The 57671-nt window shown below is 41.0% G+C and carries 31 protein-coding genes, 1 tRNA gene and 1 pseudogene (2 of these 33 only partly in view); 23 read left to right on the forward strand and 10 right to left on the reverse strand.

Going from position 1 to position 57671, the window contains the following annotated elements; all coding sequences use genetic code 11:
* The 8 genes from KQP79_RS11070 to KQP79_RS11105 all read left to right on the forward strand — a co-directional run.
* Positions 1 to 501 carry the end of a glycoside hydrolase family 2 protein gene (locus KQP79_RS11070; protein WP_004311197.1) on the forward strand. Its footprint begins 1293 nt before the window's first position, so the window shows 501 of its 1794 coding nt (coding positions 1294-1794); the start codon falls outside the window, past its left edge; the stop codon is at positions 499 to 501.
* Between the two features lie 426 nt (positions 502 to 927).
* Positions 928 to 2001, forward strand: coding sequence for a DUF4886 domain-containing protein (locus KQP79_RS11075; protein WP_264386633.1), 1074 nt, complete (start codon positions 928 to 930; stop codon positions 1999 to 2001).
* Positions 2002 to 2028: 27 nt separating this feature from the next.
* Positions 2029 to 2883 carry a DUF4886 domain-containing protein gene (locus KQP79_RS11080; RefSeq protein WP_004311199.1) on the forward strand — a complete coding sequence of 285 codons (855 nt, stop codon included), beginning with the start codon at positions 2029 to 2031 and terminating at the stop codon, positions 2881 to 2883.
* 67 nt (positions 2884 to 2950) lie between these two features.
* Entirely contained in the window at positions 2951 to 5158 is a 2208-nt protein-coding gene (locus KQP79_RS11085; protein ID WP_004311200.1) for a glycoside hydrolase family 3 N-terminal domain-containing protein, read from the forward strand.
* Positions 5159 to 5195: 37 nt separating this feature from the next.
* Positions 5196 to 7649: a beta-glucosidase gene (locus KQP79_RS11090; protein ID WP_004311201.1), complete on the forward strand. Its 2454-nt coding sequence runs from the start codon at positions 5196 to 5198 to the stop codon at positions 7647 to 7649.
* A 1418-nt stretch (positions 7650 to 9067) separates the two neighbouring features.
* Positions 9068 to 9205: a hypothetical protein gene (locus KQP79_RS11095; protein ID WP_231106135.1), complete on the forward strand. Its 138-nt coding sequence runs from the start codon at positions 9068 to 9070 to the stop codon at positions 9203 to 9205.
* Positions 9206 to 9217: 12 nt separating this feature from the next.
* Positions 9218 to 12334, forward strand: a complete 3117-nt coding sequence (locus tag KQP79_RS11100; RefSeq protein WP_231106139.1) for a SusC/RagA family TonB-linked outer membrane protein — start codon at positions 9218 to 9220, stop codon at positions 12332 to 12334.
* 11 nt (positions 12335 to 12345) lie between these two features.
* Positions 12346 to 14346: a RagB/SusD family nutrient uptake outer membrane protein gene (locus KQP79_RS11105; RefSeq protein WP_008776850.1), complete on the forward strand. Its 2001-nt coding sequence runs from the start codon at positions 12346 to 12348 to the stop codon at positions 14344 to 14346.
* A gap of 103 nt (positions 14347 to 14449) precedes the next feature.
* Here the strand turns inward: KQP79_RS11105 and KQP79_RS11110 are convergent, their stop codons facing one another.
* Both KQP79_RS11110 and KQP79_RS11115 read right to left on the reverse strand, forming a co-directional pair.
* The gene (locus KQP79_RS11110) at positions 14450 to 15460 is read right to left on the reverse strand and encodes a 2-oxoacid:ferredoxin oxidoreductase subunit beta (protein WP_008776851.1); all 1011 of its coding nucleotides are present in this window, start codon (positions 15458 to 15460) and stop codon (positions 14450 to 14452) included.
* Positions 15461 to 15463: 3 nt separating this feature from the next.
* On the reverse strand, positions 15464 to 17314 hold the full coding sequence (locus tag KQP79_RS11115) for a 2-oxoacid:acceptor oxidoreductase subunit alpha (RefSeq protein ID WP_032848363.1): 1851 nt from the start codon (positions 17312 to 17314) through the stop codon (positions 15464 to 15466).
* 203 nt (positions 17315 to 17517) lie between these two features.
* On the opposite strand from KQP79_RS11115, the gene KQP79_RS11120 reads away from it, so the two are divergent.
* Positions 17518 to 17589: transfer RNA gene (locus tag KQP79_RS11120), tRNA-Arg, on the forward strand.
* Between the two features lie 174 nt (positions 17590 to 17763).
* On the opposite strand, the gene secDF is transcribed toward KQP79_RS11120, so the two are convergent.
* The 5 genes from secDF to KQP79_RS11145 form a co-directional block, all read right to left on the reverse strand.
* Positions 17764 to 20787: a protein translocase subunit SecDF gene (gene secDF / locus KQP79_RS11125; protein ID WP_004323085.1), complete on the reverse strand. Its 3024-nt coding sequence runs from the start codon at positions 20785 to 20787 to the stop codon at positions 17764 to 17766.
* A 165-nt stretch (positions 20788 to 20952) separates the two neighbouring features.
* Entirely contained in the window at positions 20953 to 23037 is a 2085-nt protein-coding gene (locus KQP79_RS11130) for a M3 family metallopeptidase (RefSeq protein ID WP_085936432.1), read from the reverse strand.
* Between the two features lie 31 nt (positions 23038 to 23068).
* Positions 23069 to 24154, reverse strand: coding sequence for an endonuclease/exonuclease/phosphatase family protein (locus KQP79_RS11135; RefSeq protein WP_004323087.1), 1086 nt, complete (start codon positions 24152 to 24154; stop codon positions 23069 to 23071).
* 4 nt (positions 24155 to 24158) lie between these two features.
* Complete coding sequence (locus KQP79_RS11140; protein ID WP_004323088.1) at positions 24159 to 25064, reverse strand: rhomboid family protein; 906 nt, start codon at positions 25062 to 25064, stop codon at positions 24159 to 24161.
* Positions 25045 to 25722: a rhomboid family intramembrane serine protease gene (locus tag KQP79_RS11145; RefSeq protein WP_085929215.1), complete on the reverse strand. Its 678-nt coding sequence runs from the start codon at positions 25720 to 25722 to the stop codon at positions 25045 to 25047. Before KQP79_RS11145 ends, KQP79_RS11140 begins: the two co-directional genes overlap by 20 nt.
* A gap of 221 nt (positions 25723 to 25943) precedes the next feature.
* On the opposite strand from KQP79_RS11145, the gene KQP79_RS11150 reads away from it, so the two are divergent.
* The 3 genes from KQP79_RS11150 (at position 25944) to KQP79_RS11160 (ending at position 29368) form a co-directional block, all read left to right on the forward strand.
* Positions 25944 to 26216, forward strand: coding sequence for an HU family DNA-binding protein (locus tag KQP79_RS11150; RefSeq protein ID WP_004296482.1), 273 nt, complete (start codon positions 25944 to 25946; stop codon positions 26214 to 26216).
* Positions 26217 to 26299: 83 nt separating this feature from the next.
* Positions 26300 to 28117, forward strand: a complete 1818-nt coding sequence (argS, locus tag KQP79_RS11155; protein ID WP_004323089.1) for an arginine--tRNA ligase — start codon at positions 26300 to 26302, stop codon at positions 28115 to 28117.
* A gap of 63 nt (positions 28118 to 28180) precedes the next feature.
* On the forward strand, positions 28181 to 29368 hold the full coding sequence (locus tag KQP79_RS11160; protein ID WP_004296480.1) for a low temperature requirement protein A: 1188 nt from the start codon (positions 28181 to 28183) through the stop codon (positions 29366 to 29368).
* Between the two features lie 236 nt (positions 29369 to 29604).
* Here the strand turns inward: KQP79_RS11160 and KQP79_RS11165 are convergent.
* The 3 genes and pseudogenes from KQP79_RS11165 to KQP79_RS11175 form a co-directional block, all read right to left on the reverse strand.
* A pseudogene (locus tag KQP79_RS11165) lies at positions 29605 to 31628 on the reverse strand (LruC domain-containing protein).
* 72 nt (positions 31629 to 31700) lie between these two features.
* Complete coding sequence (gene topA / locus KQP79_RS11170; RefSeq protein ID WP_004323094.1) at positions 31701 to 34046, reverse strand: type I DNA topoisomerase; 2346 nt, start codon at positions 34044 to 34046, stop codon at positions 31701 to 31703.
* A gap of 179 nt (positions 34047 to 34225) precedes the next feature.
* Positions 34226 to 38254, reverse strand: a complete 4029-nt coding sequence (locus tag KQP79_RS11175) for a hybrid sensor histidine kinase/response regulator transcription factor (protein ID WP_229092839.1) — start codon at positions 38252 to 38254, stop codon at positions 34226 to 34228.
* A gap of 448 nt (positions 38255 to 38702) precedes the next feature.
* Between KQP79_RS11175 and KQP79_RS11180 the strand changes: the two genes are divergently transcribed.
* The 11 genes from KQP79_RS11180 to KQP79_RS11230 all read left to right on the forward strand — a co-directional run.
* Complete coding sequence (locus KQP79_RS11180; RefSeq protein WP_004317206.1) at positions 38703 to 39302, forward strand: DsbA family protein; 600 nt, start codon at positions 38703 to 38705, stop codon at positions 39300 to 39302.
* Positions 39303 to 39851: 549 nt separating this feature from the next.
* Positions 39852 to 40940, forward strand: a complete 1089-nt coding sequence (locus KQP79_RS11185) for a hypothetical protein (protein WP_004317208.1) — start codon at positions 39852 to 39854, stop codon at positions 40938 to 40940.
* A gap of 12 nt (positions 40941 to 40952) precedes the next feature.
* Entirely contained in the window at positions 40953 to 42284 is a 1332-nt protein-coding gene (locus KQP79_RS11190) for a DUF6055 domain-containing protein (RefSeq protein ID WP_004323096.1), read from the forward strand.
* Between the two features lie 384 nt (positions 42285 to 42668).
* Positions 42669 to 44810 (forward strand): alpha-L-fucosidase, encoded by a 2142-nt coding sequence (locus tag KQP79_RS11195; protein ID WP_004323098.1) that lies wholly within the window; start codon positions 42669 to 42671, stop codon positions 44808 to 44810.
* Positions 44811 to 44969: 159 nt separating this feature from the next.
* Entirely contained in the window at positions 44970 to 48080 is a 3111-nt protein-coding gene (locus tag KQP79_RS11200) for a SusC/RagA family TonB-linked outer membrane protein (protein ID WP_004317214.1), read from the forward strand.
* Positions 48081 to 48100: 20 nt separating this feature from the next.
* Positions 48101 to 50083 (forward strand): RagB/SusD family nutrient uptake outer membrane protein, encoded by a 1983-nt coding sequence (locus tag KQP79_RS11205; protein ID WP_004323099.1) that lies wholly within the window; start codon positions 48101 to 48103, stop codon positions 50081 to 50083.
* Positions 50084 to 50104: 21 nt separating this feature from the next.
* Positions 50105 to 51535, forward strand: coding sequence for a DUF1735 domain-containing protein (locus KQP79_RS11210; protein WP_004314235.1), 1431 nt, complete (start codon positions 50105 to 50107; stop codon positions 51533 to 51535).
* A 26-nt stretch (positions 51536 to 51561) separates the two neighbouring features.
* On the forward strand, positions 51562 to 53685 hold the full coding sequence (locus KQP79_RS11215; RefSeq protein WP_004314236.1) for a DUF1735 domain-containing protein: 2124 nt from the start codon (positions 51562 to 51564) through the stop codon (positions 53683 to 53685).
* Between the two features lie 36 nt (positions 53686 to 53721).
* Positions 53722 to 55392, forward strand: a complete 1671-nt coding sequence (locus KQP79_RS11220; RefSeq protein WP_004314237.1) for a DUF6055 domain-containing protein — start codon at positions 53722 to 53724, stop codon at positions 55390 to 55392.
* Between the two features lie 120 nt (positions 55393 to 55512).
* Positions 55513 to 57546 (forward strand): glycoside hydrolase family 2 protein, encoded by a 2034-nt coding sequence (locus KQP79_RS11225; RefSeq protein ID WP_004323100.1) that lies wholly within the window; start codon positions 55513 to 55515, stop codon positions 57544 to 57546.
* A gap of 82 nt (positions 57547 to 57628) precedes the next feature.
* A protein-coding gene (locus KQP79_RS11230) for an alpha-galactosidase (protein ID WP_004315086.1) crosses the window boundary here: on the forward strand, positions 57629 to 57671 show its start. 2153 nt of this gene lie beyond the right edge of the window; 43 of the gene's 2196 nt are visible here — the first part of the coding sequence; its start codon is at positions 57629 to 57631; its stop codon lies beyond the right edge, outside the window.

Genomic DNA, 57671 nt, shown 5'->3' on the forward strand with positions numbered 1-57671 from the left:
AAACAACTGGATACTACCCGTCTGTATGTCGCCGCTTTTGACCTTGTGCGCTTTAACAGTGAGAAACAGCGTTTTGTAATGGAAGATTCCTTTACTTCCCAATTGGATGTCGTAGCAATCAATAAATATATGGGCTGGTATCATCCATGGCCTGTTGAACCGAAAGATGCAATCTGGGAAGTAGTGACGGACAAACCGTTGATTATTTCTGAATTTGGTGGTGAAGCACTGTACGGTCAGTCCGGCGATGAGAATGTAGTCAGCTCCTGGAGTGAAGAGTATCAGGCACGTCTGTATAGAGACAATATCCGTATGTTCGACAATATCCCTAACCTGCGTGGAGTATCTCCCTGGATTCTGTTCGACTTCCGTTCTCCGTTCCGTTTCCACCCCACTAATCAGGATGGCTGGAACCGCAAAGGGTTAATATCCGATCAGGGAATGCGCAAGAAGGCATGGTATCTGATGAGAGATTATTACATGAAAAAAAGAAATAACTAAAAGTACTTATGATAAAGCATTTCAGAATAAAGAATAATTTTCTGTTGAGCGGATTATTCTTTTTAGTAACGTTATTTTCTGTTGGCAGTTCGTTGGTTTCCTGCTCGGACTCGGAGAAGATTGTAACCCAGACAGAAGAAAAAATAGTATATGTAGATGGAAACTGGATGGTGGTTGCTTCTAAGGAAGTCACTGTCATGACTGGTGAATCTGTCACTCTGAACGTATCGGTTGGTGGTGAAGAAGAGCTGAAACCGGAATATACCTGTACTTCCAAAGATGCAAACATCGCTACAGTAGCTGTCAGCGAAGATAATAATAGCATTATTATTACGGGTGTTGCGGATGGTAGCACAGCGATTTCTATCGAATGTCCTACAAATACAAAACCGCTAGTTGCTACAATTCCGGTGACCGTAAAGCAAAATGCTATACGAATACTGGCAATTGGCAATAGTTTCTCGCAGGATGCCGTTGAGCAATATCTGTANCAGTTCCACTCATGAAAGTTTCCCGGATTATGATAGCAACCAGATGACGATGTATTCTTCTATCGTAACGGCTGCACGACAGGCTATGACGAATCATACGGATTTGAGCCTGTTGATTCCTTCGGGGACAGCCATACAGAACGGCCGCACCTCATTCCTGGGTGATGCATTCAACCGTGACGGTTATCATCTGGAGGTTACTTACGGGCGATATACTGCTGCCTGCACCTGGTTTGAGATGATTACGGGACAAAACGTTGTTGGCAACCCGTATGCTCCCGAAACGATTGACCCGCAGGTAGTGAAGATTGCACAAAATGCTGCCCATTACGCTGTGCAGAAACCTGATGAAGTGACCGATTTGGTTGACTTCAAGCAACCGGAGATATCTGACACCGACTTGAAAGCCCCCATCTATATTGATTTCGGTCCGACTTCACTTTCTGCCACTCCGTGGAATAATATAACTTCTCATCAGGAAAGTTCAACCACCAGCTGGATAAAAGATGTGGAAAACAATTATACGAATATTGGTGTCAGAGTGCTTGACGGATTTACTGCGACTCATGCTGGAGTCGGTTCCGAACCGGCTAGCCCAGTGACGGTGGATGGCGTGGAATTTCCTCTGACTGCATGGAAAGACGGTTTGTTAGTGAAAGGAGAGAAAAACCAGGGTGATGTAGGTCCAGGAAGAATAGAAATCTCTCAACTGGATGTAGCCCGGAAATATAATTTCACTATTTTAGCCATCCGTTTCAATGGAAGCAAAGACGCCCGTATCTCTTCTTATAAATTGGTAGGTAAAACGGAGAGTGCGGTTAAAGAAGTGAAGACAGGTATCAAGGATGCTGCCTCGTTTGCTGCCGCAAACTTCGAGGAGTACATTGCCAAGTTTGAGAATGTAGAACCGGATTCGGAGGGAAAGGTCATTGTCGAGGTGAAAGGGCTTGATACCGGTAGTGCCGCGGAAGGACATATCAATGCACTATGCATTAGCCTGGCGAAATAAGGTTTGTTTTTTATCATATTGATTACAATGAAGCAATATAGAAATATAGTGATTTGTATGTGCATACTGCTCCTTCTTGCCGGAGGAGCATATGCCCAGCAAAAAACGGTCAGAATACTTGCCATTGGCAACAGCTTTTCCCAAGATGCCGTTGAGCAATATCTGCATGAACTTGCGGAAGCCGAAGGCATTTCAACCATAATCGGCAATATGTTTATTGGTGGCTGTTCTCTGGAACGCCATGTGAAGAATGCACGTGAAAATGCTCCTGCCTATGCCTACCGGAAAATCGGTACGGATGGAAAGAAACGGGAAAAAGGCAAGATGTCTTTGGAAATGGTGTTGGCGGATGAAGACTGGGATTATGTCAGCCTGCAACAGGCAAGTACTTTTTCCGGAATGTATGAGACGTATGAAGCCTCTCTTCCCGAGCTCATAGAGTATGTAAAAGCCCGTCTTCCCAAGAAAACAAAGTTGATGCTGCACCAGACTTGGGCCTATGCATCCACTTCCAATCACGGTGGATTTAAAAACTACAACCGCGATCAGCTGACGATGTATCACGCAATTGTAGATGCAGTGAAAAAAGCAGGTAAGGCATATAAGATTAAGATGATTATCCCTACGGGCACTGCCATACAGAATGCCCGTACCTCTTTCATTGGCGATCATATGAACCGGGACGGACATCATCTGGATGTGAAAGTCGGACGTTATACTGCTGCCTGCACTTGGTTCGAACGTATCTTCAAACGCAATGTAATCGGAAATCCTTATGCCCCGGAGAGCCTGGATGAGGCTCGAAAAGCTGTTGCCCAGAAAGCTGCTCATGCAGCAGTGAAGCATCCGTATAAGGTGACTGATTTATCTGAAAGACGATAAAAAGAAGCCATGTTGTGGCTGTCTGATAAAGCTATATTTATATACTAATTAACCGACGAAAACACCGATGAGAAAGAAAGTATTGGTTTACGGATTATGTTTGCTAGGTTCTATATGCACCCTTTCGGCAAAAGATAAAAAAGATGTTGCACTATATAAAGATCCGAAGGCTCCGATAGAGAAACGCGTAAATGATCTCCTATCCCGCATGACTTTGGAAGAGAAAGTGATGCAGCTTAATCAATATACCCTGGGACGGAATAACAATGTGAATAATGTAGGTGAAGAAGTGAAGAAAGTGCCCGCAGAAATCGGTTCTCTGATTTACTTCGAAACAAATCCCGCACTGCGTAATAGTATGCAGAAAAAAGCAATGGAAGAGTCTCGTCTGGGTATTCCTATTATTTTCGGCTACGATGCAATTCATGGTTTCCGTACCGTGTATCCTATTTCGTTGGCACAGGCTTGTTCCTGGAATCCGGATTTGGTAGAGCAGGCGTGTGCTGTATCTGCACAGGAAGCGCGTATGTCGGGAGTGGACTGGACTTTCTCACCGATGATTGATGTGGCTCGTGATCCCCGCTGGGGACGTGTGGCAGAGGGTTATGGTGAAGATCCTTATACAAACGGGGTATTCGGTGCAGCTTCCGTCAAAGGTTATCAAGGAGATGACTTGTCAGCAGAAAACCGTATGGCAGCTTGTCTGAAACATTATGTAGGTTACGGGGCATCCGAAGCCGGGCGTGACTATGTCTATACCGAGATATCCAAACAAACTCTTTGGGATACTTATCTGCTCCCTTACGAGATGGGTGTGAAAGCAGGTGCGGCAACACTGATGAGTTCCTTTAATGATATCAGCGGTGTGCCGGGTTCGGCCAATCCTTACATAATGACCGAGATATTAAAGAAACGTTGGGGGCATGATGGATTTATTGTTTCCGATTGGGGAGCCATCGAACAGTTGAAAAATCAGGGATTGGCAGCGACCAAAAAAGAAGCAGCCTGGCATGCGTTTACTGCCGGTCTTGAAATGGATATGATGTCTCATGCTTACGACCGCCATTTGCAGGAGTTGGTAGAAGAGGGCAGAGTATCGGTAGCTCAAGTAGATGAAGCTGTACGTCGTGTTCTACTTTTGAAATTCCGTCTCGGCCTGTTCGAACGTCCTTATACTCCCGCAACAAGTGAGAAAGAACGTTTCTTCCGTCCGCAAAGTATGGATATTGCAGCCCGGCTTGCGGCGGAATCCATGGTCTTGCTGAAAAATGAAAACAAAACATTACCGCTGACTGATAAAAAGAAGATTGCCGTGATAGGACCAATGGCAAAAAATGGTTGGGACTTGTTGGGTTCCTGGTGTGGTCATGGAAAAGATACGGATGTTGCCATGCTCTATAATGGACTGGCTACTGAATTTGCAGGAAAAGCTGAATTGCGTTATGCAGCAGGCTGTGCTACGAAAGGAGATAACAAAGAAGGATTTGCAGAAGCATTGGAAGCTGCACGCTGGTCTGATGTAGTTGTTCTTTGTTTGGGTGAGATGATGACCTGGAGTGGGGAGAATGCTTCCCGTTCTTCTATCGCATTACCGCAGATTCAGGAAGAACTGGCCGCAGAACTGAAGAAAGCCGGAAAGCCTATCGTACTGGTATTGGTGAATGGACGTCCGTTGGAATTGAATCGTCTGGAACTAATTTCCGATGCTATACTGGAAATCTGGCAACCGGGTGTGAATGGCGCGTTGCCGATGGCCGGTATATTATCAGGACGTATCAACCCATCCGGTAAACTTGCCATGACATTCCCTTATTCAACGGGACAAATTCCTATTTATTACAATCGCCGCAAGAGCGGACGTGGACATCAAGGATTCTATAAAGATATAACAAGCGATCCGTTATATCCGTTCGGGCATGGATTAAGTTATACCGAATTTAAGTATGGCACCGTTACCCCTTCTGTTACTAAAGTGAAGCGCGGCGATCGATTGTCTGTAGAAGTGACTGTCACTAATGTCGGTGCTCGCGATGGAGCAGAGACTGTTCATTGGTTTATATCCGATCCGTATTGCTCGATTACCCGCCCGGTGAAAGAACTGAAACACTTTGAAAAACAGTTGATTAGAGCCGGAGAAACGAAGACTTTCCGTTTTGACATAGACCTGGAACGTGATTTCGGTTTTGTCAATGAGGATGGTAAACGGTTCCTTGAAGCCGGAGAATATCATATTTTGGTACAGGGACAGACCGTTAAAATAGAACTGATAGACTAGTTGGTTTTTAACAATGCTATATTAATACAAAATCACCATGAAAAAGAAAATAGGAGGCATAGGTTTATGTATGCTTGCATGGAGCATATTAACCTGTGCGCAGACAATCACTCCCCAAGCCGAACAACGTGCCAGGGAAATTGTATCTAAAATGACTTTGCAAGAGAAAATAGAGTATATCTCCGGATATACCAGCTTCTCGCTTCGTGCAATCCCCCGTCTGGGGATTCCTGAAATAAAACTGGCGGACGGACCGCAGGGAATTCGTAATCATGCCCCCAAGAGCACTCTCTATCCTTCCGGAATACTTTCCGCTTCTACCTGGAACCGGAGTCTGCTTTATCAACTGGGGCAAGGATTGGGACAGGATGCCAAAGCCAGAGGAGTGAATATACTGCTCGGACCGGGAGTAAATATCTACCGTGCTCCTATGTGTGGACGTAACTTTGAATACTTTGGCGAAGACCCTTATTTAACGGGTGAAACGGCTAAACAATATATCCTAGGCGTGCAATCGGAAGGAGTTATTGCCACCATCAAGCACTTTGCAGCTAATAATCAGGAATGGAGCCGTCATCATGCCAGTTCGGACATAGACGAACGTACTTTGCACGAGATTTATTTTCCGACCTTTCGGAAAGCTGTACAGGAAGCGAATGTAAGTGCTGTAATGAACAGCTATAATCTTCTGAACGGTGTCCATGCTACCGAACATAAATGGTTGAATATTGATATCTTGCGTAATCTCTGGGGATTTAAAGGTATCTTAATGTCGGACTGGACTTCCGTATATTCTGCCGTAGGAGCCGCTAATGCCGGACTTGATCTTGAAATGCCGAAAGGACGTTTTATGAATGTCGACAATCTTATACCTGCTATCAAAAACGGTACGGTGACAGAAGAAACCATCAATCTGAAAGTGCAGCATATCTTGCAGACCTTGATTGCTTACGGCATGCTGGATAAGGAACAGAAAGACAGTAACATCGCGCAGGATAATCCTTTTTCCCGCCAGGCTGCTTTAGAACTGGCACGCGAAGGTGTAGTCTTACTGAAGAATGAAGGAAATCTACTCCCCTTGAAAGGAAAGACTGCTGTGATGGGGCCCAATGCCGACCGCATTCCTACGGGTGGTGGAAGTGGTTTTGTAACTCCATTTTCTACGGTATCTGTTAGTGAGGGACTGGAAAAACTGAAAAAAAAGAACCTCGTTCTGTTGACGGACGATGTGATTTATGAGGATATTCTTCATGAATTTTACGCGGATGCCGCTCGGCAGACGAAAGGATTTAAAGCCGAATATTTTAAGAATAAAACGCTTTCGGGACAACCGGAGGTCATTCGTACAGAAGCATCAGTTGATTATGACTGGCAATATGGAGCACCACTGGAAGGTTTTCCGGAAGATGGATTTTCTGTCCGTTGGACAGCCAGTTATATGTCTCAAAAGGATGGATTATTAAAACTATCCATTGGTGGCGATGATGGTTATCGCCTGTTTGTGAATGATAAGCATATTACAGGCGACTGGGGTAATCATTCATATTCAAGCCGTGAAGTGGAACTGCCGGTTGAGGCAGGTAAAGAATACAGCTTCCGAATCGAGTTTTTTGATAATATCTCTTCAGCAATTATCCGTTTTAAAGCATCCAGGCTGAATGAAGAGAAACTTCGTCAAGGATTGGCAAAGGTGGATAATGTTGTATTCTGTACTGGTTTCAATAGCAATACAGAAGGAGAGGGGTTCGATCGCCCGTTTGCTCTGTTACATTATCAGGAATTATTCATTCAGAAAGTAGCTTCTCTGCATCCGAATCTGGTAGTAGTGTTAAATGCTGGCGGTGGAGTTGACTTTACCTCTTGGCATGAGGCTGCAAAAGCGATTTTGATGGCATGGTATCCCGGACAGGAGGGTGGACAGGCAATAGCCGAAATATTGACTGGAAAGATTTCTCCGAGTGGTAAGTTGCCGATTTCTATCGAAAAGAAATGGGAAGATAATCCGGTGCATGACAGCTATTATGAGAATCTGAAAGCGGAAATTAAACGTGTCGATTATTCAGAGGGTGTTTTTGTTGGCTATCGGGGATATGACCGTTCGGGTAAAGAACCTTTTTATCCATTTGGCTATGGGTTGTCTTATTCTACTTTCGCTTATAGTAATTTAGCTGTGGAGAAAACCGGTGAACATCAGGTGACGGTTAGCTTTGATATAAAGAATACAGGAAAAATGGATGCTTCGGAAATAGCCCAGGTATATGTGCATGATGTAGAATCTTCCGTTCCCCGTCCTTTGAAAGAACTGAAAGGCTATGATAAGGTGTTCTTGAAGAAAGGAGAGACACAACGCCTTTCTATTGTATTGAATGAAGACGCATTTTCTTATTACGATATGAATCAACACCGCTTTGTAGTAGAAAAGGGGGTATTTGAGATTCTTGTCGGTCCGGCTTCCAATCAATTACCTTTAAAGGCTGCGATTGAATTATAATTACTGAATAGTGAACTGACAAATAAATAATTAAAACTTAATCGACTCTATAAAGTTTGAAAATGCAAAAACATCTTGCACCTTACACTAATCGGATTCAATTAGCTGATATACAATTGTTTTATGCAGTGCAAGATACGGTTGCAGATGTGTGTAAGATACCTTTATCTCACACGCTGTCTCGTGTGTAAGAATCTTGGCATATTTATAGAAGACTATGTAGTAATTTGTAGAATCCATGCATCAAATGTCTTGTTCATGCCGGTAAACAATCTGTTTCAAGGCGGGAAACTATTTGTTTCATACGCTTGAAACAAACTGTTTGCAGGTTTAAAACAAAATAAAACTGCCGTCAACCGGAAATTAGCACCTAAGTAATCAGACACTAATACTCTATCTCTAGGATATTAATACCTGAATTGTAGAGTATATATACGCAACGTGTTGGACATATATATCCAACACGTTGCGCATATATGCCCTGTATATTGGATATATATGTCCTTAATCTATATGAAAGACTCTACATGGTGAAGGAGGTGAAGGATACTTTCTTCTGTATTTTGTGCTTTATGTCACTGTAAACCGTTGACTCATAGCTGTTCAGCTGAAGGTGAAACCTGTGAACCTTCTAAATGCTTCTTAATAGTTGTATATTCGTTTTCAGAAATTTAGTGTTGAGTTTATAGCTATGAACCTGGTTCCAGTTTTCTACCCTTTTCTCCATCCTTCTCCATTTTTTATTTATAAATAAGTACCTGTTAAAATAGCTTCTTATCATCAGTTCTCTATCCATAAAGTTAATGATATTGATAAATAGGTGTTATTTAGTCAAAGGAAATGAGTAGTGTATATTGCAATATCGATTAGAGAAGGAGAGAAATGAAAACCGAGTTCTTAACGAACTTGGTTTTATTTTGATATGAAAACGAATGCCTTATTATTTTTAATTCTTAATAACAACAAAAGAATCGTTTAGAATATCATTATGGTGAAGCAAAAGTAGAATAAAATGAAATATTACGCAAGTAAATCTACTAAAATATTTTAAAACGGGATAGCTGGATTGTTGTGTTTTCTGGCAACAAAATGGGATAACAGTTTTATCAACTTGCCTTTGGTATCAAAATAAGTATTTATTATATAGCAATTTACATACAAATCGTCTCAAACTCAAAGCGGTGCGAGTGTATGGATGACTGTTTTATCTAAAATGTCCTTCCAAGTTGTGTTTCCAAGCATAGGTAAAACCAAGTTCGTTAAGAACTCTGGCAAGTATTAACCTAAGATAAAAATAGAAAAGCCTATGGAAAACTAAACACACAAATTGCCTGAAACATGGTGTCAAATAATATATGAAGGCACCATAAAACCTTAGAAATTCTAACTTACTAATGTCTAACTGAATAAATTAAAGTATGACAAGAAAAACTAACCGATGCCCGGCCTTTATGGAAGGACGGGGAACACGTTGCCTGAAAATAGCAGCAGTTGCTACTTTATTGTTATGGTGCACACAACCTATGCAAGCAGTAGCTAATACTAATGAAACATAGGAAACTGCTGATATACAGCAGCAAAAAGTAAAGACTACAGGTGTTGTAGTGGATGAAAACGGAGAACCTCTTATTGGAGTCTCTGTAAAGGTGCAAGGTACTGCCACAGGTACTGTTACTGATCTCAACGGACGCTTCTCTATCGATTCCCCCAAAGGAGCAGTTCTCTCACTTTCGTTTATTGGTTATAAAACTATTACCGTGAAAGCTGATGGGACACCCCTTAATATCGTTATGAAAGAAGATTCGGAACAGCTCGACGAAGTAGTCGTTGTAGGCTACGGACCACAAAAAAAAGTAAATGTAACCGGTGCGGTAGGTATGGTCGATGCGAAAGTGTTGGCTGCACGTCCTGTAACCAATGTGGCGCAGGCCCTACAGGGTACAGTGCCAGGCTTGAACTTCACGGTAGGAAGTGAAGGTGGAGCCTTGGATGGTTCGATGAGTTTTAATATTCGTGGTGCAGGAACAATCGGTGATGGTTCCGGGTCGTCTCCACTTGTGTTGATTGACGGTATCGAAGGTAATCTTAATTCGTTGAATCCGAATGATATAGAAACGGTTTCTGTTTTGAAAGACGCTGCTTCTGCCTCTATTTATGGAGCGCGTGCTGCTTTTGGTGTTATTCTGATTCAGACCAAGAAAGGGAAAGCGGGTAAAGCCAGAGTCAGTTATAATGGAAATGTCCGTTTCAGCGACGCGGTATCAGTGCCTGAAATGATGGACTCATATACTTTTGCACAGTACTTTAATCGTGCCGCAGAGAATGCGGGCAGATCCGGTGAGGCTCCGTTCTCATCCGAGCAGTTACAGAAAATAAAAGATTATCAGGAGGGAAAGATAACATCCGTCACAACACTGAATACGAATAATAACCGTTGGAACAATTATGGCGGAGCGAATGCCAATACGGATTGGTTTAAAGAATTCTACAATGACTGGGTGCCATCTCAAGAACATAATCTAAGTATTTCGGGAGGTAATGAGAAAATCCAATTTTCATTGAGCGGTAGTTTTATGGACCAGAACGGTCTGTTGCGGCATGGTGAAGATAATTTGCAACGTTATACAATGAACAGCACCATTACAGCGCAGATCACAGATTGGTTCAGAGTGAACTATTCTACCAAATGGACACGTGAGGACTTTGACCGACCCTCTTATCTGACCGGGCTATTCTTCCATAATATCGCTCGCCGCTGGCCCACCTGTCCGGCTTACGATCCTAATGGCTATCCCATGAATGGTGTGGAAATTACAGAATTGGAGGATGGTGGCCGACAAACCAACCAGAAAGACTTGAATACTCAACAGTTGCAGTTTGTGTTTGAACCGGTCAAGAACTGGACAATTAATATCGAGGGTGCTCTAAGAACGGAAAACAAAAATGAACATTGGGAAGTATTACCTATCTTCTCTCATGACGGTGACGGTAATCCGTATTCTATACCATGGGGAAGTTATGGAGCCGGCAGTTCCGTTGTGAACGAATATAATTATAAAGAGAATTATTACAGCACGAATATCTATTCCGATTATTTTAAACAATATGAAAGCGGTCATTACTTTAAAGTGATGGCAGGTTTTAATGCGGAGTTGTATAAGACAAGAAGTTTGTCGGGGCAGAAGAATACGCTGATCTCCAATTCTGTGCCTACACTGAATACAGCAACGGAATCTCCTACTACTTCCGGTGGATATGCACACAATGGGGTAGCCGGATTCTTCGGGCGTATCAACTATAATTATAAAGAACGCTATCTGATAGAGTTGAACGGTCGTTATGACGGTTCGTCCCGTTTCATTAATGACAAGAGTTGGGGATTTTTCCCGTCATTGTCAGTCGGATGGAATATAGCACGTGAAGATTTCTTCAGGAATATAGCCGATAAAGCTCATATTGATGTATTGAAATTAAGAGGTTCATGGGGGCAGTTGGGTAATACGGATACTAAGGATGCATGGTATCCTTTCTATCAGACGATGCCACAAGGCACTGATTATAACTGGTTGGTGAATGGAAAAAGACCGAATTATGCAAGCCTACCCGGTATCGTCTCCAGCTTGAAGACTTGGGAAACGATTGAAACCTGGGATATCGGTTTGGACTGGGGGCTGTTTAATAATCGCTTGACCGGTTCGTTCGACTACTTTGTGCGTTGGACGTATGATATGATTGGCCCGGCTCCGGAATTGTCTTCCGTACTGGGTGCTACTCCTCCGAAAATCAACAATTCCGATATGAAATCCTATGGTTTTGAGCTGGAACTGGGGTGGAGAGATATGATTGGTGATTTCTCTTATGGTGCTAAATTTACGTTAGCCGATGACCAACAGAAAATCACTCGCTATCCGAATGAAAACAACAAACTTTCCGAAGCATATTATCCGGGAATGATGAAAGGAGAAATCTGGGGATATGAAACGGTAGGTATCGCACAATCACAGGAAGAGATGGACGCTCACTTGGCCAAAGTGGATCAGTCTTCTTTGGGAAGCAAGTGGGGAGCAGGTGATATCATGTATAAGGATGTAGACGGCGATGGAGTGATCTCGACAGGTGAAAATACCACAGAGAAACCCGGTGACCGTGTGATTTTGGGCAATAATACACCTCGATTTAAATATGGTATCACGTTGGATGCAGCATGGAAAGGTGTCGATTTCCGCATATTTCTGCAAGGAGTGGCCAAGCGCGATTATGTGTTGAGCGGCCCCTATTTCTGGGGAGCCAATGGAGTGGACGAATGGCAGGCTACCGGATTTAAGGAACATTGGGACTTCTGGCGTCCGGAGGGTGACCCGTTGGGTGCTAATACAAATGCCTATTATCCACGCGTATTGAAAAGTGATTCGAGAAACATGGCAGTGCAGAGCCGCTATATTCAGAATGCAGCTTACTGCCGTATTAAGAATGTTCAGATAGGCTATACATTGCCCAAGCAATGGACAAATAAAGCCGGAATGTCTTCAGTTCGAGTATACGTGTCAGGTGACAATCTGTTGACATTCTCTCATATGTCCAAGATTTTCGACCCGGAGGCTTTGGAAAGCACTTATGATGCGAATAATGGTAAACTCTATCCGTTGCAGCGCACCATCTCGGTAGGTTTAAATGTTAACTTCTAATTTTAAGGCTTATGAAACTGAAACATATTACATTACAAACAATCTTGATGGCAGGAGCTACGTGGTCGCTTACATCTTGTAATGATTTTCTGGATATGGCGCCTCTGGATCAGGTGACTCCGCAAGAGTATTTTAATACGACGGACCACTTGGTTGCATATAGTATTTCGCAGTACAACAACATCTTTTCAACGCATGGTGGATATGGAGTCGGTACAGTGAACAATGACCAGAATACAGATAATATGGTAGCCGGAGGATATTCTTCCACCTATTTTGAGAAAGGTCAGTGGCGTGTTCCTAATACTGGAGGTGGCTGGGATTTTACTCAAATTCGCTATTGCAATTATTTCTTCGAAAATGTGCTTCCTAAATTCGAGGCAGGCAAGATTGAGGGCAATTGTGAACAGATTCTTCACTATGTCGGCGAAATGTACTTTATCCGTGCATGGATTTATTACAGTAAACTGAAATCATTCGGAGATTTTCCAATTATAACCGAAGTATTGCCGGATAATCAGTCTGTTTTGACAGAGAAATCTGTTCGTCAGCCGCGTAATCTCGTTGCTCGTTTTATCATCAATCAGCTCGATTCCGCCGCCAAATATATGGTGGATGATATTTCAGGAAACAAAACGCGATTAACAAAGAATTGCGCGTTATTGATAAAGTCGCGCGTTGCTTTGTATGAGGCTACGTTTGAAAAGTATCATAAGGGAACAGGGCGTGTGCCGGGGGATGCAACCTGGCCGGGTAAGAGAATACATACCGATTTCTCCACGAACATGGATAATGAAATCAATTTCTTTCTGGATGAGGCTATGAAAGCAGCGGAACAGGTGGCTGATGATATTACTTTGACCAATAATACCGGTCTGACCAATCCGAAAAACATACCGGGGATTGTTGGCTGGAATCCATATTTCGAGATGTTTGCGGAAGAAGATATGAGTAGTTATTCCGAAGTTCTTTTCTGGAAGCAATATATGAATGGTGGTGGCGTGTCAATCACGCATGGCACACCGGCTTATATTTTTACTGGAGGTAATAATGGTATGCTGAAGAGCTTTGTAGACTGTTTTGTCATGAAAGACGGACTTCCCTATTATGCAGCAGGAGATGAATATAAAGGTGACAAAACTATCATGGATGTGAAAGAGAATCGTGATCTGCGTCTGCAAATGTTTGTTTTGGGCGAGAAGGATTTGCTTCCATCCAGTTCGACAGAAGAACCTGCACTTAAAGAATTCAAACAACCTAATATTATATCATTGGAAGCCCAAACATCTGATAATACCGGGTATCGGATTCGGAAATGCTTGACATATAATAATAAGCAGATTATTTCCGGTCAGTCGCAATCGACTACAGGGTGCATTATCTTTCGTGGTGTTGAAGCTTATCTGAATTATCTGGAAGCCTACTATTTGCGTAATAATAAGGTAGACGGTAAAGCGAAAAGCTATTGGGATGCAGTACGCAATCGGGCAGGCATTACAGGCAATTTCCAGACAACCATTGACAATACCGATATGAATAAGGAGACGGATTTGGCCGCTCATCCCGGTTCGTATGAAGTGGATGCTACCTTATATAATATCCGTCGCGAACGTCGTTGCGAGTTTATTGGCGAAGGAATGCGTTGGGATGACCTGGTGCGTTGGAGAGCTTGGGATGGCGTACTTACTAATAAGTTTATTCCTGAAGGGTATAACTTTTGGGAAGAGGCTTATAAAACTTATGAACTTCCGGAAGACGTTACTTTAAAAGATGATCCGGATGATGCTACTTCTAATATTTCCTCCAGAGCATTCAAGTATATTCGTCCTTTTAGCAAGGTGAGAATCAATAATCAGGTATATGATGGATATTCTTGGGCTAAAGCCAACTATTTGAGTCCGGTTGCTATTAATGAAATGAGACTTGCGTCTCCTGATAATAGTACAGATAATTCTGTTATTTATCAGAATCCGTATTGGCCGGAAAAAGTGGGTGGCACTGCTCTCGAATAGGTTGATATAAATATAGGTTACACGATAGAAAGAATGAAAGGCGTAGAAAGAGAGTTGATTCTCTTGTCTACGCCTTTATTATTTTATGGATTGAAGTGGTGAATTACTTCACTTCCCAAGTATCATTAGTCATTAGCAATTCCTGGAAATTATGATATTTCTTCTTGCCTTTGATTTCTTCAATCTGTCCAATTACAGCATCATTGTAAGTTGGAGCATCTACATCGCGGATCACACCGAGTGCAATCGGGAAATCAGGACCTTCCATTAACGCCAGTTTCAATTGAAGCGTATTATCTTGGCAGTGAGCATCGTGAATAAGAATATCCTTTTCTGTGATACCATTCTCACCAAGTTTCACCACTTTCAGTCCGAAACCTTCCTGCATCAATCCGAATTCCTTGTTTTCACCGAACAACATGGGTTTGCCATGTTCCAGATAGATAGCGTTCTTGGCACGTCCTTCTTTGGTGGCTACAGAAGCATGAGTTCCATCGTTGAAGATCACGCAGTTTTGCAGAACTTCTACAACAGAAGCACCTTTGTGATTAGCTGCTGCTTTCAACACTTCTACGGAAGCGGCACCATCTACTGCAATACAACGTGCGAAGAAACGTCCGCGGGCACCGAAAGCCAGCTCTGCCGGATGGAACGGGTCTTCCACTGTTCCGTAAGGAGATGATTTGCTGACGAATCCACGTTCTGAAGTCGGTGAATATTGTCCCTTTGTCAAACCATAGATACGGTTGTTCAACAGAATCATGTTCAAGTCAATGTTGCGGCGAACGGCATGGATGAAGTGATTACCACCGATTGCCAAACCGTCACCGTCACCGGAAATCTGCCAGATAGTCAAATTTGGATTGGCTACTTTTGCTCCTGTTGCAACAGCAGCGGCACGTCCGTGAATAGTGTGGAACCCATACGTATTTACGTAGTAAGGCAGGCGGGAAGAACAACCGATACCGGAAATGACGGCAATATTGTGCGGAGCTACTCCCAGTTCGGCCATAGCTTTGTGCAGTGAGTTCAGGAAAGCGTGGTCACCGCATCCCGGACACCAGCGAGGTTGGCCTGATTTATAATCTTGTACGGTATATACTTTATCGCTCATCTTTTATTCCTCCAATAATTTAGTGAATGCATCTATCAATTCTCTCGTAACGAAAGGCTGTCCTTTCACTTGGTTGAACTGGCTGATGTTCAATCCGGGTATCTTCATCCGTAAATAACCTGCGAATTGTCCCAAATTCTGTTCAGCTACTACGATCTTCTTGTATTTACGCAATACATCGGCTGTATTCTTCGGCAACGGGTTGATGTATTGGAAGTGTGCGAAAGCCACTTTCTTTCCATGATCGCGCATAAAGTCCATAGCCAGACGGAGATGCCCATACGTGCCGCCCCAGCCAACAATCAGTAAATCTGCATCTTCATCACCCAGTACTTCGAGTTCGGGGATATAGTCTGCAATTTTATCTACTTTAGTTTGGCGGAGATGAACCATCTTATTATGGTTTTCTGGTTCGGTAGAGATCGCACCTGTTTCATTGCTCTTTTCAAGACCACCGATGCGGTGCATGAATCCTTCAGTTCCCGGAATTGCCCAGTAACGTGCACCGGTTTCTTCATTGCGTTGGTATGGAGTCCAGTTACCAGCCATGTCCGGAGTCACGTATGGAGGATTGATGGCAGGATATTCATTTAAGTTAGGAAGTTTCCAAGCTGCCGAGCCGTTGGCTACGAAAGCATCCGTCAGTAATACAACCGGAGTCATGTGTTCCAGAGCAATCTTACATGCCATGTATGCGGCATCAAAACAGTTCGTTGGTGAAGTTGCGGCAATCACCGGCATCGGGCTTTCACCATTACGTCCGTAAAGAGCTTGCAATAAGTCTGTCTGTTCTGATTTAGTAGGCAAACCTGTTGACGGACCGCCACGTTGCACATTTACAATCACTAATGGAAGTTCGCCAATTACAGCAAGGTTCATGGCCTCACTCTTCAAACAAACACCGGGTCCGGAAGTAGTCGTTACAGCCAAAGCACCGGCAAAAGCGGCACCAACGGCAGAAGCACAACCCGCGATTTCATCTTCGCACTGTACGGTTTTTACTCCCAGTGATTTATGTTTAGCTAATTCGTGCAGAATATCAGTGGCCGGAGTGATAGGATAAGAACCCAAGTAGAGTTCCAGACCTGCTTTCTCGGCAGCAGCAATCAAGCCATAAGCAGTTGCTTTATTTCCGTTGATATCTGTATAAAGTCCTTTTGATTTCGGAGCTTTACTTTCAATCTTATAAGTAGAGACAGAAGCATGTGTGTTGGCACCATAGTTGAAACCATCGTTTAATACCTTAATATTAGCTTCTGCAATTTCGGGCTTCTTGGCGAATTTCTCACGCAGCATTTTTTCAGCAGCGGCAAGGTTACGGTTGAACAGCCAGCAAACCAGTCCGAGTGCGAACATGTTCTTACAACGGAGTGCTGATTTATTGTCTAGTCCGGAGTCTTTCAGGCTCTCTTTGCACATGGAAGAGATGGGAACTTCAAGTACTTCCTGTTTTATGCCTAATTCTTCAAAAGGATTGTCGGTCTTGAATTGTGCCTTTTCCAAATCTCTGGCTTCGAATGAGTCGGAGTCGGTAATGATAAGTCCTTGCGGTTTACAGAATTTGATTTGTGTTTTCAGTGCGGAAGGATTCATAGCCACCAACACGTGGCAACGGTCTCCGGGAGTGTAAACCTGTCCGGCACCGATGTGGACCTGAAAACCGGAAACACCGGTCAGTGAACCTTGCGGGGCGCGGATGTCTGCCGGATAGTCAGGGAATGTACAGATGTCATTTCCTACCGTAGCCGACACGTTCGAGAAGATGTTGCCGGCCAGCTGCATACCGTCGCCGGAGTCGCCGGAGAAACGTACTACTACTTCCTCCAATTCTTTAACCATCATTTCGTCTGCCATAACTTTAATTACTATATTTAATTTAAAAACTGATTTTACTTTCAATTTGTGAGCGCAAAGGTCGGAAAGTTAATCGAATTATCAAAATAAATCGAACTTTATTGTCCTATTGACGCCAAATATTTGAAATATCTGAAAGGAACCTGTATTTTTATTCTTGTTAAATCGACAGAAACCGTTATCTTTGCAAGCAAATTTGAAGCGGCCTTGTAGTTCAACGGATAGAATAGAAGTTTCCTAAACTTTAGATAGGGGTTCGATTCCCCTCGGGGCTACTACGAAGAATCTGTGAGAAGTTGTTTTGTTTTGCTTTCATATCGTATCTGGTTTTGAGTTTAACAATGGCTTCTTTTAAGATGAACGTCTTATAGCTTCTATTTGTTTTAATAATCAATAGAAAAAGCCTCTACCGAATGTTCGGAAGAGGCTTTTTCTATTTTTGGAATTTATTATTCTTCCGTAGTTACTGGTACGACTTTTTTGTTCTTCATCATGTTGTATGCAATCGGAGATGCAATGAACAGTGATGACAATGTACCGATAACAACACCCAAGATCATTGCGAATGCAAAGCTGCGGATTGAATCACCGCCAAGGATGAAGATACACAGCAATACGATCAATGTACTTAATGATGTATTGATAGTACGTGCAAGTGTAGTATTCAATGAATCATTGAACAACTGACGTTTGTCACGTTTCGGATACAGGCCGAAGAACTCACGTACACGGTCGAAGATTACCACCTTGTCATTGATAGAGTAACCGATAGCTGTCAGGATAGCACCGATAAACGTTTGGTCAATTTCCAGTGAGAATGGAACGATACCCCATAACAATGAGTAAGCACCGATAATCATGATGGTATCGCATGATAGAGCTACGATAGAGCCAATACTATATGCGATGTTACGGAAACGGATTAAGATATACAGACCGATAGCGATCAAAGCCAGTACTACGGAATAGATGGCACCTGTTTTGATATCGTCTGCGATACTCGGACCCACTTTTTGAGAACTTACAATACTACCACCAGTGTGATTGTCACGGTCGATAAAGGTAGCTAGAGTGATGTTTTGAGTCAGCACAGGTTTCAAAGTCTCATATAAATATGCTTCGATTTGAGAGTCAACATCGTTTCCTGCATCTTCAATACGGTAGTTGGTGCTGATACGTACAGTTTTCTTATCTGTACCGATAGCGATAACACTAACGTTAGCATCACCGAACTTGCTGGAGATCAATTCACGAATCTGTTCGGGTTCTACCGGATTCTCGAACTGTACCTTGAAGTTACGTCCACCGGTAAAGTCGATACTCTGGCTTAAACCGCGCATGGCAAATGAACCGATACAAACGAGGATGATGGCTACAGTGATGATAAGGGATTTTTTGTTTGTTCCCATAAAATCAAAACGTGTGTTGGTCATCAAGTTTCTTGAAACAGGGGTTGTGAATGTAAGGTTCAATAGTTTGTCCTTGTTCATGAAGTGTTCGTAAACTATACGGGTCATGAACACAGCGGTGAAGAAGGATACTAGAATACCGATAATCAATGTCGTAGCAAAACCACGGATCGGACCGGTACCGAAGTTAAACAGAATGACACCTGTGATGATGGATGTCAGGTTCGAGTCGAAGATAGCGGAGAATGCGTTGGAATAACCGTCAGCAAGTGCTTTCTTCACACCTTTACCGGCACGAAGTTCTTCTTTAGTACGTTCGTAGATAAGTACGTTCGCATCCACTGCCATACCTAGTGACAACACCATACCGGCAATACCGGACATTGTCAATGCTGCCTGGAAGGAGGAGAGGACACCTAATACGAAGAAGAAGTTCAGGAACAATGCACCATTGGCAATCATACCCGGTATGAAGCCGTACATCATACACATATAGATCATCAACAGAATCAGAGCCACTACGAATGAGAATACACCTGCATTGATAGATTCCTGACCCAATGACGGACCAACGATATCTTCCTGTACGATGTGAGCCGGAGCCGGCATCTTACCTGATTTCAATACGTTTGCTAAGTCCTTTGCCTGTTCAGGAGTGAAATGACCTGTAATCTGTGAACGTCCACCTGTGATTTCAGAGTTTACGTTTGGTGCAGAATATACATAGTTGTCAAGAACGATAGCGATAGAACGACCGATGTTCTGTTTGGTCAGCTGTGCCCAACGACGTGCACCGTCAGAGTTCATTGTCATGCTGACAGCCGGTTTGCTGTATTGGTCGAATTCATCTTTCGCGTCTGTTACTACATCACCTTCCAACGGAGCTTTACCGTTGCGTTCGGTAGACTTGATAGCATATAATTCGAACGTCTGTCCTTTCTTGTCAAATTCAGAAGGAGAAACACCCCATTTCAAACGAAGGTCTTTCGGGAGTTCTGCTTTAACTTCCGGCATAGCCAGATATTTGTTGATATCAGCAGTGTCTTTGTAGTTAGCGTAACCGATCACAGGACCTTGTCCGCTAGAGTTCAACTGCAGGATAGCCAACAGAGGGTATTGCTTTTTAATTTCTGCCAGGTTAGCTGTTGAATTATCTTCAGTAGTTGTAGCATCTCCTTTCAGGGCAGCAGCAAGACTGTCGGCAGCACTTACGCTTTTCTTGGCCGGAGTAGCTTCTGCAAGCGGAGCTTCTTTGGTGGAATCTACAGCGGTAGAGTCTGCACCTGTCTCCTGCGCTAATACAGCGCGCAATTTAGCATCAGCAGATTGCATAGCAGGAAGAACTTCTTTAGCTGTATAAGTTTCCCAGAATTCCAGGTTAGCAGAACCTTGGAGAAGTTTTCTCACACGTTCCGGCTCTTTGATACCCGGCAATTCCACCATGATACGACCCATTTTGTCTTCCAGGCTCTGGATATTCGGCTGAACAACACCGAAACGGTCGATACGTGTACGAAGTACGTTATATGAGTTTTCAACAGCAGCTTTTACTTCTGCTCTCAATACTTTTTCAACTTCTGCATCCGATGATTTCTGGTTAACTTTGTCTTTCAACTGTTGTGTTGCGAAGAGTTCGGAAAGTTTTGCGTTAGGAGCAGCTTTGTGGTATTCTCTGACAAATAGCGTGATGATATCATCCTGACTGTTTACAGCCTGTTTTGCAGCTTCTGCCAATGCATTGTTGAAAGCTTCATCCGGCTTGTTGTCAGCCAGTGCTTTGATAACATCAGGTACAGAAACTTCAAGGATAACGTTCATACCACCTTTTAGGTCCAAACCTAAACTAATCTCCATCTCACGACATTGTTTCAGCGTCCAGTTACCCAACCACACTTTCTCATTGGAGAGAGAGTCGAGGTAGTCTTGTTCCACTTTCGGGTCGCCGTTCGCAATTTCTTTCGCCTTGTTGGTATAATGGCGTGTTACGAAGGAGAAGGAGAGATAGAACACACATACCAGTGTGAGTAATACCGCAAAAACCTTTACAAATCCTTTGTTTTGCATTTTACTTTTAATTTATGATGATTACTTTTTTAATTTAATTTTCAGTTAAATTCTGTCGTACACAAGTTCTTTTTGCCGCATACAAGGCTGCAAATATAGTTTTTTTTTCACATTCATGTGTAATAAGCCCTCAAATATTTGATGTTTAAGGGCTTTTTTGCTGAATTATTTCATTCCTCTGTTTTTCAGTAGTGGTTCCAGGCTTGGTTCCGCTCCACGGAAATTCTTATAAAGCACCATCGGGTCTTCGCTGTCTCCCTTCTCCAATACGTTATGGCGGAACAGGTCGGCGGTGTTTTTATCAAAAATACCATGTTCTTTGAAAGCTTCGAAAGCATCATTGTCCAATACGTTGGCCCATAGGTAACTATAGTATCCGGCTGCGTATCCGCCAATGATATGATTGAAGTAAGTCACGCGATAACGCGGTGCTATTTCGGGAATCAAGTTAAGCTTGTTCATCGCTTCTTTTTCGAATGCAAGCATGTCCAAATTCTTTACATCTGTCATCGTGTGCAGGTTCATGTCGAGGATGGCGGCAGCCAGTAATTCGGTGGTCATGAAGCCCTGGTTGAAAGTTTTCTGTTGCAGTATCTTCTCGATGATTTCGTCGGGTATCACTTCTCCTGTCTGATAATGTTTGGCATACATTTTCAGCACTTCGGGTTCAGTCGCCCAATGTTCGTTGATTTGAGAAGGAAGTTCTACAAAGTCACGTACCACGTTGGTTCCCGATGTTCCTTTGTATTCACATTTTGTCAGCAGTCCGTGCAGAGCGTGACCAAATTCGTGAAACAGGGTTTCCACTTCATCCATGGTCAATAAAGAGGGGGTGTCGCCTACCGGCTTGGTAAAGCTGCAAACGTTGCATACCAACGGACGGGTTGTTCCGTGTTGCTCACGATAGTTGCTCATCCATGCACCACCGCTTTTCCCGGGACGTGGGAAATAGTCTACATAGAAGATACCGAGCTGGGAACCGTCTGCGTCTTTCACTTCAAAGACTTCTACATCAGGGTGATAAGTTGGTATGCCTTCCAGTTTGCTTAGGGTGATGCCATATAATTTGTTGGCTACGGCGAAAGCGCCATCGCGTACATTCTCCAGTTTGAAGTAAGGTTTTGTATCCTCTTCAGACAGGTTGTATTTTTCTTTCCGTAGTTTTTCGGTATAATACCACCAGTCCCATGCTTCTAGTTTTTCTCCTTTTCCTTCCTTATCCATTAATTTCTGAAGTTCGGTAGCTTCTGCTTTTGCTTTTGGCAGTGCGTAGCTCCAGAGGTTATTTAAAAGGCTCATTACGTTGTTGGCGTTCTTTGCCATGGTTTCATCCAGGACGAAGTTTGCATAACAGTCGAAACCTAATAAGTTCGCTTTTTCCAGGCGGAGAGAAACGATCTTGCGGATGTTTTCCTTGTTATCGTTTCCGTCGTTGTTGTTGCCGCGGTTGATATAAGCTTTGTATATTTGCTCCCGGAGCGGGCGATTTTCAGAATATTGCAGGAAAGGCAGACGGCTGGCATTGTGCAGGGTGAACAACCATTTTCCCGGTTGTCCGGCTGCTTTCGCTTCTTCGGCCGCACTTTGGCGGAACCATTCAGGCAATCCTGCCAGATCTTCTTCCTTGTCAACGAAAAGTTGGAAGGCATTATTCTCATTCAGCACATTGTTGCTGAAAGTGATGCCAAGTGTAGAAAGCTCCTTGTTGATTTCGCGGAGGCGAGTTTGGTCCTTTTCGCCAAGGTTCGCTCCGGAACGGATAAATCTTTTATAAGTCTTGTCCAGCAGACGTTCTTGTTCCGACGTCAGGTTCAATGAATCTTTCTTTTGGTAGACATCGTTCACCCGTTTGAATAGTTTCCCATTCAGGGAGATATTGTCATTATGTTCCGAAAGAACCGGTGCCAGTTTGATGGAAAGTGCGGTCAGCGAATCAGTAGTTTCCGCATCTGTCATATTGAAGAAAATGATGCTTACCCGGTCTAAGATGGGTGCGCTGTTATCCAAAGCCACAATCGTATTTTCGAATGTCGGAATTTCCGGGCTTTCGATGATGGCTTCGATATTTTGATTCTGTTCTTCTATACCTTTTAGAAAGGCAGGTTCATAGTGCTCTAATTTAATCTTGTCGAAAGAAGGAACACCATACTCGGTTTGAAACTCTGTAAAGAAAGGATTGCTTTCTGTTTTCGTAGCACAGGAGTACATCATACAACTTACTGCTAAAATGGTTAGTGTCTTTTTAATCATCATAAGTGTTTTTTATTAGAGTTTTCAGTTCTTATCGTTTACTGATATAGCACCAGATCGGGTAATGGTCTGATGCCTTGATAGACCGGTCTACCGTGCAATTGTAGGCTTTCAGGTTGGGGCTGATCAAGATATTGTCTATGCGGAAATAGAACTTGTTCTGATTGTAGGAAATACCTAATCCTTTACCGGACTGTGTGAATGCATCATCTAGTTTTTGAGTCAGGATGCGATGGGTATATGAGATAGAACCGTCGTTGAAATCGCCGCATACTATGGTTGTCGGATATTTACTTTCTGCAATGGTTTTAGCCACAGAATCTGCTTGTGTAGCCCGGATAGCCGATGCTTCCGCCAGTTTTCTTATTAATTGCCTAAGTCCGGTTTTTACTTTCTTGGCATTCGGGTCTTTAATCATATCCTCATACATCCCTCTGTCTTCTTTGGTGAGCTTGTTGGATTCCAGGTGGTTGTTGATTAATGTAAGAGTGTCGTTATTCACATTCAGTACATATTTCATGGAGCCGTTATAATTACTTTCATATTCGATGGGATGTATCGAGAGTATGGGGAACTTAGAGAAACAGGCAAGTTGCACGTCTCCTTTCCCTTGTTGGTGGACGGATTGGTAAGGATAGGCTTTCAATGCTTTTTTAATGTCCTGTTCCGTCAGGTATTTCTTGTTGGTAGCGGTGTTATATTCTTGCAGACAGATAATATCGGCGTTACTATCTACAAGATAAGACAATACCGGGTTTTTTCCATCTTTCTTCTCCAAATTGTTGAAACTCATTACGTTGTAGGATAGGATTTTGATGCTTCCTTCCGGTATGTTTTTTGTGGTGGAGTTAAAAGGAATATAAGTCCGTATCTGCGGAATACAAATTAGAAAACCGATGGCAGGCAAGAGCGCATAGCGGTAATTGACAAATGCCCAGAAGCCGATAAAAATCAGATTAATCGTCAGGAATATCGGAAATGCAAGTCCCAAGCTGGAAGCAAGTGGGTTTATTTTCGGGTTAAGGTAAGGGCTATAAGCGCTTAATATCAACGTTCCCACGAAGAGAGCGTTGACAGCAAGTATCAGATATGCGACAAATTTGCCAATATGTTCCATTCTTTTATCTTTTGCTTGCGTCGAACAAGCTTTTCTTTTCTTCAGTTGTCAGACTGTCGTAACCGGATTTCTTTAGTTTTTCCAAAATACGGTCCACTTCATCAGACTGTGCTTTTTTGTGGGCATTGTAATCATAATCCTTCTCGCGACCGGTGGCACTGTTTCCATAGTGTACCTTCATTTTCGGTTTCCGTTTCCATGTTTTCTTTTGAAACAAGGAAGTGAAACCATCCAGAATCCAGTTGATCCAGGAAGTCAAATCAGTTCCTTTACTTAGGCTGGCGGCAAACCAAAGTCCTGCAAGAGCACCGCCCAGGTGGGCGATATGTCCTCCGGCATTACTTGAGGTGATGGATAATACATCGATTCCGATAACAACCAGTGCCAGATATTTGAGACGGATAGCACCGAAAAGAAAAAGTTGCACCCTGTAATCTGGTTCACGATAAGCCGTAGCGGCTACGATGGCTAATACGGAAGCTGATGCTCCTACCAATGTTGCACCCGTCACTTGCGAACTGAATAAAGGAAATACATTGTAGGCAACCATATACAGTAAACCTCCACAGATACCTCCTAATACATATAGTCCTCTTAAATGTTTGGCCGAGAAAAAGTAGAGAAACAAACTTCCGAACCAATACAGCCAGAGCATATTGAATAAAATATGCAGGATACCGGCATGCATAAACATATAAGTAAATAACGACCACGGCTGATGAATAAATCCGATAAAGGATGCCGGCAGGGCAAATATACCGAATATATCGGGGGTACTTACTTCAAACAGTCGCAAGAAAACGTTAATCAACGTGCCAATCACAAAGATGCCTACGTTGATATAAATCAGTTGGATGAAAATATTTCCTCTTCTGAATGTCTCCTTTAAATCAGCTATAATATGTCCCATTGTTATTGCTTTTTTTTCTCCAATACAAAATCAGGATCAATCCAAATAACATTCCTCCCAGGTGAGCAAAGTGAGCGACATTGTCTCCGGCGCTATTGGCAAGTCCTGACCATAATTCAATCGCGGCGTATCCTATAACGAAGAACTTCGCTTTGATAGGAAATGGCAGCGGGAAGATAAACAACCGGTTATTGGGAAATAACATACCGAATGCCAGCAATATGGCGTAAACGGCTCCCGAAGCACCTACGGTGGTCATCATGTTCAGATACTCTTCTATGGGGACAACGCCATAGCCTATTAGGTTAATGTGCGTATGTTGGCTAAGCTCCGTTACATATTGAATATACTGCACTCCTTCCTGGATAAGTCCCGCACCGATACCGCAGAGAATATAGTAAAAGAGGAAACGTTTGGGTCCCCAGGTTTGTTCGAGAATCGGTCCGAACATAAAAACGGCAAACATATTAAAGAAAATGTGGCTGAATCCGCCGTGCATAAACATATAAGTGATAAGCTGTGCCGGATTAAAGTCACTTGCAAGGAAAAAATGTAATCCCAGATAATTCGTTAAATCCAGGCCGTAACGTTGGGCTACGATTGTCCCGAAAAATACTAGTACATTGATAATTATCAGGTTTTTAGTTACAGTTGGCATCATTTTAATTTCTGAATATTTAGATAATAGACGCAAAAGTACGAATAAATTCTGTTTTAAAGCATGAAAAACGCTTCCTATTAGCTCTTTTTCAATAATTTGCTGCGTTTTTTTTATGTTTTTATTTGATATGTTGTTTTGTTCGGCTATATTTGTGGAATCAATCCATTGTGGGATAATCTTTTGTGTAACATATATATTAATTAATCATTTTACGTATTATGAATAAGTCTGATCTTATTAGCGCAATGGCTGCTGAAGCTCAAATGAGCAAAGCCGATGCAAAAAAAGCACTTGATGCTTTCATCACTTCAGTTACTAATGCTATGAAAGCTGGTGACAAAGTATCTCTCGTAGGTTTTGGTACTTTCTCAGTAAGCGAAAGAGCTGAAAGAACTGGTATTAACCCTTCTACAAAGGCAACTATTACTATTCCTGCTAAGAAAGTAGCTAAATTTAAAGCTGGTGCTGAATTATCTGCAGCTGTTGAATAAGATAGATAGTTGAAAGAAATTAAGAGAGGAGACGTGATGCGTCTCCTTTTTTTGTATCTTTGCGCGCAAGAAATAACTTGATTATGAAGATAGAAGATAAACTTGTAGCGTCCGTTATCAGCGGACTCAAAGCACTTTACGGTCAGGAAGTCCCTGAAAAGATGGTGCAGTTGCAAAAAACGAAGAAAGAATTTGAAGGACATTTGACGTTGGTGGTATTTCCTTTCCTGAAGATGTCAAAAAAAGGACCGGAGCAAACGGCACAGGAAATCGGTGAATATCTGAAGGCAAACGATCCGGCTGTAGCAGCGTTTAATGTGATAAAAGGGTTCTTGAACCTGACTATTGCATCGGCTACATGGATTGAGTTGCTGAACGAGATTCAGGCAGATGAACAGTACGGCTTAGTGCAGGTCACTGACGCTTCTCCATTGGTGATGATTGAATATTCTTCTCCGAATACAAATAAACCGCTTCACTTGGGACACGTGCGTAATAACCTTTTAGGCAACGCATTGGCTAACATTGTAGCGGCAAACGGCAATAAGGTAGTCAAAACAAATATTGTAAACGACCGTGGTATCCACATCTGTAAGTCCATGCTGGCATGGAAGAAATACGGAAACGGTGAAACTCCTGAAACTTCGGGTAAGAAGGGTGACCACCTGGTAGGTGATTATTATGTATCTTTCGATAAGCATTATAAAGCGGAAGTAAAGGAGCTGATGGCTAAATTTACAGCGCAGGGAATGAATGACGATGAAGCGAAAGCAAAGGCTGAAGCTGAATCTCCATTGATGCAGGAAGCCCGCGAAATGTTGGTGAAGTGGGAAGCCGGTGATCCGGAAGTACGCGGATTGTGGGAAATGATGAACAACTGGGTATATGCAGGATTCGACGAAACCTACAAGAAGATGGGTGTCAGCTTCGACAAGATCTATTACGAATCCAATACTTACCTCGAAGGAAAAGAAAAGGTAATGGAAGGTCTGGAAAAAGGTTTCTTCTACAAGAAAGAAGACGGTTCCGTATGGGCCGACCTGACTGCCGAAGGACTGGATCATAAGCTCCTTCTCCGTGGTGACGGTACTTCTGTCTACATGACTCAGGATATCGGTACGGCTAAACTTCGTTTTGCCGATTACCCGATTAATAAGATGATTTATGTAGTAGGTAACGAACAGAACTATCACTTCCAGGTGCTTTCTATCTTGCTCGATAAACTTGGTTTCGAATGGGGTAAGAGTCTGGTACACTTCTCTTACGGAATGGTGGAACTGCCGGAAGGTAAGATGAAATCCCGTGAGGGTACGGTAGTTGATGCTGACGACTTGATGGAGGAAATGATTGCCACTGCTAAAGAAACTTCACAAGAACTAGGCAAACTGGATGGTTTGACACAGGAAGAAGCTGATGATATTGCCCGTATTGTGGGTCTGGGAGCATTGAAATATTTCATTCTGAAAGTCGATGCCCGTAAGAATATGACATTCAATCCGAAAGAATCTATCGACTTCAATGGTAATACAGGTCCGTTTATTCAATATACTTATGCACGTATCCAGTCTGTACTTCGGAAAGCTGCCGAATCAGGTATCGTAATTCCTGAACAGATTCCGGCTGGTATTGAATTGAGTGAAAAGGAAGAAGGGCTGATTCAGATGGTTGCCGACTTTGCTGCTGTTGTAAAACAAGCCGGTGAAGATTACAGCCCGTCTATTATTGCTAATTATACTTATGACTTGGTGAAAGAATACAATCAGTTCTATCATGACTATAGTATTCTGCGCGAAGAGAATGAGGCAGTGAAAGTATTCCGTATCGCTCTGTCTGCTAATGTAGCTAAAGTTGTTCGCTTGGGAATGAATTTGCTGGGTATCGAAGTTCCTTCCAGAATGTAAGACTTTCTCTGAACAAAATAGACTTCTGCGGGGTTTCTTTTATATATATAAAAGGAACCTCGTATGTTTTACTCCCCCCATCCATTGCTTCGGAAGAGAGAAACGGAAACTGCTACTGTCTCTTATTCCGAACTGCTGTTTGACCTGATTTATGTTTTCTCGGTCACGCAACTTTCACATTATCTGCTTCATAATCTCACTTGGGAAGGATTATTGAAAGAAACAATCCTGTGGTTTGCAGTCTGGATGTTGTGGCAACATACCATCTGGGTGACTAACTGGTTCAACCCGGATACCCGGCCGATACGTATTCTTCTTTTTATCAGTATGCTGGTGGGGCTGGTGATGGCGGCTGCCATTCCTTATGCCTTTACTTACCGGGGATTGATATTTGCTGTCTGCTATGTTCTGATACAGGCAGGGAGAACACTTTATATTATCGGGGTGTTAGGAGATCATCATCTGGCTGCTAATTTTAAGCGAATTATGGGCTGGTTCTGTATATCTGCCGTCTTTTGGATTACGGGTGCCATATTGCAGGGAGAATGGCAAATTCTACTGTGGATTATAGCCGCCATCTGTGATTATACAGCCCCGATGCACGGATTTGCTTTACCTCGTCTGGGACGTTCGGACAGTAGCAAGGAATGGACTATTGAAGGGCATCATTTGGTGGAACGTTGCCAGTTGTTTGTGATTATTGCTTTTGGAGAAACTCTATTGATGACAGGAGCTTCTTTGAGTGAAGTAGAAGAATGGACGCCTCTCGTGATTATTTCTGCTGTCATATCTTTCATTGGTAGTTTGGCTATGTGGTGGGTTTACTTTGATGTGAGCAGTGAAGCCGGTAGCCGGAAAATACAGGAAGTGAAAGATCCCGGCAAGCTGGGGTTGATTTATAATGCAATTCATATCGTACTGGTGGGAGCATTGATTATTTGTGCGGTAGGAGACGAACTGATTGTTGCCCATCCCGAACAAGAAATGAGAGCGGAAGTTGTTTTTGTTCTGATTATCGGACCAATCGTTTATATTCTGGCAAATAGTATCTATAAATATGTCACGTGCCGTATGCTTCCTTTATCACATATTATTGCTGTAATAGCTTTGGCTTTACTGCTTCCCTGGCCTTATCACATTTCTTTATTGACGATGAATATCTTGGTAACATCTGTTTTTATATTCGTGATTGTGTTTGATATGCTATTCCCTAATAAAGGTTTTAAGATAAAATGGGAGCCGAAGATTTAATGATGAAAGCCTATTCATAACGGATAATACTTATATCCTATAATATTGTGGCTTAAAATAAAAACACAGTTCACACGAATTCTTGGTGAGTATTCAAGAAGTTGTGTGAACTGCGTAATTCGCGCCTTTCTAAACGGATGTCTATTATGTCTTTTTCATCGATGGTTCGCAATGCGAAGTCCCGATAGCGATTCCGTACAATATCCGGGCTGCTCTTATTTAAATCGTATCAATCTTTATTTGTACCAATCTTTATTTTGTTTCCCATTCGATGATACCCATCCAGAGAACTTGGGATATGATTGATCGATTCGTTTCCCTTCCTCTGGAACCGGGAGATTACTTACCGGCATATTGATAGCAAACGGCATCAAGTCTGCAGAAACATAATACATCCCTTCTTCTGGTCTGTAGATGTCTTTTCCGGTTCCCAGTAACGATAAGTCGGCTTTATCAGTCGGGGGATAATTTATCAGATGTAATTCTTTGCCTCTACCCTCGTTGGAACTGATGAAGATAAACGGGTTGTAAGGAGGTACCACCTCTTTCTCACTAGCTCCATCAAGCGTGATGGTTACAGTATATTCTTTCTTTGATTCATCAGTGATATTTTTGAATTTTGTCATGTCGTCATACAACAATATGGTTGGGTGAGACTGTCCAGGCTCTGTTTCTTTTCCTTCCATGTATATAGAACTTGATAAACCACTGGCATCAGGCCCCGTTATTTTTACACTCTTGATATTGCTGTTTGAGAGCTGTGTAATTGATATCCAAATCCGTTTTGCAGATAACCGCCACAGTGCTGTAAGATAAACTTGTCTTCTATTTCGTAAATGCGATTGTCAAGAGCATTTCGGGTCATCGTACTGGTGTACTTTACCATTACGTCATTCATATCGTAATCACCTAACTTAGGCCATAAGTCTTCAAAAGCCAGTGTACCGGAATAGGAAATTTTATATTGCTCGGGGATTGCTTCGGGGTCCTCAGGCAGTGCAGGCAATGCCGGGTCAATAGCATTCTTTTCTGACGTATGAATATAGAATATGGCATCTGCATAATCGAAGTCAATATTATCTTCGAATCCTACTGCTACAATCTGCCCGGACTGAGAATCACGGAGAGATATGGTCCTTTGTGTATTATTCGTGTTTAGATTCCTGGTAGAGTAGCGTGGCCCCATACCTTTTATGATATCGCCCACTTTGTCTTTATCTGTTTCTGAGGTGAGTTTGCTCTTGAATCCCATACCTTGAAGGCACCAGCCAATTGTGACTCCTGCAGGAAATTTGTCTTCGTATTCCTGTGTCTCTTCATTCCAATATTTGAGTTTTATTTCTTCTCCACACACTAATGCTCCTACCCCTAAAGTCTTGTAAACAGGAGAGGTGTTTGGGAATGCAATTATTTGTTTTATATCACTCGCGCTCTGGGGTGGATTGTTGGTCGGATAGGTGTAATATCCAACTGTATTGTACCATGCAGCAGAGCTGTTTATAAATACAAGGCTCACTTCGGTCGGGTTAACAATTGGAATATCTGAAGTCATTTTAATGGAACCATCAAAAAACTCCGGATAATTCTGACTGATGTTCAGAACCTTGCTTTTACCGTTTTCATCTTTGACTGTAACCTTTCTGAAAACATACTTGATGTTGTATAATACGTCTGCCGGAGGTATGTTTATTTTAGGCTCCAGATTGGTTGGTCTTCCGTTGTTATCCCAGTCTGCATCGGGAAGAACATGCCATTCTTTTAGATAGGTATGTTGGTTCACGGTCACTCCTCTGGTTTTTGATGCCGTTTGTGAACGTAAGGCAGTGATATATGCATCTTGATTAAATGAAAGCCGACGACTGTCGTCAATCGTTAGTTTTAGAGGAGATGCGGTGGCTAAATAATCCGATGATAACCATACTTCCGAGATGTCCGCCGGGATATTCATCTCTCCGCTGAATTTGCCTTCTTCGTCTGTAACTGCACGATAGATAGGCTCTATGTCCTTTTGGGACACGGTGCCGTCAGCTGAGTATTCAATGGGATCTTGATCGTAAATGTCAAAAAGGACACGATAATTGTCGCTTTTGAAACAATAATTGATATTCAAAGCAACGGCTTGGATCATGTTGAAGTCGAAGTATGCTTCTTTTGGCATATGCCTTCTCTCCCAGGATAAGTCACGCTCTTTATCCATGCAACTGATGGAAGATATGACAAGTACTCCTATCATTAAATACTTTAAAATTGTTTGCTTCATAAGTTTGTGTATTAAAAGATAAAGAGCAAATATATACATTTAATTATATAATTTGCTCTTTTTCTAGTTTTTTTATTTCTTTTTTGCGAATCGTCCTTTTTTTGTGGTCGCTGGTCCTTTTTCATCTTGTAATTTGATGAGTTCCAAACAGCTAGCTAAACTCAAATCTTGTGGGACGATATCTTTAGGAATTTTATAATTGGAACCCTTATAGGTAATATAAGGTCCGTAACGTCCGTTCAGAATCTCAAGTTCCGGCTCCTCTTCAAACGTCTTGATGTGGCGTTCCGCTTCTTTCTGGCGTTTCTCCAGAATCAGCTGTTCAGCCTCTTCCAAAGTAATTTCCATCGGGTCAAGTGTTTTCGGGAGCGATACATATACCTTATTGTGCAGGACATACGGACCGAAACGGCCTACACCTACACTTACTGATTTTCCTTCATATTCGCCCAGTGTACGAGGTAATTTGAATAATTCCAGTGCTTCTTCCAAAGTGATGGTTTCCATGGATTGACCTTTCTTCATTTGTGCAAAGCGTGGTTTTTCTTCATCTTCTACAGTACCAATCTGTACAACAGGACCGAAGCGGCCAATCTTAACAGAAACAGTCTTACCTGTTCCCGGTTCTTCTCCCAGAATACGTTCGCCTACTTTATGTTCCGTCTTGATTGCCAATGTATTTTCTACAGACGGATGGAACTTATCATAGAAATTCTTCATGATAGAAGTCCATTTCACTTCTCCTTCTGCAATCTCGTCAAATTCCTTTTCTACGCTGGCGGTAAAGTTGAAATCCAGAATGTCCGGGAAATATTCGGTAAGGAAATCATTTACCACAGTGCCGGTATCCGTTGGGAATAACTTCGCCTTTTCTGCACCGGTAATTTCAGTATGGTTTTCATCCTTAATCTGACGATCTTTCAATGTCATGACATTAAACTGCCGTTCTTCCCCGTCTTTATTACCTTTCTCCACATATTCGCGTTGTTGGATGGTAGAGATAGTAGGTGCATACGTAGACGGACGTCCGATACCCAGTTCTTCCAACTTGCGTACAAGACTTGCTTCCGTATAGCGTGGAGGACGTTGGGTGAAACGTTCGGTTGCGATGATAGGGCCGTGTTCCAACTTCTGACCTTTTTTCAGAGGAGGAAGTAGGTGGCTCTCATCTTCCTGTTCGTTGTCATCATCATAAGATTCACGGTATACACGCAGGAATCCGTCGAACTTAATCACTTCGCCGATGGCTGTAAATACATCGCTACTGCCACTTATTGTTATGGTAGCAGTTGTCTTTTCCAGTTCCGCATCTGCCATTTGTGAGGCAATGGTGCGTTTCCATATCAAGTCGTACAGTTTCTTTTCCTGTGCTGTTCCTTCAACAGACTGGTTTTCCATATAGGTAGGACGGATAGCCTCATGCGCTTCTTGTGCACCCTTAGTCTTTGTTTCGAAATGACGGGGGTGTACGTAGCGGTCACCCATCATTTTGATGATAGCGTCTTTACTGCCTGCTGTCGCAAATTCCGAGAGGTTGACAGAGTCTGTACGCATATAAGTGATGAATCCCGATTCGTATAAGCGTTGCGCGAGCATCATGGTCTGCGCTACGGTATATCCCAGTTTGCGTGCGGCTTCCTGCTGCAACGTAGATGTTGTGAATGGAGCAGGAGGTGTTTTCTTGACCGGGCGGGTAGTAATATCGTCGATGGCAAAGCTTGCTCCCTGACATGCGTTGAGGAAAGCTTTTGCTTCTTCTTTTGTTTTAATACGGCGAGCCAGTTCAGCTTTCATCTCCACCAGTTTTCCGTCTGTGTCCGGAACGAGGAATACGGCAGTGATGCGATAAGCAGCTTCCGTTTGGAAAGCATGTATTTCACGTTCACGTTCAACGATCAGGCGGACAGCAACAGACTGAACACGTCCGGCAGAAAGTGCCGGTTTCACTTTTCTCCAAAGCACGGGAGAGAGTTCGAAACCTACGATACGGTCCAGAATCCGTCGTGCTTGTTGTGCATTTACGAGGTTGAGGTCAATGTCGCGTGGTTGTTCAATCGCTTTTAAAATAGCGCTTTTCGTAATTTCATGAAATACGATTCGTTTTGTGTTTTCCGGTTTTAGTTTTAAGACCTCATACAGATGCCAGGCAATCGCTTCTCCTTCGCGGTCCTCATCGGATGCGAGCCATACGGTTTCTGCGTCTTTAGCTTCTGTCTTCAGTGTGTTAACCAGAGCCTTTTTGTCTGCCGGGATTTCGTAGCTGGGTGTAAAATTCTTCTCTACGTCGATGCTGAATTCTTTTTTCTTCAGATCGCGTATGTGTCCGTAACTAGAAAGGACTTTAAAATCTTTCCCAAGAAACTTTTCAATCGTTTTTGCTTTTGCCGGAGACTCGACAATGACAAGGTTTTTCTGCATAATTCTTTCTTTTATAATGGCTTGTACCACAATATTCGGGGACAAAAGTAAAAAAAAAGATTCTCCCTACCTTATATTATAAGGAGAATTTAATAAAATCTTAAGATTTACCAGTGTTGATGTTTACTCTTACATCTGTAAATCTTAAGATTTAGCTTAATGGGAGGATGCTTGCCGGCTTATTTTGTTGCGGATGAGGGGTCTTCCTTTATTTTCTTGAGAAATTCCGTCGGCAACATGCCGAATTGCTTCTGGAAACACTTGGCAAAGTAGGAAGAAGAACTGAACCCGACGAGGAATCCTATTTCGGTAACCCGATATTCTCCCTCCACCATCATTTTGCAGGCTTTCTTTAATCGAGTGACCTTGATGAAATCATTGGGAGTCATGCCAATAATGCCTTTGATCTTGGTAAATACAGAGGTACGGCTCATTCCCAGTTCCTGTGCCAGTGTATTTACCGAAAATTCGGAGTCCTCAATATTATTCTGGATGATTTCGGTACATTTATTCATAAATTCTTCATCCAGTTTATTGTGGACAGCGGAGTGCAGATCGGACAACGGAGTAGAGGCATACGTTTTCTGCTGACTTTCCCTTTTCTTGAGTAAGTTCAGCAATTGTGCTTTCAGGTGGAAAGGTGAGAATGGTTTCTCTATATATGCATCCGCACCGGCTTCCAGTCCTTTGATTTTACTTTCCGTATCCGTTTTGGCTGTCAGCAGAATGACAGGAACATGGGAAATATTGATGTTACTTTTAATTTTCCCACAGAGTTCGAACCCGTCCATTTCCTCCATCATCACATCACTGATGATGAGATCGATGTTGTTCTTTTCAAGAATTTGCAACGCTTCCTCTCCACTTGAAGCCGAAATGACGAAATATTCCTCGGACAGAATTTTGGAAAGGAAATCCAGAATCTCCGGGTTGTCGTCCACAACCATAATGGCATATTGTTTTTTCAACGGTTCACCGGGAAGAGTGCTTTCCAGTTCATTTTCTTCTATGCTGTTTTCTGGAATAATCGTATCTTCCACTCGTTTGGCCACTTGTGGCAAAGCAGTGATGGCCGCTTGTTTGGGGAAATATACAGAAATAGAAACACCGTTTTCACCGCCTTCCCTATCGCTGACTTCGATCTTTCCGTTCATCAATTGGACGAGTGAGCGTGTCATGTGAAGCCCGATACCAATGCCCAGTTTATTTATTTCACTGTTGTTCTTAACCTGATAGAATGCGTCGAATATTTTAGTCTTTTCTTGATCGGTGATGCCTATACCGTCATCGGTCACGGTGACTACTATCTCGGAATCCTTTTCTATAGTCGTAATACGAATCGTGCTTTTGGCATATTTCAAGGCATTACTTAGTAGATTGCTGATAATCTTGGTAAAAGCTTCTTCATCTATGACAATGCTCAGTTCTTCCGGGATAGAAGAAGTGTCAATCGCCACTTTCTTTTGTCTGGCAGATAATTCAAAAATGCAGCTTACTTTGCAGATTATTTCTTTAATCCGGTAACAGTCATACGATAGTTTATAAGATCCCGTATCTACTTTGCGGAAATCCAGCAATTGGGTGACAAGCGCATACAAGCGTTTGTAATTCTGTTCAATAATACTTAGGTATTCCCCATACACATTGTTGATACTTGAAGTTTTCATCAGGTATTCCAATGGGCCGATAATAAGGCTCAAAGGAGTTCGAATCTCATGAGCAATGTTAGTGAAGAAATCTATTTTGGAGTTATAGAGCTCTTTTTCTTTTTCATCGTTCAGCCTCTTGATACGTTCTTTCTGACGTTTCTCCGTGCGTTTTACGTAATACCATACGGTTAACATAATCGCAATCAACAGGACGAGGGCATAGATCAGATAAGCCAGTTGCGACCGGAAGAATGGAGGCAGCACCTTGATTTTTAGCTGTACTTCATTGCTGCTCCATAGTTTATCACTGTTCGTTCCCTTGATCCTTAATACATATTCACCGACGGGTAAGTTTGCATAGGAAAGATGGTTGTTACTTCCTTTAGTGAACTGCCATTCGCTGTCCAGACCTTCCAGCATATATTGATAATCATTCTCTTTGGGAGCAATGTAACTTAGTGCGGCAAAATCGAATCCGATCATGGACTGGTTATATTTCAACACAATCTCATCTGTATATCCTATGGACTGGTGAATAGGTGAATTGGGCGTGTCAGCCTGTATGTCTTTTCCGAAAATGGTCATATTAGTGAGGATGACAGGTGGATTGTATGTATTTTCTCTCAAGTCTTGCGGAAAGAAATAGCAGAAACCGTCTGTCGAACCCAGAAATAGTCTACCGTCAGAAGATTCAAAGCCGGAGCAGGGTGTGAATTGTTCATTGTATAGTCCGTTTGATTTCGAATAGGTTTTTAGATATTCTGTATCCGGATTGTATACAGCAAGTCCCTTATTGGTACTAATCCATAATAAGTCTCCTTTAGGGATAATGGAAGTGATGATTTTATTCGGCAACTTTAGGTAGTCGTATCTGGTAAAATCATCTGTTTCATCATTATATCTACAAAGTCCTTGCCCATAAGTTCCCACCCATAGTCGTTTCTTGTTGTCGATAGCTAGCGTGGTGATTACATTCTTTGTTAGTGAATTCGGATGGTCTGAACGTTGATAAGATGTTATCTTTTGGGTTCTGACATTGTATGAATATAATCCACTGATGCTTGTTCCTATCCATATTCTTCCGAAGTAATCTTCAATGATATCCGATATTTTGCCTGTAAAAGAACCGATTCTGATGAAATTGTTTTTTTCGGGGTTATAGTAACAGAATCCTGCAGAAGTGCCCACGTAAATACATCCATTACTGGCTTTATATAGAGTGAATACCCGTGAGGAGGGGATAGATGTTGAATCTTCCGGATTATTGAGAAAACTTTCCACTTTTCCTGTTTTTAAATCAATCACCTCCAAACCTCTTCCATAAGTGGCGGCATATAGTTTATCTCCGTCTACCAGCAGATCGTGTATACAATAGTAAGTTGTGCCTATACTGGCTGCATCCCGGAAAGGGGTAATTTCTTGAGTTTTGGCATCAAATCGGAAAATGCCATTGTCATCCGTACCTATCCAGTATTTATCATCTTTGTCTTCTTTGATAACATTGATTACTTTTCCTGATTGTGGCGTGGACGATGATGAACAGCTATAATATTTGAAATTATTCTGAAATGCCGAATAGAATTTGATTCCATCGAAATAGGAGCCCAGCCAGAGGCTTTCTTCCTTATCTATATAGATGGTATATATAAACTTATTGGCTCCGGTTCTTATTTTCAGATTCGGATTGTCGGATTGTATAATTTCTCCTTTGTCTGCTTTAAAAATTCCCATACCGTTGTCGGATGAAATGAACAACTCGCCAGGTCTGTATTCTTTAATGTCGTGGATATGATATAATAGGTTGTTCGGACTTCTGTCCCGGTAGTTGGTGAAAGTTTTAGCCACAGGATCGAACAGGTCGAGCCCGTTCTGAAAAGTTCCTATCCATAAATTGCCGTGTGAGTCTTCAAACACTTTCTGAATGGAATTATCTGATAAACTATTAGGGTGATTGCTCTTTTTGTAAGTGACGAACGTGTTTTTCTGTTTGTCAAAGCAGCATAATCCTTCCGAATAGGTTCCTATCCAAATGTTTTGTTTACTGTCTTGCTGCAATGTCATGATAATGTTTTGGGAGATGCTATTAATCTTTCCGGGAATATTCCGGTATACTCTAAGCCTGACTTTATCAGATGGAGAAAAACGGTAAAGCCCTTCTCCACTCGTTGCAATCCATACTTCTCCGTCACTGTCTTCTATCATATCGGTGACGTAGGTTTGTATCATTTCTCCAGTTTCAGTTTTGGCATGGAAAGGTTGGAAAGTGTCTGTTTTCGAGTCGTAAATGACAATTCCGGTATCCAATCCTATCCACATTCTGCCCCTGCGGTCGATAAATATTTTCTTGACGCTGTTACTGGTTGTTGCGTTGATATATTCTGATAGATAGTAGTTCTTGAATGCAATACCGTCGAATCTGCTTAATCCATCATCGGTACCGAACCACATGAATCCACATGAATCTTGCAAAATGCTGTATACTCTGTTGGCTGCCAGTCCATCATCCATTGTATAGGAGGTGGAGAAGATACGCTGCGCATTCACGACAAATGAATGCATGCACAGGATTTGTATAGTTATCAAAAGAACGATTTTTTTCATGGGGGATTCTTTATGTTGTATTAGTTTTCATTAGTATAGGACAATATTAGGAAGAATTAGTAGCAAAAGCAAATGATAGGCTGTCTTTTTAGGTGTGGAATAAAACTTTTGAAAGTGAACAAAAAAATCGTTCAAATCTTGGATAATTATTGGTTAATATGGTTGTGGGCTTTGGGATAATTCATTAGTTGAAATTAAATCTCGCTTTGCATAGATTAGTATCTGTATATTCTATGTACATTTGTCTCGTTAGCATATCGGTTTTCGTTTGACTTAAGTTAAACGAAAGGATGACTTAAGTTGAACTATCGCCTGACTTAAGTCAAACGAAAATAGGAATGCGTTTTAGAAAATTAATCCATAGGAGAGAGGAATTTAATCTTTCCTATTGAAAAACTAATTGATAATGAGTGTAAATTATGATCTTTATGAAACTCCCGATCTTGCTAAAAGTGGGGAAGAACAGCCTTTGCATGCACGTGTCGTTTTGAAGGGCAGTTATACAGCCGAAGAATTTGTGGAACAAGTGACCGTATTTCAGCATATGCCCCATGCACAAGTGGTCGGCGTTATAGAAGCTATATCAAAAGAACTACGTCATTTGCTTTTGAAAGGATTTTCGGTAGAGCTGGGCGATATCGGTTATTTCTCCCTTTCATTGAGTGTTGACAAGAAAGTGATGGATCCAAAAGACTTGCGTTCACCGTCCGTATCTCTGAAAGATATTAATTTCCGTGTCAATCGGCAGTTTAAAAAGGATATTGAGAGTGAGATTGAATTACAACGTTATCATTCTCCTTTTCGTGTGAAGAACCCCTTGGATAGGGAGAGATGCTTACAACGGTTGGAAAAGTTCTTGGAAGACCATCCGTGCATCAACCGTCAGGATTATGCTATGCTTGTGGGAAAAACGAAGATACAGGCATTGCAGGATATCAATGCTTTTATCAAAGATGGTGTCTTGAAGAAGTATGGTTCAGGGCGTTCTGTAGTCTATATAAAGTAGGAATTGGTATAGTGACGGTATATGTATGGAATAGCGTCACTATCTAGTTGGTATACCGTCACTATATCGAAAGGATACCGTCACTCTTTTGAAAGATGTTTCTGCTTCCGTACAAGTGTCAGCGAATGTGGGGAGCGGAAGTAAGACAGCCAAATATATTGTAGGCAAGCAAATTTTGCAGGCAACTATTCTATTCTGTAGAAATATGGGACAGGGCATTCTGTGGTATATATAAAAAGCGACCTGATATTTTATAATAATTCAGGAGTCTATTATAAGAGGGGATTCTTTGGAATATCCTCTTTTTTGTGACTTCCGGATAAATTTAGTATAAAATTAAATATTCAATTTTTCTTTTTACGATATTGTTGCTCTTTTGTACATAATTAGCCTTGTTAAAGTGTTCTATTGCATACTTTTGTTTCGAAAAGGATAAAAACATAAGTTAACCTTACTGGAGTTTGGCAATAGCGGATGATATTCTGGTAAAACGTATTTTATCAGGGTATCAACTGAATTATAATACGGTATAAATCTAAAAGAAAATCTATGGGTATTCTAAAGTGTATATTAATAGCATGCAGTTGTCTGGTTTGGGCGACTCATGCTTTTTGTGTGGAGGTGAAAGATACGATTGAGTATCGTGCGCAAGTATGGGTGGATAAAATCGATTTGGAACGTTATGGCGGAGAAGCATCTTTTAAAAAGAATTTGCAGCAGATGTTTCATAATACAACCCGCTTTTGGAATGAAAGTCCCAATAAGTTTAACTATTATTTCCGGTTTGTTCCTGCTGACGAATTGTGTGTGTATGATATTCAGGGAGATAAAGACAGATACGGAGAGTTTCAGAGAAAGGCTTTCGGTCGGCTTGATTTGTCGAAATATGACTTTGTGTTGTTTCTGGCGTTGGGCGCAAAGAATGAAGGACTATCTTGTGGTGGCGGTGGAGCCAGTGGGCAGTCGGTGGTGATGTGTTATGTTCGTGAAGCTCATAACATTTTTACAGATGCGCTATATCCCGATCAGGGGACATATAGTAATCTAGGGCACGAGTATGGACATGTGCGTGGTGCTACAGATTTATATCAATATATGATTGCTGCAGAAGATAATCCGGTAAGTCATGAGAAATTAACTCCTCCTAAATGTAATATGGGGACTGGATATCGCGTCTGGAGTGATTATTGTTCGGCTTTATTCAATTATACAGCAAAAATGAGACCACTGGATAAAGACTTGTCGGACAAAGTCTTTCCTCGTAAACTAGTGATTAAAGTGGGTAAAATGGGGAAACCGTTATCTAATTGTACAGTGAATTTTTATGGAACTCGTGCCGGTGGTAAATATAATAAGCGGGATGTATATCCGAAAGCTTACAGAACATACACTACCAGTAAACGAGGCATAATTGAGATAACTGATTTGTATAAGTTGTATCATCCGGATATGACAGATGCCAATATTCCTCCCAAAGAACCACAAGATTTATTCCCATATTCTTATTGGTTTAGTTTTCTAGTAGAAATAATAGATGAGGTGGGACAAAAGAAATATGTATGGCTTCCTGATGTGGAACTACAGAGAGAGCATTTGGAAACAGGTAATGATACTTATACGGTTAATGTAACATTTTAAAAGTAAAGTAATATGTGCTGTAGTAAGCGAAATTTTATCTATTTGTTTTGTGGATTGATGTTGGCCCTTAATATACAAATGTTGCAGGCTAAGTTGGGAAATAAAATTATTTTTATTCCGGAAGATGATCTTAAAAAGCACGGTTTTGATGTTCCTGATGGTAGATTTGGCTATGATTGTATGGCAGAATCTGATAATCTAGTTATTTTCTGGGAGAGGTCTTTTGGCAAGGAACCTGCTGTAAACATGGATGAGAGTAAACGATTTTATCCGAATGAAATATTGAGTGAGGGCGAACGGTACTATCGTTATTTTGTAGACAAATTGAAATTTGTGCAGAAAGGGAAATCTTATACTGATAAGTATAAGATGATTATATGGATGTATGATGACAATGAGAAGACAGTCTATGGTGGTGCTCATGACAATGTCGGAATGACCTGGTTTCGTCCGTGCAGAATAAACGGGTATCCTTACTGTACACTTGCTCACGAGTTAGGGCATTCTTTTCAGTTTATGGTTGAGGCAGATGGTGGCAAAGGATTTCCGGGGACGACACTCTATGAGTATACTTCTCAATGGATGCTATGGCAGGTACATCCAGACTGGGTGACTATTGAGAATTATCATTTGAATAATTACATGAAACAGACACATTATACATTGTTTCATAAAACGAACCAATATTGCGCTCCGCAGTTTATGGAGTACTGGTCTTATAAGCATGGATTGCCGGTGATAGGCAGAATGTGGAGTGAAGCTTTAAAAGAAGAGGACCCAGTGTCCACTTATATGCGAATAACGAAGACTTCTCAAGATTTGTTTAATGAAGAAATCTATGATGCGGCAACTCGTTTTGTAACTTGGGATCTTCCCCGCATAAAATCAGTTTGTAGTTCTTATGCTAATGAGCATCGTTGTAAATTAAAGAAAATGGGGAACGGATGGTATCAAATAACAAAAGAATATTGTCCACAAAGTTATGGTTATAATGCAATTAGATTGAAGGTTCCTAAAGGAGGGACAGTCATAGACTTGACTTTTGAGGGAATGGCTGGAAATGAAGGTTTTTATTCGGAAAATAAGGCGTATGCAGGGTGGCGTTACGGCTTTGTTGCCATGCAGAAGAATGGAAAGAGAGTTTATAGTAAGATGAATAGAGCTGTAAATAGCGTGAATCAAACTGTTAATTTTATAGTTCCTGACGATACCCAGTTCTTGTGGCTTGTCGTGACAGGAGCACCAGATAAACATACGAAATATCATCAGAAAATGGAGCAAGTTGCTGAATGGCCATATCGGATAAAGATCAGTAAGACTTCATTTCATCCAGATACTTTGTAATGGAATGATTGAAGTATCTGGTTATGGAGGTTATTATTTGAGATGGGAAAAGTGTGGTATCGGATTGAAAAATATGATAATAAAGTACTTGATATTTATTCTATTTAGATGAAAGTGACCTGATAGTGAAAAGAGATTTGTTTGTAGAAATAAAATATGAGCAATAAAATGGTACATGATCTAGGATAATAATTGGTGAAATACAGAGCAGTAAGTGAAAAGATCTCACGTTTTACTATATTGTTGTTCTTTTGTACGCAATTTGCCTTGGTTTTACTGGCATACGTCTACCTTAGTGGCGCAGAAGATGATTTGATTGTTTTTTAAGACTAAGCTATATCTCTTTTGTATTAACCTTATTAATCTTTTATAATACTAATATTTATGAGTTGTAAATTATCTTTCACGTTGTTATGTATAGCTATGTTAGCTTCTTGTATCTCCACTAAAATGGATCCACCGCAACCGTATGGGGTATTGCCTACAGATCGTCAACTAGCTTGGCATGAAATGGAAATGTATAATATGATTGAATTCAATCAGAACAATGCACTTGATATTCATTGGGGATGGGGTAATGAGTCTCCGGAACTAGTGAACCCTGTAGATTTTGACGCAGAAAAAATAGTTCTTCTTGCAAAAAAAATAGGTTCGAAAGGATTTCTCATCAATGCAAAGCATCATGGTGGGTTCTGTATGTGGCCAACGAAAACCACTGATTATAATATTTCTAAATCACCTTGGAAAGATGGCAAAGGAGATTGGGTTGGCGAATGGGCGAAGGCTTGTCGTCAGCATGGGCTTAAACTCGGACTTTACTTATCGCCGTGGGATAGAAATGCTGCATGTTTCGGAACGCCCGAATATCTGAAAATGTATAAGGAACAACTAACAGAATTGTGTACCAATTATGGAGAACTGTTTACTCTTTGGTTTGATGGTGCTCCAGGTGCCGGTGGTTCGGGATATTACGGAGGTGCTAATGAATATCGTGGCGGATTCATCGAATATTATGACTGGGATAATATTTATGCGATTGTCAGAGAACTCCAACCCAACGCTGTCATTTTTAATGACCCCGGACCTGATATCCGTTGGGTAGGAAATGAGGATGGATATGCCGGAAGATATAAAAAAACTTGTTGGGCAACATTATTCCCTGAAGGAAATTGGAACATGAGACCACGCCCTAATAGTGACGGTGAGCGGATTAAAATGTTGAATGAGGGACAACGACATGGGAAATATTGGATTCCGGCAGAGTGTGACTTTTCGCTAAAAAGGCGTTTTGCTTATCATACTACAGATAGCTTGACTACTAAAAGCCCTCAAAAATTATTTGATATCTATCTTGCGAGTGTTGGGTTGGGGCAGGGATTTGATATGTGTCTTCCTTTAACTCCAAAAGGAGTAATGGAGTGGAGAGATGTCAAATCTTTGGAAGGTTTCGCTGAATTAATGAATAAAACTTTTAGCAAAAATTTTATTAAAGGAGCACGTTTGGTGCCATCTAATGTGCGTGGGAATATAACTAGGCATTATGGTACTGCAAAGCTTACAGACAATGACCGGTATTCTTATTGGGCGACTGACGATACAGTAACAAATGCATCATTGATGATAGAACTTCCAAAGAAACAAGTTTTTAATCTGATAAAAGTGCGTGAAAACATAAAATTAGGTCAACGAATCGACTCTATGAAAGTCGATGCTTGGGTAGATGGTGGCTGGAAAGAAATAGCAGAGGCTACCAGCATAGGGGCGTGTCGAATTATTCGTCTTGAGAATGATTTGAATACAGACAGAATCCGTTTACGCTTTTTTGCCCCAGTAGCATTGGCTGTGAGTGAAGTAAGTCTGTTTAAAGAACCTGATAATTTAGAAGCACCAAAAATTTATAGAAAGAAGGATGGAATGGTGAGTATAAGAACAGACCGGCCTGTAATTTCTATCCGATATACAACAGACGGAACCGAACCGTCATTTACCTCAAATGAGTATAAAGAGCCATTCCTTTTTGATAAACAGGGAGTTGTAAGAGCGGCAGTTTTTACATCTGATAAAAAAAGTGGAGAGATTACTTCAGTGATTTTTGATCAGTGCAAGAAGAATTGGAAAATTATATCACCTGTTAAATCTGGTGTTGATAATATGATTGATGATAATGTAGAGAGTTACTTCCATACGTATGATGCTGGTAATAAGAAAGAATTTGTACCCGACGAGGTTATTGTTGATATGGGAACTACTATTCCTGTGTCCGAGATCATTTACACACCACGTCAGGATATGTATAGAAATGTGGATGGAGTCATTGAAAATTATGAAATTTATTTGAGTGAAGATGGACTGAAATGGGAAATGGCTTCAAAGGGTGTCTTTCAGAACATTAGGCAGACACTTGTGCCTCAAGAAATTAAGTTAAATAAGGTTTATCGGTCACGTTATCTGAAATTTGTGGTCAATGGTGTGTTGGAGAAGAATTTTATAAGTGTAGCTGAAATTGGAGTGCGAACTGTTGACTAATTTCTTTGTAGTGTAGAAAGGAATATTCGCTTTTGATGAGCATTGTGTAAATACCCCTTTCTGTATGTGAATAAAAAATGATTTTTGGGTGATAATTGATGAATTTTAAATTTAAAAAATATATAGTTAACTGATGTCTAATTTTATAAGAAAAAGCTTATGAAGTATTATTTAAGAAGGATTGCTTTTGTAACGTTGGGAGCTTTTATAGTTGCCGGCACTACGAGCCTACCGGCGATAGCTGACTCCGGAGTTAAGGGGGCAGTGTCTGCTCAACAACAGCAAAGCAAAAGACAAGTAACAGGCACTGTCACGGACGCTTTGGATGGCAGTCCCATTATTGGTGCCAATATTGCATTGAAAGGCACTCAAACAGGTGTAATATCAGATTTGGATGGTAATTATTCTATTCCAGTTAATAGTACCAAAGATATCTTAGTCGTTTCTTTTATTGGCTATAAAACTCGGGAGGTTCCTGTAGAGACTTCAGGTATTATCGATATCAAGTTGACTTCCGATAATGAGATGCTGGACGAAGTAGTGATTGTCGGATCGGGAACACAGAAAAAAGTAAGCGTTACGGGGGCTATTTCTACCGTGAAAGGATTGGAACTTAAAGCTCCTAGTTCTTCGTTGACTAGCTCTATGGCCGGTAAATTGGCCGGCGTAATCGTTAATACCAAAAGCGGAGAACCTGGAACAGCTTCTGAATTCTTTATTCGTGGTGTATCGACTTTTGGTGGACGAGCTACTCCCTTGATTTTGCTAGACGATGTGGAAATTGCTACAGGGGATTTGGACAATATTCCAGCCGAAACCATCGAAAGTTTTTCTATCTTAAAAGACGCATCTGCAACTGCCATTTATGGTGCTCGTGGTGCGAATGGTGTGATGCTCATCACTACCAAGAAAGGACAAGAGAATTCAAAAACCCGTATTAACATCACTTTGGAAAATTCATTCAATAAACCAATGAACTTTCCAGAGTTTGTAGATGGAGCCACTTGGATGGAAATGTATAATGAAGCTGAACTTACTCGTAATAAGTCAATTAGGCAAGGAAGATATAGCAGACAGCAAATTGAAGGAACTCGTTATGGGTTAAATCCATATGTTTATCCGGATGTGAATTGGGGTGATTTGATATTCAAGGATTTTGCGACTAATCAACGTGCGAATATCAATATATCTGGTGGTGGTCAGAAAGTAACTTATTATATGAGTTTAAATGTGAACCACGATACTGGTTTGTTGGACTCACCCAAGTATTATTCATGGAACAATAATATCAATAACATGGGGTATAACTTCCAAAATAATATCTCTGTGAAAGTGACATCTACAACTACAATCGATTTGAACATGAATACGCAGATTCGTAATAATCGCGGTCCTAAGAATTCGGTCGATGATTTATTTAAAATGATGTTATCTTCAAACCCTATAAACTTTCCGGCCGTGTTTCCTGCACAGGAAGGCGATCAGCATGTGAAGTATGGTAATTCCATTCTTACAGCCAATTACACAAGAATAAACCCTTATGCATATATGGCCACCACTTTTAAACAAGTGGACTCAAATATGCTACATACTACATTGAAAATTAAGCAGAACTTGGATTTTGTTACAAAAGGTTTGAGTGCAAACGCATTGGTGAACTTTAAAAACTGGTCCAGTTCTGAATATAACAGAACGATTGAACCTTATTATTATCGAGTGAAAGAAAATTCTTACGACCCCAAGAATCCTGTCTCATACGAATTAGAACGTTTAGGCACTTCAGGCAAGCAATATATTGCTGAATCCGGTATAACCAGATCTGGTGATCGTACTATTTTTATGCAGTTCCAGATAAACTATACACGTCAATTTGGCAAACATAATGTAGGCGGTATGTTGATGTATATGCAGCGTGATTTTAAGAAGGATGTGCTTCCTAATCGTAACCAAGGTTTTTCCGGTCGTTTTACATATGATTATGGTCAGCGCTATTTACTCGAATTCAACTTTGGTTACAACGGCACAGAGCGTTTGGCAAAAGGTGACCGGTTCGAGTTTTTTCCGGCTGCTTCTTTAGGCTGGGTAGTGAGCAATGAAGCTTTCTTTGAACCCTTACGTGACAAAATCGATAATTTGAAGTTGCGTGCATCTTATGGATTGGTAGGTAGTGATGAAACAGGCACTGACTTTGGTCATTTTCTTTATTTGGATAAAGTGGAACTAGACAACATCAAATATAGTACCGGTTATGATTGGCAAACTACATTTGGTGGCCCGAAAATTTCAAGCTATTATGTATTGGATGCTGGCTGGGAACGTTCTAAGAAGTTGGATGTCGGTTTAGAAATGACACTTTTCCGTCATTGGAATATTACGGCAGATTATTTCTACGAAAAACGTTCGAACATTCTGATGCAAAGAAAAACATGGCCAAGTCAATTGGGATATAGTGCCACACCTTGGAGTAATGTCGGGAAGGTAGACAACTGGGGCTGGGAGTTCAGTACCAACTATCATCATTCCATTAACAAGGACTTGTCTATGGACTTTCGTGGTAACTTTACGTATGTGGAGAACAAATATGTGTATAGAGATGAACCCTATACACCGTACCCATGGAAAAGAGAAACCGGACGTCCTTTGAACTCGACATGGGGTTACATAGCAGAAGGATTATATCAGACCGAAGATGAAATAAAATACGGTCCTAAGGTAGAACTAGGAAGTACCGCTCAAGTGGGAGATATCAAATACCGTGATTTAAATGGTGATGGTGTAATCAATGCAGATGATCAGGGAATGATTTCAGAATATGGTGGAAATCCACGTATACAATACGGATTTGGTTTGAATATAAACTATAAGAAATTTGATCTTGGAGTGTTCTTTAACGGTTCGGCTATGCGCAAGATTATGTTAACAGGTATTCATCCGTTCGGAGAGTCTGATTACAACATTTTCAAATTTGTAGCGAAGGACTATTGGACAGAAGCTAACCCTAACCCTAATGCAGCATATCCGCGTCTTGGACTACAAAAAGCAAACTCAGACAATAACGTTGTACCGAGTACATTCTGGATGCGTAATGGTAATTTTTTACGTTTCAAGACGTTGGAAATCGGATATCGTTTCTGCAGATACGGTAGAATCTATGTGACCGGGGATAATCTGGCTGTTTTCAGTCCATTCAAAGAATGGGATCCAGAGTTGGAGTGGTATAAATATCCGTTGCAACGTACATTCAATATAGGATTGCAATTAAATTTCTAAACCTTTAAAAATTGTCATATATGAAACTATTAAATACAATTAGAATACTAAGTGGGGCATTGTTCATCTCGCTATGCTGCTTAACAGCCTCCTGTAATTTCCTTGAGATTGTTCCGGTAGAACAAGCTGATTTGGATGACGCAACACAAGATTTCAACAGCACTTTGGGGTTCTTGCATTCTTGTTATGCAGGAATACAATCGCCTGTAGCTTTTGAAAATACAGAAGCCTCTGCAGACGAATATGCTGTTCCGCTTGAGTATAGTTTGCAAGGTTATAATTCACTCAAAGTAGCTCATAATCTATTTACAGGTAATAATAATGATGGTGGTAAATGGAGTAACTATTACAGATATATCGGGCAAATTCATCTGTTCCTACAGGAACTGAAAAAGGCACCGGTAAGTGATTTGATAAAAGAGGAGTGGGAAGCAGAGGCTTATTTCCTGATGGCCTATTACCATTTTGAGGTGCTGCGTTGTTATGGACCTTGTCCCATCAGCGACAGATTACTTCCACAGACCGCTAGTGAAAATGAATATCCGGGTCGTATGCACTATGATTATGTGACGGATTGGATTGTTCGGCTATTGGATGAAAAGGTACTTGCAGGTGATAAGTTGAGGAATACTCGTTCGAACACAGAAGTGGGTAGAGCTACTCGCCCTATCGCTCTTGCACTGAAAGCAAAAGTATTACTTTATGCAGCTTCTCCTTTATGGAATGGAAAGTTCCCCTACCCAGAGTGGAAAAACGTAAAGTTAGGAAAGGCCATGGAAACTCCGGGATACGGTACAGCGTTGGTGAGTACTACATACGATCGTGAGAAATGGGTACGCGCAGAGGAAGCTGCTCAAGAAGCATTGAATGCAGCTTTGGATGCAGGACACTATTTATTTGGCACAAGAGCTGGCGATGAAAGTTTGCAGGAGCAGAAAGGACTTCCGATGCCCTATATTCCTAATATAGAGGGGACCGATACTGAAGTTAAGGCATTTCAGAATAAAGTATTGACTTTGCGTTATATGATGACAGCCAAAGGCAGTGATGGCAATCTGGAAATTCTGTGGGAGTTACACAAAACTACCAACTTTGTCTTCGGAAGTATACCAAACAACATAATGAAACTTAACAATGGTTCTGAATATGGAGGTTGGAGCTCAACTTCTCCTTATTTATATGCTGTAGAACATTTCTATACCAATAAAGGGACCTTGCCCAAAATCGCTGCATCAAAGAATGAATATCCTGCTGAAAGTAAATGGTTGGACCCGGCGGGTGTTACTGGCCGTTCGGAACTCTTTAATATTTGTGTAGCTCGTGAACCTCGATTTTATGCATGGTTGGGATTCCATCAAGGCGATTATTCTTCTCGTCTAGCCAATGGACAACCGATTCAAATAGATACGAGAGATCCTGATAAACAAGGATATAATCCGGCAAAGTATAACCGTAATCACTTGGTGACCGGCTTTGCTATCCAGAAGTTCCTGGATCCTAACACGCAACTGGACTTATCCGGTGGTGGAGGAATTCCGAATCCTGCCTATCCATTGATTCGTATGGCAGATCTTTATCTGATGTTAGCAGAATGTCAGGCCAATTTGTCTTCGGATGGTAAATCGGATACTTACGCGACTGAAGCGCTTAAGAATCTTAATGCGGTGCACCAACGTGCCGGTTTGAAGGCCATTACTAAAGAGGATTTAACAGATATGCCATTGATGGAATGGATTAAGAACGAACGTTATGTAGAGTTCTATGCAGAAGGACAGCGCTACTTTGACGTACGACGTTGGGTAGAAGGAGGTAAATATTTGGCTGCTGGAAAGCGTGAAGGATTGAGAGCTGAAGAAAAAGGATTGGAGTATGACGAATTCAGGCAACGTATTAAGGTGAATCAACCTTATGAATGGAATAATAGACAGTATATACTTCCAATTTACTATGTTGATGTGAATTCTAATCCGCAATTGGTTCAAGCTCCCGGTTATGGCAATTAATTAATTAAAAAGATATACAGTATGAAAAATATATATATTTTATTTCTTCTCGGAGTAGTGGTGACCACTCTCTCTTGTGAAGATGGTAATAAAAACTATACGGAGGAATTTGACTCTGTCTACTATTATCTGAAAGAGGGGGTTAATGAATTTGACTTCTATAGTGTGAATAGTGCCAAAGTTCAGACCATCACTGTTGGAAGAGGAGGACATGGGTTGAATGGAGTCAGCACTATCAATTTGGTTCCTTTTACTCAGGCTGAAATGGACGAGTATAATGCAACTATAGATGGCGATTATAAACTTTTAGCTCCGGAATACTATGATATGCCTGCTACAGTAGCCTTTGAGGATGGTGTCGAATATAGAAATGTAGATGTGGTATTCAAAGGAAATATGAGTGAACTGGCTAAGACCGGCGAGTATATGCTCCCCATTCGTTTAGAAGCTGATAATGGAACGGTGAATGATAACAAAAATATCATTTATTTCAAGCCGAACATCATCGTACCTAGCATCATTACGGATCCTACGGGGGTTCATGTAATCAGAATGGAAGAGGGTAAGAGAGAGAAACAAAGTTTTGAGCTTGCTTTCTATTTAGACGTGAAAAATGAGTGGGATCTCAAATTGAGAATAGAGAACAACGAAGATGAGTTGGAAAAAGCTGTAAGGCAATATAATGAAACGATGGGAGTTGATTATCTTCTTTTACCTAAGGAAAATCGTTCGTTTGAATCAACAATACTTTTTCCTGCAGGCGAGGCACTTGCTTCCTCTTTTGTGGAGGTGAATAATAATAATCTCATGATGGATGATTACCTGCTTCCAATTATTCCGAAAAAGGTGGTGGGTATGCCGTTTGATGTAAGAGAAGCAATCTGTTACATTCATGTGATGGTTACCGGTGAATTGAAATTAATTTCTTTGGCTGATGATATGTTGAGTTCCAATAGTATACATCCTGGTCAACCACTCAGAAATATGCTTGATAATGATATTAAAACATATTATGAATCTATTTGGACAAGCAATACAGACCCTAAGCATGATTCGAAATATGGTGTGTATATAGATATTGACGTATCTGATGTTACTCCTATGATAGAGAAGCAAATTAAGATTGATTATTCGACTAGAGAGTATGCAAATGCTGTACCTAATCAGATTATTCTTTATGTAGGAACGAGTGTGGATAATTTGAGAAAAGTGGGTGAGTTGAGTGCAACGAAAAATAATTTGCCTAAAAAAGGTGGAGTTTGGACAGATGACTCTGAACAAAATGTAGATATGCCTCAATTCTCGGTAGGACGTCAAGAGATATCTTTAATTCGTGTCTCTTTCTTGTCTAGTGCTAATGGTACACAAATTAAAAACCTGACACAATCCGGAGCCATAAGTGGAGACCAAAACTCGGTCGCAATATCAGGATTTAGATTGTATGGTAAATAATTGTGAAGGAATAAAAACGAAAATATATGGAAGCTTTAATGAAAAATATATGGAGAATCATTCCCGTGCTACTATTATCTGTAGCAATGGCAGGTTGTAGTGACGATGATGATACAACTTCGTCATTCTTCGAACTTTCTTCAACGGATTTGGAATGTAACAGTAATAATGTTATCGATGTTGTAGTACCTATAGAGGGCCAGACATATAAGTTGACTGTAAAATCTTCTGTGGATGTAATTTGGACAACTAAGCTTGAAGGTGGCAGTTGGATAGTAGCCACACCTGTGACTAAGCAAAGTGGGGACGGAGAGATTTTGATTGTTGCATCGAGCAACCCGACTAATATAAAAAACAGAGTAGCTACAGTGACTATTAGAAACAGTGTTAACGACGAGATTTATAGATATGCGTTTACACAGTCGTATGATCCGAATCAAATGGCGCAAAAAGAAGAATTATATGCTTACATTCATTATAATGAGGACAGATATAACAAAGAAGAACTTATTTATACTACTTCTATAAATAAGGTAGAGGGTAATGTTTCAATTTCTTCACTTGGCCAAGAAGAACTGGATAAATATAATGAGGATAATCTCACTCTGTATAAACTTCTCCCTACTGATTGCTATACTTTGCCAAATTCGATAAGTTTTGATGGAGAGGTATCTGCCTTATTGGATATTAAATTCAATAAGAAAACAGGAGATTTGAGTACAAGTGAAGAGTATATGTTGCCCATAATAGTTTCTGTAGATGATAGAAAGGCTGAATTGATTTGGTTGGTAGTGAACATATACGATCGGAATATCTCAAGGAGCGTGAAACAATTTGATTTTTATAATGCCAATCAGGATATCACTACCTTATTGACAATTAATAAAGAAGAGGGTGAAGTGACTCTTTCTGCATTCACAGAAGAGGAACTGAACGCACATAACTCTTTGTATGGTACAAGCTACATGTCTATTCCTGAAGATTATATTGTAATGCCTGCTTCTGTTGATTTTGATGATTCGGATCTGTCGAAAGATGTAAAAATAACATTTAAAAAAGAAGTAGGAGAGTTGGATGAGGATAAAGAATATGTTTGGGGTATTCGTGTTTATGTAGATGGTTTCCCTGTCTCTGAAATCTTTATGAAACCTCGTATTGCAACTCCTGTTGTTACTATGGAGTCGAAAGAGTACAAGCATATTCTTATTTTGGACCAAGGAGAGAAAAAGGCATCTTACGGTTTTAATCTTTCTCTTGATGTAATCAATCAGTGGGAATTTACGGTGGAATTTGAAGAGAACGAAACTGCTTTGAAAGCTGCGGTTGATAAATATAATGCGGATAAAGGTACTTCCTATACATTATTACCCAAAGGCAACTGCGTTTTATCATCTTCCGAATTTACACAGGAAGATAATGAGAAATTAGTGACTGCTACATTGTCAGGGGATGGTTTGACTTTAGATAAGGATTATTTGTATCCGATTATTCCAATTGGATGTGGTAATAGTCCTTTCGAAGTCAAAGAAAAGATAACCTATGTTCACGTGATTATGGAAACAAAAGTGGAGTCGATCAGTGACTTGAGAAGTATAAATCTAGAAGCGAATATGCTAAAGGCAAGTGCTACTGACGGAGGCAATAATGTAGGTAATCTACTTGCATATAATAATTATTGGCAATCCATTTGGTCACCTAACGGAGGTAAAAACGATCCTAAAATAGATCCGGTATATGGCGTGTATCTCGATATTGATTTCTCAAATAAACCTCTTTCCCAAGCATTCTCATTCAACTATTTGCCGAGGAATTGGCCTAATGCTGTTCCTAATGAAATTGTTGTTTATGCTGGAACAAGTAATGATGATTTGAAGAAGATTGGAGAATTGAAATATGAGGATAACCAACTGCCGTTTGCAGACAAAACTTGGATTGGTCGTGTCAGCGAAGAAGATTTGTCCAAATTGTCACTTTACAGTTTGAAAGAGAGTGGAGCGACTTTGGTACGATTGTCATTCATATCTAGTCGTGATAAGACTTATAGTAACAATAGTGTAAAGAATATATTGGGTTATGATTATACGAAGTGGAATAATAGTGGTGATTACCCGTGCGTTGCCCTTCAACAGTTGAAGATATATGGTAAGTGATAAATTTTATAAGATCAAATCATAAAAGAAACAAATATGAATATTTTAAAATGGATGTGGAAGATTCTTCCTATAATGTTATTAGCAGTTAATGCAACAGCTTGTAACGATGATGACGATAGCGGAAAGAGAGAAAGGCCACTTACTTTTGAAGTGACCTTCTTGAGCTTGGTTTGCAATTATACCCGACCGGTTGTTGTAAATGCTCCTTTTACTGGTAAAGATTATCACTTGACGGTTACAGCTTCACCGGAAGTGACGTGGAAAGTGGAAGTGGTAAGTGGAGATTTGGTGACTGCTACTCCCTCGGGCGAGCAAAGTGGTAGTGGAGAGATTACTCTTACGGTAGCTGCCAATCCAGCTAAAGACCCTGGGAAAAAAAGTGAAGTCGTGATAACTAATAACGCAAATGATGATACTTATAGGTTTGTATTTACACAAGTAGAAAAGGTGTTACTTATTCCGGAACATACTATGATCGGACAAAGCGGACCTGAACTTTTTGAAAACGAAAACAGCAAATTTAATAAGCACTACATGAAAGAAAGCGACAATGTGGCTCTCTTTTGGGAAAAATCATTTGGTACCAATCCACAAAATGCAGAGCGGAAGTTCAATCCGGATGATTTGCTGAAAATGGCGGAGGAAGTATATGACTTCATGAAATATGATTTGTACTTTGGAAATAAGGAAGAATCCGTGACGAATAAATACAAGCTCATTGTGTATGTGATAAATGATAGTGAGGGTGGTGCTACAGGAGGAGGAAATTATCCGGTAGGTGAGTTGGCTATTCGTCCACATCATTCGGGAAATCCTAATATGGTATATCATGAGGTGTCTCACAGTTTCCAATATTTGGCCTTGTGGGATTCAGGTATTAAAGATGCTTGGTTCCCTGGCCCGATATTTGAAATGACTTCGCAATGGACATTGCTTAGACGTTCTCCGGAATGGATTGATCAGGAATTTAATCATTTTACGAATTATATTAGTGGCACGCATCGATCATTGGGGCATAATGACAATGCATACAATAATCCGTATATGTTTGAGTATTGGGCGAATAAGCATGGAGTGGAAATCATGAGCAGAATATTTCAGGAGACTACTTTGGACGATAAGACAGAATCGGGCCAACTCAACTTTATTAAAACCTATAAACGTTTGACTCACATTAATCAAGAACAACTCAATGAAGAAATGTATGATGCTGCATCCCGTTTCATTACCTGGGATTTGCCGCGTATTGAAATGGCATATGCTGCCAGAGGAGCTAATGTGCATACTTGTCAGCTTGTTCAATTGGGAGTGACTTATCGGATCTCACCCGAACGTTGCCCAAGCAACTATGGATATAACGGTATTAAATTAACAGTACCGGAGGCCGGAACTACAGTAAAAGTTAATTTTAGAGGTATAATAAACAGTTCAGAGTATAATATTCACAAACCGAATAATGCTCAATGGAGATATGGATTTCTGGCTGTGCTGAAAGATGGTTCACGTGTATATGGCGAGCCAAGCAAAGAAGATATAGGATCTGCAAGTCTTCAGGTTCCCGAGAATACGGAACATCTTTGGCTGGTAGTGGCTGCTACTCCCAAAGAAATCTATGATACGGGGGCTGACAATCAGTGGCCTTATCAGTTTACATTGGATAACACAGAACCAGATGGTGACAAATGTAGAGTAATTAAGAAGTAAGGTCTCAATAAACGAATGATTATTTCTGAGAAAGTTACCTTAAGTAGCTCTTTAAAGATAATCATTCGTTTTTGTTAATGGATATTGCTATTCGAAACCGTAATTTAAGTCTTGGTAAATATGAAACATCGTTTATGGGCATTTGTTGTTGCTTTTTTGTGTTATAGTTCGATAGTCTTTGCTGAAAGACAGGATATCCTGCTAAATAATCAGTGGAAATTCCGTTTTTCTCATCAAGTACAAAAAGGTACGGAAGTTCGAGTGGATCTACCTCATACTTGGAATGCGCAGGATGCCTTATCTGGTAAAATAGATTATAAGCGAGGAATTGGCAATTATGAGAAGAAGCTATTTGTCCAGTCACAATGGAAAGGGAAACGTCTCTTTTTACGTTTTGAAGGAGTGAATAGTATAGCTAATGTGTTTATTAACCGTAAACATATTGGTGAACATAGAGGAGGATATGGAGCTTTTGTGTTTGAAATCACAGATAGAGTAGAGTATGGAAAGGACAATTCTATTTTAGTACGAGTGAATAATGGTGAACAGTTGGATATAATGCCTTTGGTCGGAGACTTCAATTTTTATGGAGGAATTTATCGGGATGTGCATTTATTAGTTACCGATGAGATTTGTATTTCTCCTTTGGATTATGCTTCTCCGGGCGTTCGACTGATTCAAGATAGCGTAAGTCATGAATATGCTTGTGTACGTGCTCTTATTGATTTGTCTAACGGAAGTGACAAATTACGGGAACTGGAACTTAACATTATTCTCTCGAATGCAGGTAAAGTAGTGAAAGAAAAAAACGAAAAGGTTACACTTTATCCTGATTCTGTTTCACAAAAAGAAATGAGGATAGAGTTGAATAATCCACATTTATGGAATGGACGACAAGATCCGTTTCTGTATCAGGTAGAAGTCTCTCTTTTGCATAACGGAGAGATACTAGATCAGGTAATACAGCCTTTGGGACTTCGTTTTTATCGAATAGATCCGGATGAGGGTTTTTTCTTGAATGGAGAACATTTGCCACTTCGAGGAGTATGCCGTCATCAAGATAGGAGCGAGATAGGTAATGCTTTGCATCCCGAGCATCACGAAGAGGATGCGGCATTGATGCTGGAAATGGGAGTGAATGCCGTGCGACTGGCTCATTATCCTCAAGCTACTTATTTTTATGACCTCATGGATAAGCTTGGTATAGTGGTATGGGCTGAAATCCCTTTTATCGGTCCTGGCGGGTATGAAGATAAGGGTTTCGTTGATTCACCGTCTTTCCGTACCAATGGAAAAGAACAGCTTAAAGAATTAATTCGTCAGCATTATAATCATCCTTCTATTTGTGTTTGGGGATTGTTTAATGAGTTGGCAGAATATGGAGATAATCCGGTGGAGTACATTAATGAGTTGAATGTACTGGCACATCAGGAAGATACTACTCGCCCCACCACTTCTGCCAGTAACCAATCAGGAAAAATAAACTTTGTGACCGATCTTATTGCCTGGAACCGCTATGATGGATGGTATGGTGGTACCCCACAAGATTTAGGAAAATGGCTGGACTGGATGCATAAAGAATATCCTGAAATTCGTATTGCTATTAGTGAATATGGTGCCGGCGCAAGTATATATCATCAACAAGATTCGCTAGTGAAAACAAATCCCACAAGTTGGTGGCATCCGGAAAATTGGCAAACTTATTATCATATAGAAAACTGGAAAGCGATAACCGAACGTCCTTTCGTTTGGGGAAGTTTTGTGTGGAATATGTTTGACTTTGGTGCTGCGCACCGCACCGAGGGTGATCGTCCTGGAGTTAATGACAAAGGGTTGGTTACATTTGATCGGAAAGTGCGAAAAGATGCTTTTTATTTTTATAAAGCGAATTGGAATAAAGAGGATCCTATGATTTATTTAATAGGTAAACGTAACATAATACGTGTGCAGCGACAACAAACGATTATAGCCTTTTCCAATCAACCTGAAGCAGAATTATTTGTCAACGGAAAGAGTTGTGGTAAAGTGGAAACAGACCGGTATTCTATCTTGGAGTGGAAACATGTGATATTGACCCCTGGAAAGAATAAAATAGAAGTGAAAACTACAAATAAGAAACAGACACTGACAGATATGTATTATTGCATTTTATGAAAAGTATATATTATACTGGGTTGAATACATCTAATGGTCAGGAAAAGGTAATACTTAATATCAATATAATAAAAACAAATCTATGATTATAAATATGAAGCAGAGCTTAATAGCCGCTATTGGTT

Origin of the sequence: Bacteroides sp. DH3716P (genome assembly GCF_025914115.1) — a bacterium.
GTDB lineage: Bacteria > Bacteroidota > Bacteroidia > Bacteroidales > Bacteroidaceae > Bacteroides > Bacteroides ovatus.

What these genes read in the sequence shown, in the direction of transcription:
- KQP79_RS11080 (WP_004311199.1), top strand. Translation starts at nt 2,029, where the DNA reads ATGAAGCAATATAGAAATATAGTGATTTGTATGTGCATACTGCTCCTT.
- KQP79_RS11085 (WP_004311200.1), top strand. Translation starts at nt 2,951, where the DNA reads ATGAGAAAGAAAGTATTGGTTTACGGATTATGTTTGCTAGGTTCTATA.
- KQP79_RS11090 (WP_004311201.1), top strand. Translation starts at nt 5,196, where the DNA reads ATGAAAAAGAAAATAGGAGGCATAGGTTTATGTATGCTTGCATGGAGC.
- KQP79_RS11095 (WP_231106135.1), top strand. Translation starts at nt 9,068, where the DNA reads ATGACAAGAAAAACTAACCGATGCCCGGCCTTTATGGAAGGACGGGGA.
- KQP79_RS11105 (WP_008776850.1), top strand. Translation starts at nt 12,346, where the DNA reads ATGAAACTGAAACATATTACATTACAAACAATCTTGATGGCAGGAGCT.
- KQP79_RS11110 (WP_008776851.1), bottom strand. Translation starts at nt 15,460, where the DNA reads ATGAGCGATAAAGTATATACCGTACAAGATTATAAATCAGGCCAACCT.
- KQP79_RS11115 (WP_032848363.1), bottom strand. Translation starts at nt 17,314, where the DNA reads ATGGCAGACGAAATGATGGTTAAAGAATTGGAGGAAGTAGTAGTACGT.
- secDF (WP_004323085.1), bottom strand. Translation starts at nt 20,787, where the DNA reads ATGCAAAACAAAGGATTTGTAAAGGTTTTTGCGGTATTACTCACACTG.
- KQP79_RS11130 (WP_085936432.1), bottom strand. Translation starts at nt 23,037, where the DNA reads ATGATTAAAAAGACACTAACCATTTTAGCAGTAAGTTGTATGATGTAC.
- KQP79_RS11135 (WP_004323087.1), bottom strand. Translation starts at nt 24,154, where the DNA reads ATGGAACATATTGGCAAATTTGTCGCATATCTGATACTTGCTGTCAAC.
- KQP79_RS11140 (WP_004323088.1), bottom strand. Translation starts at nt 25,064, where the DNA reads ATGGGACATATTATAGCTGATTTAAAGGAGACATTCAGAAGAGGAAAT.
- KQP79_RS11145 (WP_085929215.1), bottom strand. Translation starts at nt 25,722, where the DNA reads ATGCCAACTGTAACTAAAAACCTGATAATTATCAATGTACTAGTATTT.
- KQP79_RS11150 (WP_004296482.1), top strand. Translation starts at nt 25,944, where the DNA reads ATGAATAAGTCTGATCTTATTAGCGCAATGGCTGCTGAAGCTCAAATG.
- argS (WP_004323089.1), top strand. Translation starts at nt 26,300, where the DNA reads ATGAAGATAGAAGATAAACTTGTAGCGTCCGTTATCAGCGGACTCAAA.
- KQP79_RS11160 (WP_004296480.1), top strand. Translation starts at nt 28,181, where the DNA reads ATGTTTTACTCCCCCCATCCATTGCTTCGGAAGAGAGAAACGGAAACT.
- topA (WP_004323094.1), bottom strand. Translation starts at nt 34,046, where the DNA reads ATGCAGAAAAACCTTGTCATTGTCGAGTCTCCGGCAAAAGCAAAAACG.
- KQP79_RS11175 (WP_229092839.1), bottom strand. Translation starts at nt 38,254, where the DNA reads ATGCATTCATTTGTCGTGAATGCGCAGCGTATCTTCTCCACCTCCTAT.
- KQP79_RS11180 (WP_004317206.1), top strand. Translation starts at nt 38,703, where the DNA reads ATGAGTGTAAATTATGATCTTTATGAAACTCCCGATCTTGCTAAAAGT.
- KQP79_RS11185 (WP_004317208.1), top strand. Translation starts at nt 39,852, where the DNA reads ATGGGTATTCTAAAGTGTATATTAATAGCATGCAGTTGTCTGGTTTGG.
- KQP79_RS11190 (WP_004323096.1), top strand. Translation starts at nt 40,953, where the DNA reads ATGTGCTGTAGTAAGCGAAATTTTATCTATTTGTTTTGTGGATTGATG.
- KQP79_RS11195 (WP_004323098.1), top strand. Translation starts at nt 42,669, where the DNA reads ATGAGTTGTAAATTATCTTTCACGTTGTTATGTATAGCTATGTTAGCT.
- KQP79_RS11200 (WP_004317214.1), top strand. Translation starts at nt 44,970, where the DNA reads ATGAAGTATTATTTAAGAAGGATTGCTTTTGTAACGTTGGGAGCTTTT.
- KQP79_RS11205 (WP_004323099.1), top strand. Translation starts at nt 48,101, where the DNA reads ATGAAACTATTAAATACAATTAGAATACTAAGTGGGGCATTGTTCATC.
- KQP79_RS11210 (WP_004314235.1), top strand. Translation starts at nt 50,105, where the DNA reads ATGAAAAATATATATATTTTATTTCTTCTCGGAGTAGTGGTGACCACT.
- KQP79_RS11215 (WP_004314236.1), top strand. Translation starts at nt 51,562, where the DNA reads ATGGAAGCTTTAATGAAAAATATATGGAGAATCATTCCCGTGCTACTA.
- KQP79_RS11220 (WP_004314237.1), top strand. Translation starts at nt 53,722, where the DNA reads ATGAATATTTTAAAATGGATGTGGAAGATTCTTCCTATAATGTTATTA.
- KQP79_RS11225 (WP_004323100.1), top strand. Translation starts at nt 55,513, where the DNA reads ATGAAACATCGTTTATGGGCATTTGTTGTTGCTTTTTTGTGTTATAGT.